This window comes from Chromobacterium haemolyticum (genome assembly GCF_002081825.1).
Taxonomy (GTDB): Bacteria; Pseudomonadota; Gammaproteobacteria; order Burkholderiales; family Chromobacteriaceae; genus Chromobacterium; species Chromobacterium fluminis.
In genome coordinates, this window is sequence record NZ_MUKU01000027.1 from 1 (window position 1) to 55,945 (window position 55,945).

Here is a 55,945-nt window from a genome sequence, read left to right on the forward strand (position 1 = left end):
ACCAATTTGCGGTGATGCCTCAACGTTGGGTGGTGGAGCGCTCATTTGCTTGGCTTGAGAAATGCCGACGGTTATGGAAGAACTGCGAGCGGAAACTCAATACCAGCTTGCAGTTCATCCATTTAGCCTTCCTCGTGCTGTTGCTCAAAAGATCGTGAACAGGCTCTCAGAACCGGTTCAGGAGTTCAGGAGCTCACGAGCAAGAGCGAGACAAGGCGAAAACGGCTGCGAAAGCGGAATGGTCGAGTGGTACATGAGCATTCCGAAGCGGGCACTCATCGCACAATGTCTCTATCGACACGCAACAGATCGTAAACAGGCTCTCAAGCCCGCATCGCTTCCAGCACCTTGGCGCTGTCCACAATCTGCACGAACTTGACGATCTTGCCGTCGCGAAGCGTGTAAATATGGGCGAAAGAGGCGACAAAGCCTTTGCCGGTGGCGCGGTAGACGCCATGGTAGAAACCTTGGGCGATCACGTGTTCGCCGGCGTCGTAGAAGCTGTCCACCGCCGCGCGGTAGCCTTCCCACTCGCGGCCCAGCCGCTCGTGCACGTTCTTGACGATGGACTCCGCGCCCACATAGGTGCCGGCGTAGAGAAAGCCGGCGGCTTCCGTCCACTCCGCGTCCGGCGCCAGCGCGGCCAAGAGATTGCGGCCGTTGGCCTCGGAATCGCCTTCGTAAGTGGCGCGGACGATGTCCACATTGCTCAGGTGGCCCTGGCCCAGGGTTTGATTAGCGTTCATGTTGTTCCATCCAAAAATCGGTTTGCTCATGCCCTTCCTTCATTGCGGCAACACACAGCTGTCCGGGCCGCAGGCCAAGGCCTCCGTCGCAGCCGGGGCCGCGCTGGACGCGGCCTGGCTCAGGCGGGCGCGCCAGGCATCCGGCCGGCCCAGGTAGGCGCCCAGGTCCAGCACCGTCAAGCCGCCGTTTTCCTCCAACGCCAACGTGGGAAAACCCTGGCCGCCCGCTTGGGCCAACAGCCGGCGGCTTTCCTGGAAGTGGGTGTCGGTAACCGCGCCTTCCAAACGATGGTAAGCCGCGGCGAAAGCGTCCGCGTCCAGGCCGATGTCGGCGGCCAGTTCGGCCAGCACCGGAAACTCCGCGATGCGGCGGCCTTCCACGAAGTGGGCGCGCTGGATGCGGTGCAACAGTTCCAAGCCGCTGCCGGCCGTTTCCTCCGCCGCCAGAACAGCGGTGGTGGGCGGCGCGGAATCCATCACCGCGCCGTGATCCTTGAGCAGGCCGTCGAAATAAGCTTCGCCGAAAGGCTGGCCGGAGACTTCCGCGATGCGGCGGTCGTGCAGCAATACGAATTGGCGCCACTCCGGGCTGACCTGGCGGCGATTGGCGCCCACCATCATGCCGCCGCCGTGCAGCGCCACCGTCAAGCCCGGCACGCCGCGCGCGGCTTCCAGCAAGGGCGCGGCGCCGTAGCACCAGCCGCAGAGCGGATCGAAAATAGTGTGCAAAATAATGCCGGACATGGCGGTTTCCTTTCTTGCGCCACCCGCAACGCGGGCGGCCATACATTCAAATCATCAGGCGTAGAAAATATAAAGGGCGGCAAACAAATCCTGAGGCAAGGCGCGCCGACGCCGACACGGCAAGTCGGCGCCGCGCAGCATCAGGACTTTCGCTGGCTGCCCTCAGAGCCTTATTGCGGCCACTTCATCTCGCCCTTAAGCACCTTGGCGCTCAGCTCCAGATCCGCCACGCCTTCCAGCTTCGGATAGCGCTGCTTCATCGCCGTCACCAGTTCGGCCGAGTTCTTGGACTTGGGCAGTTCCGCTTCCAGCGTTTTCAGGTAGTCGCTGGTGAACTTCACCGAAGCCAGGGTGTGCGGCGCATTGTTCAGGAAATGGCCCGGCACCACGACCTTGGGCTTCAACGCCTGCAGGTTTTTCAGCGACTTCTGCCAGTCGGCGCGGTCTTTCGGAGTTTGGGTGTCCGCGGTCCAGACATGCATATTGCCGTAGGTCAGCACGCCGCCCATCGCGGTTTTGATCGACGGCGCCCAGATATAGGTGCGGTCCGGAGTCGGGCCTTTCAGACCCATCACTTGCAACTTCTGGCCGTCCACTTTCAGGGTGTCGCCCTGGATAGGCTCCGGCACGATCACGGTCTTGGGCGCGTTGTCCTTCAAGATCGGGCCCCAGTAGGCCATCTTGCCGTCCTTGCTGGCCTTGATCGCCTCAATAGTGGAGGCGGTGGCCAGCACCTTGGCGTCCGGGAAGGCGGCCTTGATCACGTCCAGGCCAAAGTAGAAGTCCGGGTCCGGATGGGAAATGAACACCGTGGTCAGTTTCTTCCCGCTGGCCTTGACCTTGGCTACCAGGGCCTCGGCGTCGTTGCGCTGGAACTGAGCGTCGATCAGCACAGCCTCGCTCTTGCCGGTGACCAGTTCCGAGGACACCGGGAACAGGCTCTTGGCGCCGGGGTTGTAGACATCGACTTTCAAAGCGTCGGCTTGGGCGAAGGCGGCGGACATCCACAGGGCGCCTGCTACAAAGCTGCCGGAAATGCGGTGTTGGATCATGATGGTTTCCATTTGGTGAATTTGAGATTGGTCGGCTTGGTAGCAAGCCTGATGTGAATCATAGATTGCTATTTTCGAATCAAAAACCGGATAATAAGCAATGGTTAGTTGCATGAATCGAGCGAATCATGGATAGGATCACCGCGGCGCAAGTGTTTGTGACCATTACCGAACGCGGCAGCCTGGTGGCCGCGGCGGAGACTCTGGACATGTCGCGGGCGATGATCACCCGTTATCTGGCGGAGATGGAGGAATGGGCCGGCACCCGGCTCCTGCACCGCACCACGCGGCGGCTAAGCCTGACCCCGGCCGGCGAGGAGACGCTGGCGCGTTGCCGGCAGATGCTGGAAATCGCCGGTCAGATGCCGGCGGCCAACAGCGCGGACCCAGGCCAGCCGCAGGGGCTGTTGCGCATCAGTTGCGCGCAGTCGCTGGCGCAGGACGCGCTGGCGGGGGCGGTGACCGAGTTTCTGCGCCGCTTTCCGCAAACCGCCATTGATCTGCAGATCAGCAACCGCGCGGTCAATCTGGTGGAAGAAAGAATTGATCTGGCCATCCGTATCACCAATGCCTTGGACCCCAGTCTGATTGCCCGGCCGCTGGCCAGTTGCGCGTCGGTGATCTGCGCCTCCCCGGCCTACCTGGCCGCCCACGGCGCGCCCAAGCGGCTGGAGGATTTGTCTCTGCACAACTGTCTGACTTACTCGTACTTTGGCAAGAGTCTGTGGCGCTTTCAGCGTCACGGCGAGCAGTTGGCGGTGCCGGTCAGCGGCAATCTAAGCGCCAATGAGTCCATGGTGTTGTTATCCGCCACCGCGGCCGGCGCGGGCATCACTTTGCAGCCCTTGTATTCCGCGGCGCCGCTGATCGCCAGCGGTCAGTTGGTGGCTTTGTTGCCGGAGTATCAGCCGCAGGAGTTGGGCATTTACGGTATTTACACCTCGCGCCGGCAGATGCCGGCGACTTTGCGCGCGATGCTGGATTTTCTGGTGGAGCGTTTCGCCAGCGATCCTGCTTGGCAGGCCCGTACCGCCGGGGGCTGAGCTTGCTCGCGGGACAGCGGGTCAGCCGTTAAACTGGTTGCGGCATTCCCTTGGCATGCAGACGGGAGAATGCCTCCATTCAACCGTTCAGCGCGGCGGGCAGATCCTGGCGAAGCGACAGACCCGGGATTGCTCGCCCGAAGGTGCGCCAGTACTGGCTTGCAGGGCAATTGGATAAAGCTTGTCCTTTTTCTCACGAATGAGAGTGGCAATGCCAGTGGCGTTGATCGTCCAGTTTGCTATGTAGCACTCTGATGCGTATGATTTTATTACTTGTTAAGTGCCTTGTAACACATAGGAGAACGCCATGAGCGAAGCGACTTTTACTTTCCGTGTCGATGAGTCTCTGAAGCAGGAGTTTGCCAAGGTGGCCAAATTGCAGGATCGCACGGGCGCCCAGCTACTCCGTGACTTTATGCGCGAAGTGGTGCGAAAGAATGAGGAGGCCGCTGAGTATGATCAGTGGTTCCGTAGCCAGATCCAACAAGGGCTGGACCAAGCGAATGCGGGTGAACTGCTTCCTGGCGATCAGGTAGAGGCGCATTTTGCTGCCAAGAGGGCGGAGTTACGCCGGAGAATGGCCGAACGATGAAGCTGGCTTGGACGCCTGATGCGGTGGCGGATCGCGAAGCCATTTTTGAATACATTGCAGCAGATAACCCAATAGCGGCCCTTGATCTTGATGAGCTTTTTGAGCAACAGGCCTCCCGGCTGCTTCTACATCCTGAGTTGGGCCGGGCAGGGCGTGTTGCCGGCACTAGAGAGTGGGTTCTTCATCGCAACTATGTCTGCGTTTACGATTTAGTAACTGATCAACTCCGGGTGCTTCGGGTTTTACATGTTGCCCGACAACGGCCTTAATCAAACCCGGCGATTCCGTTTAGCATTGCGCCAAATCGAGCTTATCGATGGCAATTCTCGCGTAGGCGTTTAGCACTGCGGTAGTCGCGCATCATTGCCACTTCTTCGTCGTTGATGCGTTCGTTAAAAGTGGAGAGGATATTTGGCCAAACAACTCTCCTTTCCCTGCCTTATTCCCTCGCGACGCTGCGCTTGCCTCGCTCGGTCTGCGTGGAAACCGGCACCAAAAACATCATCCGCGCAGCGGATATAAAACCCACCCACCTAGCCACACCAACCACCCCACCTTGACCCCAACCGCCCCCTCGGCAACAATCCCCCCGTTGCCGCCCACATGCGGCACCGGGATTGGCGTCCCGTCGTGAGCTTTAACAAACCTGCGCAGCGTGCTGCGTAGGTTGCTTTTCCATTGCAGCGCCATTCGGCAGGTGCGTGGGAGGAGAGTGCTATGCACTCACCGGCTTGAAAGCTCACCCGGTACGCCAATCCGCTCACGCGCCTGCCTAATACCTCAGCTTCCCCGGTAGGTGGTTTATCTTGTGTCACAGCAGGAGAAACACCATGCAACATTCTCAAAACTTCCCCCGTCGTCGCCGCTACAAACTGCACTCGCTGGAACAGCAGGAAGCCTTGCTTCCCTTTGTTCGCCTCTGCCCCGGCCGCACCTATCGGCATTACTGGCAAATGCCCACGCCCAGCAAGGACTATCCCGCCAATGTCAGCTACGGCCGCGAATGTGCCGCTCATCTGCTGCAATGGATGAAGGACAACCGCGAATACGTCGGCAAAGGCCTGCTCAGCCGCGTGGCCCGCGACATCGATTTTGACGACCGCGACGGACGTGGCCAGTGGATGGGTTTCTTCAACTATCTGGAAATCATGATGCTGCTGGGCGCCGACCGGGTCCGGGTCTATCGCCATGTGGATAGCCAACATCAGATCTACCTGGCGCAGGGGCAAAGGCTCAAGCTGGAAGCGCGCTTCCGCCGCATCCGCCTGCGCAAGCGCTGACCTCAGCTGGTGGGTATCGCTGCGCTCCCCCCACCCTACGGCGAATGGTTTGTCGGGGTATTTGTAGGGTGGGTGGAGCCGGTAGGCGATACCCACCAAACCTCGCCATCAAAACCCAAGGATGGATTCCGTCGCATGTCCGCGTGGGTATCGCTGCGCTCCCCCCACCCTACGCAAGGGCGGTTTGTAGGGTGGGTGGAGCCGACAGGCGATACCCACCACCCCCCACCGAAAACCAACGCTCAAGACGCAGCCAGGTAATCCTCCAGGCAAGCCTGCAAATGCTCGCGCAGCGCCGCCACCGCCGGCGACAGCATCAGACGATGCGGGATCACCAGACACAGCGGCGCGGCTTCGGTCTGCCAATCTTCCAGCAAAGGCAGCAGACGGCCGGCGCGCAAGTCGTCCAGCGCGTCCAGCCGCGATTTATAGGCGATGCCCAGCCCGTCCAACGCCCAACGCCGCACCACTTCACCGTCGTCGCTCTGGCGGCGGCCGTCCACCGTCACCTGCTCCCGCAGCGGACCCTGGCTGAAACTCCAACGCTCGTGCAAAGCCGCGCCCAACACCAGCCGCAGGCATTGATGGCGGCGTAGTTCCTGCGGCGACTGCGGCCGGCCGTGGCGCGCCAGATAGTCCGGCGATGCGCACAACACCCGGCGGTTGTCCGGCGCCAGCGGCAGGGCCACCAGGCTGGAGTCTTCCGGCACGCCGTAGCGCAGGGCCACGTCCACCGGCTGCCGGTACAAATCCGCCACCCTGTCGCTGATCCGCAATTGCAGGCTCAGGCCGGCGTGCCGCTCAAGGAAGGCGTCCAGCCAGCCGCGCAGCCGGCTGCGCCCCAGGTCCGACGGCATGGACAGCGACAGCTCCCCGCTCAGCGCCTGCTGCTGCAAGGCCAGCGCCTGGCCGCCGGCCTCCACCGCTTCCAGCGCGGCGCGCGCATGGGCCAGATAGCGCTCTCCGGCCAGGGTCAACCGCAGGCTGCGGGTGGAACGCGCCAGCAATTGCGCGCCCACGGTTTTTTCCAGCCGCTTCAACGCCGCGCTGGCCACCGCCGGGCTCAGGTCCAGTTGGCGCGCGGCGGCGGACAGGCTGCCGTTGTCCGCGGCGCGGACGAATACCTGCAAATCTTCGAAACGGACCATGATTGTCAAAAATTCTTTGAAACTGAATCGAATTTTAGCCGGCTTTTCGCCAGGAAAAACAGGAATAACATCCGCTCCATCAACCCTAATGGAGAACGCCAAGATGAAAGCCGTCGCCTATTACCAGAACCTGCCGATCGAGCATCCGGAATCGCTGCAGGACGTGCAACTACCTGAACCCGTCATCGGCGAGCATGATCTGCTGGTGGAGGTTAAAGCCGTCTCGGTCAATCCGGTGGACACCAAGGTCCGCGCCGGCGCGGCGCCGGAGGCCGGCCAAGCCAAGGTACTGGGCTGGGACGCCGCCGGCGTGGTGCGCGCGGTGGGCGGCAAGGTCAGCCTGTTCCAACCCGGCGACAAGGTGTGGTACGCCGGCGCGCTGCACCGCCCCGGCGCCAATAGCGAGCTGCACGCGGTGGACGAGCGCATCGTCGGCCACATGCCGCACAGCCTGGACTTCGAACAGGCCGCCGCCTTGCCGCTGACCGCCATCACCGCCTGGGAGCTGTTGTTCGACCGGCTGCAAGTGCTGGACAACCGCGCGCCCAGCGGCCGGAGCTTGCTGGTGGTGGGCGCGGCCGGCGGCGTCGGCTCCATCCTGGTGCAGCTGGCGCGCCGGCTGACCGGGCTGACCGTGATCGGCACCGCCTCGCGGCCGGAAACCCAGGCCTGGGTCAAGGAGCTGGGCGCTCACCATGTGATCGACCACCGCCTCCCGCTGAGCGAGGAGCTCAAGCGCATCGGTTATGCCCAAGTGGATTACGTGGCCAGCCTGAATCAGACCGACGCCCACTTCAAGGAGATCGCCGCCGCCATCGCGCCGCAGGGCAAGCTGGCGCTGATCGACGATCCGGCGGCCCTGGACGTGCGCGAGCTGAAGCGCAAGAGCGTGTCGCTGCATTGGGAGTTCATGTATACCCGCTCGCTATTCGGCACCGACGACCAGATTCAACAACATCTGCTCTTGAACCGGCTGGCCGAGCTGGTGGACGCCGGCCTGATCCGCAGCACGGTGGCCGAACGCTTCGGCCGCATCGACGCCGCCAACCTGAAGCGCGCCCACGCTTTGCTGGAAAGCAACCGGGCCAAGGGCAAGATCGTGCTCTCGGGTTTCTAAGAACCTGTTTACGATCTGCTTCGCGTCGTGAGACGTGGCACGGTGAGTACCGCTTCGAAATGCTCATGTACCACTCGACCATTCCGCTTTCTCAGCCGTTTTCGCCTTGTCTCGCCTTAGCTCGCGAGATCGTAAACACTTTCTGATCAGCGCGTCCCCCTCCTCCGGCGGCGGTCCTCGCCGCCGACTCCATGCCAGCGCGCTAAACGCCGCCGACAGGCATCGAAATCGCTTCACAAGGCGCAGCCGGCGCGGAATAATGGCCTGCTGGCTGTCTTTAACAATCCGGGGAACGAGATCACGAATGCGCACGCTTTCGCCTCCGGCCCCGCCGCAGGCAACGCCGGCCGCGCCGCAGCGACCTGGCCCGTCCCGCCATTCCACTCTCCGTTTCCTCAACCGGCCAGACCGGCGGCGCAAGCATTCCCTGCCGCCAAACCTTTGCGTAATGGCCTATACCAAGCCTGATGCCGGAGCGAAACCGGAGCCGCCGCCCGCGCAACAGAGTACACAGGTTCAGAGACATAACCATGGCGCAAGGCGCAGCCTCGCCGCCATCTGTTGGGATACTCATATGCCTGATGCCAAATCATTGCGGAGCCAGCCGATACAGATCACCTTGCTGGATGATCACCTGATGGTGCTGAACAGCCTGGCCGGCCGCCTGGCCGATGAAACGGACCTGAACGTGGCCGGACAATTCACCAGCAGCGCGCCGCTGATCCAGCATCTGAAGCAGCACGACGGCGTCGACGTCGTGGTCACCGATTACGCGCTCAGCCCCGGCGACATCGACGGCTTCAGCCTGATCCGCGGCCTGCGCCGGCGCTTCGCCCGAGTGCGCATCCTGGTGATGTCGGCCTATTACACCCCGGCCACGGTGGCGCTGGCGCTGCGCTGCGGCGCGCACGGTTTCATCGGCAAGGAACAAAGCCTGGACGAGCTAGTGGCGGCTATCCGCCTGCTGGCCGACGGCCACAGCTATCTAAGCCCGGCCATGAGCGCCGCGCTGAATGAAAGCTGCGTCAACCTGCCCGCGCCGCAGAAAGCCATGCGGCGCAGCCTGCTGGATCACCCGGAGCTATCCCCCCGCGAACGCGAAGTGCTGCGCTGCTGTCTGGACGGCATGACGGTCAGCGACATCGCCGTCAAGTTCTCCCGCAGCATCAAAACCATCAGCAACCAGAAGCAATCGGCGCTGAAAAAGCTGGGCCTGCGCAGCGACAACGAGCTGTTCAAGCTGCAAAGCCGGCTGGCCAGCCACTAAAGCCATGCGCGCGCGCCTCTTGCTGTTCTCCTGTCTGCTGCTGGCGTTCTGCTTCCCGGCCAGCTTCAGCCGCGCCGGCCTCAATCCGACGGAACGCGCCTGGCTGGCCAAGCACCCGGTGGTGCGTTACGCGATAGACCCGCACGGCTGGCCTATCGAATACATGGAGGACGGCGAGCACCGCGGCCTGACCCAGGCGTATCTGAGCCGCATTTCCGATATCAGCGGCCTGCGCTTCGAGCTGGTGCCGGTGGCCAACCGCCAGCAAGCGGTGGACATGATGCTGAGCGGCCGCATCGACCTGCTCACCGCGCTGTCCTCCGGCCTGATTCCGCCGGAGGTGGGCCGGCGCATCCGCTTCAGCGATCCCTACTTTTCCGGCAGCACCGTGCTGGTCACCCAGCCGGACAAGCCCATCGTGTTCAGCACCTCCAAGCTGTCCGACAAAACCATCGCGGTGGAAAGCGGCGACCCTTACGAATACTTCCTGCGCGAGAATTATCCCGCCGTGGACATTGTGGCCACGCCCACGCCGCTGGCGGCGCTGGACGCGGTGGCGGACGGCAAGGCCTACGCCGCGGTGGGGCTGGACGCGGTGATGCAGTCCGTGATCCGCCGCCGCTATTACGGCTCGCTGCGCATTGCCGGCAGCGTCAGCGAAATGCCCAGACTGGTATCAATGGCGGTCAACAAGGACCAGCCGCAGTTGCTGTCCATCATCAATGATTCGCTGGCGCAGCTCACCGCGGACGATACCCAGCACATGCTGGAAGACTGGCTGCAAACCACCGATTACGGCGCGCCCTCCTGGCGCTCCATCGCCCGCTACTACGCGCTGGAGCTGACTGGCGTCGGCCTGGTCTTGCTCTTGCTGCTGGTGTTCGCTCAGCGCGCCCACACCGCGCGCCGCGCCGCCCAGCGCAGCGAGGCGGATAAATCCACCTTCCTGGCGGTGATGAGCCATGAAATCCGCACGCCGATGAACGCGGTGCTGGCCTCGGTGGAGCTGCTGCGCCAGGCCGAGCTGCCGCCGCGCGAACGCGAGCTGGCGGCGTTGGCCAACGCCTCGGCGGTGAATTTGCTGGAGCTGTTGGACAATGTGCTGGACGTGTCCAAGCTCAACGCCCAGCGGCTGCGCCTGGAGCCGCTGGCCACCGACGCGGCGGCGCTGGCCAGCGGCGTGGCGGCGATCTATCGCGCTTGCGCGGAAAAGAAAGGGCTGGAACTACAGCTGGAAATGTTGGGTTTGTGCAGCCGCCTGCTGGTGGTGGACCCGGTGCGATTGCGCCAGATTCTGAGCAATCTGCTCAGCAACGCGGTCAAGTTCACACGTCAGGGCGAAGTGAGCCTGCGGCTGGAACTGCAGGAAATAGAAAAGGAACGGGCGCTGCTATGCATCCAGGTCAGCGACACCGGCATCGGCATCGCGCCGGAACAACAAGCCCGCTTGTTTCATGAATACGCGCAGGCGGACCATACCCAGCAACGCTACGGAGGCACCGGGCTGGGCTTACTGATTTGCCGGCAACTGGTTGAGTTGATGTCCGGCCGCATCGCGCTGGACAGCCAGCCGGAGCGCGGCACCACGGTCACGCTGTGGCTGCCGGTGCGCCATTCGCCGGCCGAAGCCGCCGCGGACGCGGAACTGGACGCCGTCAGCGCGCCGGCGGCGCTCAAGGAGGCCTGCGACCCCATCCTGGTGGTGGAGGACCAGCCGGCCAACCGCTTCATCATCGCCCAACAGTTGTTGCAACTGGGCTACCGCGCGGTGACGGCGGACAACGGCGCCGCCGCGCTGGCCTTGCTGGATCAGGGCCAGCGCTTTGCGATGGCGCTGCTGGACTGCAACCTCCCCTGCATCAGCGGCTATCAGCTGGCGCTGCGGCTGCGCCGCCACCCGGCGCTGCAGTGGCAGCCCTATCTGCCCATCATCGCCATCTCGGCCACTACGGGCATAGAACACCAGCAGCGCTGCCTGGACAGCGGCATAGACAGCTGCCTGACCAAGCCATTGAGGCTGGCCCAGCTGGAACAGATCATGACGCTGTGGCTGGACCACCGCCCCGGCCCGGCGCCCGCCGCGCCGGCCCCGCCCGACGGCGAGCTGACGCAGTTGCTAAGCCACAGCTGCGACGCCGACGCCGCCGCGCTGCGCCAGGCCTTGCTGGCGCGGGACTGGCCGCAGGCGGAACACTACGCGCACCGCCTGCACGGCGTGGCCCTCAGCGCCGGCCTGCCGCGCTTGCCGGCGCTGGCGGCGGAAATGCAAACCGCGCTGCGCCTGCCGCAGCCGGACGCCGCCCGGCTGCGGGTTCTGCTTCAGGCGCTGGAGGCGGCGCTGCCGCAAGCGGAGCCGAGCGGCGACTGAGCGACGCGGCGCGCCAGCTGCCGCTCCACCACCTGGCAGACATGGGCCACGGTCTTGATGTCGACGATGTCGTCGACGCCAATCTCAATGCCGAACTCGTCGTTCAGCAAGAGCACCATGTCCAGCAGCTCCATCGAGTCCGCGTACAACTCATCCACCAGCCGCGCCTGCGGCTGCAACTTGGACTCCTCCACCGATAAACAGCAGGCCATTACCGCCACCACTTGTTGCTCAAGACTGATTGCCACGGTTACGCTCCCGGATGCGGTTGGTATCGAGATGCAGGCCGTCGGTGGTCAGGGTGACCCCGGAAGACACGCTCAAGGCTTCGCCGCGCCGTGATTCGGCGGCGGCGTCTAGGCCCAGCCCGCTCAACAGCTCCGCCACCAGCGGGTTGGCCGGCTTGCCGCGCGGCAGCAGATTGGCTTCGCGGATCAAGGTGCGCGCAAAACTGCCCAGCGCCTGGCGCTGCCGCTCCAAGCCCGGATGCTCGGCCAGCACTTTCCGCAGTTGCGCGGCGTCGTCGCCCAGCGCGCCCGCCTTGCCGTCGGCAAAGTCCTTCAACACGCCGCTTTGCTGGGTGCTGTTGCCCGGCAACACGCGGTTGCGCAACGCTTCAAACTCGCGTCGTTGCGCGAAGGGCTGCGTCGCGTCGGGCTCCAGGGCGCCGCGCACCGCGCGGATCAGCTCGCTGCCGGCGTCCAGCGCGAAGGCGCGGCTGCGCAGATAAGCCTGGGTTGGCAGCGTGTACAGATTGCCGTCGCGGAACTTGAGCCCGCCAAAACCGCCGCCGTCTCGTTCGGCCGTCGGAGCCGTGGCGTCCGCCATCGGCGCGCGGCCAAGCTGAGACGCTAGTCCATTGGCCTCCGGTTCGCCGGCCGCGCTCTGGCCGGCTGCGGCGTTCAAGACTTGGGACAAGCCATCCGCCACCTGTCGCGCGGCCTGATGCAGACTCGAGCCGGCATCGGCGGCCGGCGCGTCTCCGGCCGACAAGCGAACCGCCTGGTCCAGCGGCGTGCTGGCCGCTTGCTGGATATCAACGCGTTCGGCCCGCAACTCGCCTTCCACGCGCCGGCCGGCCGCGGTGTCCAACACCTGGGACAAGCCATCGGCTACCTCGCGCGCGGCCTGATGCAGGCGAGCGCCGGCATCCGCCGCCGGCGCGTTGCGCGCTTGAAGGCCCAAACCGTTCAGGAATTCGCCCAGCAAGGGATTAACCCGCCCGCCCGGCGGCAACAAATTGGTTTCCCGAATCAGGGTTTGCGCAAAACCGCCCAGCGCCTGACGCTGCCTCTCCAGGCCGGGATGTTCGGCCAACACGCCGCCCAGCCGGCGCGCGTCGGCGGCCAGCGCTTCCGGCGCGCCATCGGCGAATTGCCGCAGCAAATCGTCTTGCTGCATGCGGCCGCTGGGCAACATCCGGTTGCGCAAGGCTTCGAACTCGCGCCGTTGCGCGAAGGGCTGCGCCGCGTCGGGTTCCAGCGCGTCGCGCAGCGCCTTGATCAGTTCCCGGCCGGCGGCGTGGCCGTCCAGCGTCGAATGAAAAATCTGGCTGCGCAGATAGGCCTGGCTGGGCAAATTGCGCAGCGGGCCGCCGCGGAAGGACAGCCCGGCGAACTCCCCGCCTAGGCTGGCGGTTTGCGGCTGGGCTGCCGCGTCGAGCCGCGCCTGGCGCGCCGTCGCGTCCAGCTTGCCCGCTTGCGCCACGCCGGGAATGGGCGTCGCCAGCGTTTCCTCGCCCAAGGCCGTGTTCATCAGCTCGGACATGGCCGTCGACACCTGGCTGGCCGCGTGCCGCAAGGTCTGGCCGGCATCAGTCTGCGTGCCTTGCGCCGTGTTCATCAATTCGGACAAGGCCCCCGTCACCTGGCTGGCCGCATCGCGCAAGGCCTGGCCGGCATCGGTCTGCGTGCCCTGCGCCGTGTTCATCAGCTCGGACATCGCCTCCGTCACTTGGCTGGCCGCGTCCAGCAAAGGATGGCGCGCCTCAGACACGGTAGCCTGCTGCGGCTTGGGCAAGTCCTGGCTGCGGGCGACTTGCGGCGCCGGCATGCGCAAGGACGTCACCAGGCGCGAGGGCGCTCCGCCGTGATGACGGTTGCCCTTGTTCACATCGCCCAGATAGGTGTCGCCGCGCTTGTCCCAACGCCGGTTGTCCTGACGGTTGTCCTGACGGTTGTCCTGACGGTTGTCCTGGCTGTTGTCGTTAAAGTTGAAGTGGTAATGCACTTCCTGCGGCCGCGGCGTTTCGCCCGGCTCCGCCGGGCCGGGGCCTGGGTTCGGCTGAGGGCCCGGACCGGGATCGGGCTGATCGGCGCGGACCGGCTCCGGCTGTACCGGGTCTTTCGGGCCCTGGCCCAATCCCTCCAGCAGGCTGCGCAGCAATTGCGGCAGAATGGCGACGGTGTCGAGGTCGCGCGCCAGCGTGCCCACGCTGACGCCGCGCTGCTCTATCAACTCCCCTCGCCGCAGCCGCAGTTCTTCAAAAGCCTTCATCGCCGCGCTGTCCACCAGTTCGGTTAGACGCTGACAGGTGCTCTCGTCCAGCTGACGCCCCAAGTGGGACTCGACGCGGGACAGGATGAAAGGCACCACCTCGCGGCGCATGAAGTCATTGCCCAGCTGCAACACGCCGCCCGGACATTGCCGCTCCATCATGGCGGCCAGCTTGTGCTCCAGCTTGCTGCGCTGCTGATAGTGCTTGTCGGTTCTCGGCGTCCACGGGCCAAAGGCGGATTTTTCGCCCAGGCCGTCCTTCAAGATCTTGTCGGTGTACTGCTGCGCCAGCCCGTCCAGCGCCTGGCGCGCCTGTTCGCTCAGGCCCTCCTGCTGGCTCAACTGGCTATAGACCTTGGCGAATTCGGCGATTTCCAGCTTGGCGTAGCGGTTGGGCGATCCCTGATACAACTCGCCCAGACGCTGAGACTGCGACGAGCCGGCGAACAAGGCTCCCACGCTGTCGCGGCTGTAGTCCGCCTTGTAGCTGGCCAGATCGGCCAGCGAGTGGCGGCGCGGCGGCGCGGCGTCGCTGCTGCGCGCCTCGCTCAGCCGCCGCGCCAAGGCGCTGGCCGGCCGCGCCGGTCCATTCAACAGCGCGGACAGGTCCGGGCAGGAATGGGCGCGTGATAATCCGGAAAGTCCCGGCATGTTGCTCTCCTAAGAGCCTGTTCACGATTTTGCGAGCAAGAGCGAGACAAGGCGAAAACGAGCGAAAAAGCGGAATGTACGAGGGGTACATAAGCATTTTGAGCTTGTTTTTAACGCCGTATCGCCGCAGCCCAGCGGTTCGTGAACAGGTTCTAAAATGTTGATGACGGTTGACGAGAGCCTGAGGCCGGCGACGGCGCGCCCGGCCTCAGAGCCTGTTCAAAGTCTCGCGAGCAAGGGCGAGACAAGGCGAAAACGAGCGAAAAAGCGGAATGTACACGTGGTACATGAGCATTTTGAGCTTGCACTCACCGTGCGACGTTTCACGAAGCGCAGCAGACATTGAACAGGTTCTCAGGCGTCAAACCACCTGCTTAACCTTGCAGGAAGGACTTGGCGGTTTCCGTGCAGCTGCTGATGGTGCTGCTGAGCACCTTGACCAGGTTGTCGTACAGCGAGTTGGCGTTGCTGTATTTCTGGGTCAGCGTCTGCAGGGTGTTTTTCAGGTTTTCTTCCTGCGCCTTGAAACCGGACTGCCAGGCCTGGAATTTGGCGTTATCCATTTCCACCGCCGAGCCGCTGCCCAAGGCGCCGACATCGCGGATCATGGTGTCGACCGGCGTCATGTCGATCAGCACCACCCATTTGCCGTCCGCCGACTTCTGGACGCAGGAATCCGGCAAGCCCATCTCTTTGGCCCACTTCCTGGCGTCCTCTTCGCTGCCGCCCTTGATCGGATCCGTCGATTTATCCTGCGAGGGGAAGAGCACCGCCGCCTTGTTGGGCAGGGAGAAATCCGATTTCAGCTTTTGCAGCGCGGCCTTGAGCGCATCGACATCCAGCTTGACCTTATTGCCGTCGCCGCCGGGTTTGATCCAGTTCGCCATCTGCGACAGGATGTCGCTGAACGCCTTGTAGAACTCGGTGTACTGAGCCACCACGTTTTCGTACACGCCCAGGTAGCCGTCTTTGATGTCGCCGATGGCCTTGCTGATCATTTCCCACAGTTCGCGGTCGGAGATCATGTCCTTGGCCGCGCCCGGCGCCGGGGCCGTGTACAACATCGGCGCGGCAAATTCCCGCGCTGTGGGCGGAGCGTCGGCGAACACGTCGGCGATATCCGACTGCAGCTTAGACTGTTGCTCGGCGGACATCACGTAGCCGCTTTGCGCCAAAGCGCCCAGACCGCTTTTGAGTTGCTGAGTATTCAGCGTCTGCATGTCGCGGGCCTGGTCCTGCGCCCGCGTCAGCGCGCCGCGCTGGAAATTAAGCCGCTCGGCCGCCGGCTGCTCGCCGCCGGCAATCGCCGCCTGCCAGCGCTGGTCCGCCAGCTTGCTTTCATAGGTGGTCTGCCCTTCGACGGTGCGGCGGGCGGCCTCGTTGGCCTGGCGCAACGCGTCGGCCTTGTTCTGAGCGGTATTGAGCGCGGACAGCTCCGGCCCTTGCGGCGCGGCGGCGCGGGTTTCAACGGCGACGCCGGCGACATCGGCTCGCGGCGCGGCGGCCGGTGTTTCCATCGTTTGCGGCCGCGTCAGCGGCAAGGAGGATGTGGTTTGAATGCCGTTCATGGAAATTCCCCTGCATGGCCAGCGCCGAGGCAGGCGCCCAGGCGCTGGCGGGATGAATGGTGTGGAAGGCCGGCCCGACCGGGATGGCCGGGCCGGCGGATGGCGCCTGGGATGGCCCCATCCGGTTCCGGGCTAGCGGATCAGGCGCGGATGTTGCCGGCCACCGCGCCCATGGCCGCGCTCTTGGATTGGCTGATGCTGTCCAAGGTGCGCAGCAGCTCCTGAATGAAGCTGTCGGATTTGCGGCTGCTTTCGCGGGTTTCCTCGGAGGCGGTATTGGCCACGCGGCTGGAAGCCTGGCTGATCTGCTGCTCGGACTGCTCCAGCGTGGAGGCGTAGCGACCGGAGCCGCCGGCGATATTGCTGGCCGCGGACGAGCTGTCCATGATCGCCTTACCGGTGGTTTGCTTGGCCTGAGCCTTGAGCTTGGTGTCGTCCATCGTTTGCTGCTCGATCTGGCTCTTCACCGGCAAGTCCTCGCTGGCGCTGCCCAAGGCGGTTTCATGCGGCTTGCCCAGGTTCTGGTTGCTGGACTTCAAACCGATCTTGTCGCCGGCCATGCCGTCCGCCACGCTGCCTGCGGCGTTGGACTGCGTGCCCGGCTCGCCCGCGCCCAGTTTGGCCGCGCCCGGCTGCGACTTCAGACCCACATGCTTCAGGCTGTCCGGCTCCGCGCCCAGCTTGACCGAGTTCTGACGGTTCAGCGTGGTCTGGATGTTGCGGCTCTCGTCGCCGGCCTTGGCCAGCTTGGGCGCGTTGTTCTTCAATGCGCCTCGCTCGGCGTTGATGCCGTTCAAGCTCTTCTTGGCGCCGACGCCGGTAATGGCCATCTGGCCCACGCCCTGAGCGATGCTGCTGGACAGGTTGGCGATGCCTTCGCGCACCATGGAGGCGGCGGTGGCCTTGGTGGCGTCGAAGCTGACCAGCGACAACTTGGTGCTCAAGGCGTTGTCGGCGGTGCGCAGCGCCGACATCAAGACAATGGCGGCCACCAGCAGCGCCACGCCGCTAGGCGCCATGCCGCTGATGTCGAAGGATTTACCCTGTTCGGCCTGTTCCTTGACCTTGTCGTTCATCAGCTTGTTCACGCCGGATTCGACCTTCTGGTACAAGGCGCCCAGGTCCTGGACAAATTCCGGATCCTTGGCTTTTTCGCTCAGATAGGCTTTCAGGCCGTCGGTCACCTGCTTGCTCACTTCGGCGGACGGCGGGCGCAGTTCCGGGCCGCTCATCACCTCAACCAGCGCCTTGCCGTCGCGGCCGGCGCTGTTCAGGATGGGCAGGATGTCCTTGATGTCCACCAGCGACTTGGCCGCCAGCGATTTATCGGCCGCGCCAGATTCCGCCGTAGCGGGGAAAAGAGTATGGACGGACGTGGTGTTGATAGTGTTCAGCATGCTATTTTCTCCTGACTCAAGCGTGGCTCTGACGCAGCACGAAGCGGCCGGCCTCAGCATTCTGCTGCAGCGCGGAAGACATCATCGTGGTCAGTTCCTGAGTGATTTTCTGGGTGTTGGCGAAGGCTTCCACCGCCTGCTTCAGCCATTGCTCGATCTGATCCATCGCGGCGCGCGCCAGGGTGAAGTCGGCCAGCGCGTCGCTGGCGTTCTTCATGAACACGCCCTGCGCCACATTGCCGCCGGCCTGGGTGGTGGCTTGCGCCACTTCCCCGCCCACCACCACGCGGTTGAGGGTGTTGGCCATCAGCTGCTTGGAGGCGGCGTCGGTGCGCAGGCCCAGGCTGTTGGCCAGGCGCTGGAAGCCCTGGGTCAACATCTTGCTGCCGTTCTTGGCCAGTTCCTTCAGCACATTGGGCACCATCTTCTTGATGGCGTCGCCCATCAGCTTGCTGAGCGCGCCGCCCAGCTTGCTGGCGGCGCCCTTGCCCACCACGGCCACCACCACCATCACCGCGACCATGGCCACCGCTGCCAGCACCGCGCCGATGATGGAGCCGGCCAGCTCGGCGGTCTTCTTGTCCACCCCCATGCTTTCCAGCGCCTTGGTAATGGCCTTGCCTATCAGGTCCATCAAGGGTTTGAGCACCTTGTCCATCAAGGGCTTCAACGCCTCTTCCATGAAGGACACCCCGGTGGTGGCCTTGACCACCTCGTCCGCCACCATCAGCGCGACGCCCACCGCGGCCAGCGCCAGGCTGGCGCCGCCGGTGAATGCTGCGGCCACGACGCTGACCACGGTCAGCAACGCGCCTAGAATCTTGCCAATGCACCCCATGGTGCGATTGAGTTCTTCCGCCTTGCGCACTTCTTCCTGGTACTCGGCGGATTTTTTGTCCATTTCCTTCTGGCGGCCTTCCTGCAAGGCCTGGAACAATGCCAGATCGTTTTTCAGGCTTTCTTCGCTGTTCTTGCCCACCAGCTCGACGAACATCGCCATCAACATGGTTAGCTTGGCCACATTGGACAGGTTGTCCTCGCCGGTTTTGCGCGCGACATCGCCGCCCACATTGGCGCCTTGCACCTTGCCGGCCAAGTCATCGGCGATCTTGCCCTTTTCCACCGCCACCACGCGGGCCTTTTCCGCCACGTCGAACGCCTTGTCGGCTTTCTGCTTGGCTTGCACGGCTTCGCTGGAGGCTTGCTGGCTGGCGGCCTGGGCGTCGGCGTAGCCCGGATCGTCCTGCGACATGCCGTTCAGCTTGGCCAGCGCCGCGTCGGCTTTCTTCTGGGCGGCGTCCGCGGCCTGTTTGGCGCTGTCGTAATTGCCCACCGCGTCTTTCAACGCCTCGGTGGCTTCGCTCGCCGCCTTGAACGCGTCCTGGAACTCTTTGGACAGTTTCTCGCCCATCGCCACTTGCGCTTCCATCATCGCGCGCCAGGTGGCGATGCGGCTTTCCAGCTGCGACAGCGAAACATTGCCCAGCAAGGACATCAACTGTCCCAGCAGCAGCGTCAGCTTGCCCGCGCCGTCCAGCTCTTCCTTGGCCTTGGCCGTGGGCTGGGTCAGCGGCGGCGTGTTCAAGTCGCTGCGCGGCTTGGCGGCGCCGGCGTCGTCGCTGACGCGCATCGTGAACAGCGCTTGCGCCGACTTCTGCGCGGCGTCGACGAATTTCTCGCTCGCCTGGGTGTTACCCGATAGCGCTTTCGCCAGCTTGGCACTGTCAAGATTGAAGCTTTGACCGATAGTGTTACCGCTCATGCTTGCTCCTTTTCCTGCTGACGGGATTGCTCGGCCTCCGTCTCCTGCAAACTGTCCAGATACACTTGGGCCTTGGCGCGCAGCGACTCGTCGTCGCTTTGTTCGCACACCAGCTCGAAACACTGCCTGGCCTTGGCCGCCTTGCGCATGAACAGCTGGCACTGCCCAGTGAAGAACACCGGCCGGTAGTCGTTCTTGCTCAGGGCGAAGGCCACCGCGTACAGATCGGCGGCCTTCTGGAACTGTTTCTTGAGCTGGCACACAGCGGCCAGCCCCATGATGTAGTCGGGGTTGTAGAAGTCGTAGATGCACAGAAAGCGGAAGAAGGTTTCCGCCTCGTCGAGCCTTCCCTTGTTGTAAAAATCGTAAGCGTGGGCGTACAAGCCTTCCATCATGTCCGGCGGAATGCCGTGCACGTCTTTCAGGGTGGCGCCCTCGCTTACCGCTTCCCAGACCATCTCTGCCAGGCGGTCGTCGCTGACACTGTCTTCAGGGTTCATCAAACATCTCCTAGTCGCTGTCACCAACCCGGCAGAGCTGGCTAGAGACGACGGTTGTCTTGGGTGTGAAATGACCGTCGTCGCTGTCATTTAACAGCGACCGACGGGGGGAAACATTCAGGAATCGCTCATGACGGGGGCGCATCGGATATCCGGGCTTGTTCAATACGGTCCTGCCGGCTTTGGGACCGCAGCGGCCAGGGAAGAGGCTGGCTTAGCCAGGCGAGGGCCTGCTCACGGTCCCGCGTGTTTTGAGGACGTGAATGCGCTCAGCCCTCCTGACCATCCCGCTTATCCACAGAAGCGGGCGTGCCGGCGGATTTATCCACAACAGAGCCGGCGGCGCTCGCGCCCTTCCCCTGCTCCGCCTGCGGCGGCGGCTCCGGTGCTGGCTCAGACGCCTCCGCTCCGGCGTTTTCCACCTGCTCCAGCCACATCAGCAAGCGCAGCACTTCCTCCACCTCGTCCAGGCTGACCAGGGAATAGCGGCGATGGCTGGCGAAAATGCGCCGCGCCAGCGGAATGTCGCGCACCACCGGCACGCCCACCTTCTCCGCGTAGGCCCGCACCGCCAGCGCGCGCTGATTGGTCTCCATCACCGAGATGAAGGGAATGGGCAGCAGCTCCGGCTTGAAATAGATGCCGACGGCGATATGGGTGGGGTTGGCCACGATCAAGCGCGAGTTTTCGATGTCGGACTTCACCTGCTCGGACAGGATTTCCATATGCGCCTCGCGGCGGCGAGACTTGATCTCCGGATTGCCCTCCTGCTCCTTCATCTCGCGCTTGACCTCCTGCTTGTCCATCTTCATGTCTTTCATGAACAGGAAGTACTCGGCGATCGCATCCAGCACCAGCACCGCGACGATGCAGCCCAGGCAGGTCAGCACCAGCGCCAGCAGCAGTTCGCGCCAGATCGCCGCCATGCCCATCGGGTCGCCGTTGAGCTGGGCGAACAGCAGCGCCTTGTGCTTGTGCCACAGCACCAGCACCGCCACCACGAAACTGGTCAAGTACAGCAGCGCCTTCACCGCCTCCTTCACCGTGCGCAGGCTGAACAGCTTCTTGAAGCCGTTGACCGGATTCAAGGCTTCCAGATTGAGCTTCAAGGCCTCGCTGGCCAGCACGAAGCCGCTTTGCAGCAGGGACGGCAAGGCGGAGGCGACGATGCACAGCAGGAAGATGGGCAGCAGCAGCTTGATGCCCAGCCAGACCACCGCCTGGGCGTAGCCCTGCATATCCTGCTGGAAGCCGCCGGCGATCACCTGGCGGAAAGCGCCCATCAATTCCACCAGCGAGCCGAAGGACACCAGATAGGCGACGCCGCACAGGGTCAGGCAGGCCACCACCAGGTCGCGGCTCTTGAAGGACTGGCCTTTCTTGGCCGCGTCCTGCAGGCGTTTGCGCGTCGGTTGTTCAGTCTTGTTCGACATCTCAAGGCACCGGCGCGCTCAGCCAGCCGGGCAATGCCTGCGGCGGGAAGGCCAGCCGCATCACCGTGTCGGGCAATACCGGGCCGAAATACATCAACATGATCAGCAGCGCCGCCGCGCTCTTCACCGTCAGCGACACCGCGAAGGCGTTCATCTGCGGCGCGAAGCGCGACAGCAGGCCCAGCACCACCTCGGACAGCAGCAAGGCCGCCACCACCGGGCTGGCCAGCACCACCGCCTTGCTGATCACCTGATTGAGCAGGCTCAGCGTCGGCTGCAGCGCCGGCGTGCAAACGCCAAGCGGGTCGCACAGCTGATAGCTCTGACGGAACAAGTCCAGCATCAGGCTCATGCCGCCGCCTTGCAGATAAACCGCGGCGGCGAACAGATTGAACATATTGGCCAATTCCGAAGTGTCCACCCCGTTGGCCGGGTCTATGCTGCTGCTCAAGGTGGCGCCGCGCTGGTTGTCTATGATGCTGCCCAGTGCGTGGAACACCCAGAACGGCCAGGCCAGCAGGCAGCCCAGCAGCAGGCCCACCGCGGCCTCGCGCGCGATCATCGCGAGGAAGGGCAGCGCCTGAAAGACCGGCAGCGCCTCCACCGGATGCGGCCACAGCCCCAGCGCCACCAGCATGGTGGCCGAGGTGCGCACCACGCCGCTGAGCACATTGCTGTTCAGGAAAGGCAGGATGAAAAACACCGGCGCCACGCGGGCGAAACCGAGCGCGGCCGAGGCCACCCAGCCGTGGATTTCGAAGAACAGGCCAAACTGCATCCGCCTCAGCCCCTGGCCAGCGCCATGCGCATCACCTCCCGGCCAAAGCCGAGCAGGGTTTCGCCGTACCAGCCGGACAGCAGGAACAGACACAGGCTGACGCCGAACAATTTGATGCCGAAGGGCAGCGTCTGTTCCTGCAACTGGGTCACGGTCTGGAACAGGCCCACCAGCAGGCCGATGGCGGTAGCGACGATGATGGGCCAGGCCGACATCAGCAGCACCAGGTACAGCGCCTTGTTGCCGGCGAACACCAGATCATTCATAGCAAAACTCCAAAATTGAGGCGGGCGGCATGGACAGCGCGGCACTCCGCCCGCGCCATTAAAGCCATTCAGCTCTCCAAGACTCGGGAAGCAAAACCGAGCGCAGCGGCCGAGACAAGGCGCGTCAACGCAGGCAGTACCCGTCGTACGACAAGGAGGCGCAACGCAGCATCGGCGGTTTTTCATTCATACAATCACCAGGTCTAGGTAATGGGCGGCAAAACCGCGCGCAGCGGCCAAGGCAAGGCGCGCCGACGCAGACAGTGCATCTAGCACGGCAAGGAGGCGCAACGCAGCATTGGCGGTTTTGCCGCCCATTACGTCGCCAGGTCCAGGTACTGCAACACCAAGCCCTTCGACAACAAAGTCCAGCCATCCAGCGCCACGAACAGCACCAACTTGATCGGCACCGAAATCGTCACCGGGCTCATCATCATCATCCCCAGCGCCAGCAAGATGCTGGAGATCACCAAATCCACCACCACGAAGGGCAGGTAGAGATAAAAGCCGATCTTGAACGCGCTCTTGATCTCGCTGAGCGCGTAGGCCGGCAGCAAGGCGAAAATGGACGGCTGTTCGTCCTCGGCCGCATTGCCGGTTTCGCGTTCGGTGCGCTGTGCCTGGGCTTTTTCAAAGAAGCTCACCAGTTCCGGATCGGAATACTTCTGCAAATAGCCGCGATAGCCGTCCAGGCCGTTCTCGACGAAGTTGCTCACCGACTCCACGCTGTTGAAGCTGACCTGCTCTTCCTGGTAATGGCTGTAGGCCTGCTGCGCGATCGGCAGCATCACGAACATCGACAGCATCAGCGCGATGCCGTTGAGCGTCATATTGGACGGCACCTGCTGCAAACCCAATGCGTTGCGCACCATCACAAACACGATGGAGAACTTGATGAAGCAAGTGCCGGAAGCGATCAGAAAAGGCAGCAGCGTGGCGAAAGCCAGCAGCGCGATCAGCGAAATATCATTCGACATCGGCGGCTCCGCCCAGCCACTCCGTCACTTCCACCCCCAGATGACCGGCCAGCTGCACCAGCTCCCCGCGTCCCAGCAGCGCGCCGTTGGCGCGCACTTCCACCCGCCGCTCAACATCGGCCGGCAGGTTCAACAGCCGGCCACGACACAAGTCCTGCAACTCCGTCAGCGTCACCCGTCCGCGATGCAGCACGAACTCCAGTTCCACCGGCAGCTGCCCCATGTCTTGCGCCGGCGCTTCCTGCTCCGTCGCCTGTTGCGATTCATCCCACTCCATGACGATTCCTTCCTCGTACGATTGATAAGTGCCCAGCGCGCGGTCGTGGCAGCGCACCGCCGCCGTCGGCTCGCGGATCAGCAGCACGTCTCCGCGCGCCACTCCTCGCAGCAGACCCAGGCTGAGGCGGCTGTCGCCGATGACGAAGCGCAGCGGCCAACTCAGCAACGGCGCCGGGTCCAGCGCGTCTCCCGCCTCGAATTCCGGCGCGCGCTCCAGCCACAGCGGCCCCTCCGCGCACATCACCCGCAGCAGCGCTTGACGCGGCAAAGCGTCGCCCGGCCCCGCTTCGCCCAGGCTCAAGCGCTGATAGGCCAGCTCCGGCATCGGCGGCGTCAACGGCCGTTCCGCCGCCGCCAGCCATTGCGCCGCCTGCGCCTCCACGCCGGCGGACAGCGCCAACCGCGCCAGTTCCGGCGCGGCGCTCTCCAACCAGGCGCGCGGTTGCAGCCAGCCCCGCCAGCGCTGTTCCGCGTCGGCCACCGACAACCACAGGCCGTCGCGCGGCGGCGTTTCCAGCGTCGCGTCCCAACCCTGGCGCCGCCAAGCCGCGGCGGCGCGCTGCAAAGCGCGCTCTCGCGCGTCGATTTGTCTGAGCGCCAGCATCAGGCGTCCTCCTCCTCATCCCGCTGCGGCTGCTGCCGGCCCTGCTCGCGGCCGTCGTCGCGGGCCATCTGCCATTGCTGCGGGTTGCCGGACTGCCATTGCTCGCCCAAACGCTGTTGCACCAGGCTGTCCGACGGCTGCAGGCTGAGCACGCCGCCGGGCTGGCTTTGCACGTTCACCGTGTGCTCGCCGCCCCAGCGCTGGAAGCGGTAGGTCAGGCCCGGCTGGGCCGGTTCCGGCGCGCTGGTCGCGGACAAAGTCGTTTGGGCCTGAGCCTGGGCCGGGTCTTGGCGCGGCCGCGCCGGCGGCGCGGTGTCGCGCGGCGGCGTCGCCGGCGCGGACGCTTGGGCCTGCTGCGGCGCAACCGCCGCTGCGGCGGCCGGCGCGGTCTCGTTCTTGCGCGCCTCGCCGCCTTCGCGCGCGACGGCCGGCGTCGACGCGGAAGCCGGCGCGGCGGTGTCCACTTTCGCCCTTCCATGCGGTGTCGATGTGGCAAGCGGCATCGCGATAGACGCTTCGGCGCTCGCGGCGGCCCCTGGAAGCGCAGTCTCGCCCTTGCCCGGCGTGTGCTCGGCTTTGTGCTGCGCGGCAGACATCGACGATACCGGCTTGAGCTTGGCCTCGGCCGCCGGCGCCAGGCTGGCCGCGTGCTTAGCCGCCAGCGCGGCTGCGGCGGCATGCAGACCCTGCGGTCCGACGACGGTCTTGCCGCGTGCGGCGGCTGCCGAACGTTCTCCGTCGCCCAAAGGCGTCTGCCCCCGCTTGCCCGGCGCCGACAAAGCGGCTTCCGCCGCATGGCGGCCGCCGGCGTTCAACCGCGCCGCGTTCCAGTGCGGCGGCAGCGGCGGCTGCCACAGCGCTCCTGCCGGCAGACGGGAGCGGTCTTGCTCGCGTTCGCCGGCCACGTCCTCGCCGTCGCGGTCCGGATCGGCGGCGTCTCTCCGCTGTCTTTGGGCTTCGCGGGCAAAGGCCTCGGCGGCGCCGTCCGCGTCGGCCGCGGTTGCCGGCCGGGTATCCGCGCTCGGCGCGGGAATGGGCGTCATCGCGTCCATATCGTCCTCTCTTCCTGCTCGGCCTCGTCCAGCCGCAAACGCCGCATGCGTTCCTGACGGCGCTGCAACTTGGCCCAGCGTTGATACTTGTCTTCCTTGCGCAGCCATTGCCGGCGCAAGACCTGTTGTTCCTCGCGCCGGCCGGCCAGGCCTTGGCGCTGTTCTTCCAGCTGTCCGCTTTGCAGGTCCAGGTTTTGCAACTGGCGTCGCAGCACCGCCTGCTTGCGCTGCAGCGCGAACAGCTGGCCGCGGCTCATCGCCCCGGCCGGCCGTTGCGCCAGCAGCAATTGGCGCAGGCCCTGGCCCTGCGAGGCCAAGGCCTCTTGCTCCGCCGCCAGCGCGCCGTCCTGGCGCGCCAACTGAGCCAGCTCGGCCTCGCAACGCGATTGCGCCGCCTGACAACGGCGCAGCAGCGCGCCCAGCTTAGGCAACAAGCTCATGCAAGCTGCGCAGGGTGTCGGCGAACCCCGCGCCCTCGTCCACCGGCTGGCGCAGCCAGCGGCGCAGCGCGTCGCGCGCGTTCATCGCGCGGTCGTTGTCCGCGTTCTCGCCCGGGCGGTATTCGCCCAGGTCGATAAAGACTTGCAGCTCCTCCAGCCGCGCCATCAAGGCGCGCAGCGCCGAGGCCGCCTGTAGATGGCCGCCGTCGCACACCTGGCCGGCCACGCGGCTGGCGCTCTTGAGCACATCGATGGCCGGGTAATGGCCCTGGCCGGCCAGCTTGCGGCTCAAATAGATGTGGCCGTCCAGAATGGAGCGGATCTCGTCCGCCATCGGGTCCGGCTCGTCGTCGCTTTCCAGCAGCACGGTGTAGAAGGCGGTAATGCTGCCGCCGCGGGTGGCGCCGGGGCGCTCCAGCAGCCGCGGCAGGCTGTCGAACACCGAGGCAGGGTAGCCGCGACGCGCCGGTGGTTCTCCGGCGGCCAGCGCCACGTCGCGCAGCGCGCGGGCGTAGCGGGTCATGGAGTCGACGAAGAGCACCACTTTCTTGCCCTGATCGCGGAAGTATTCGGCCACCGTGGTGGCCAGCAGCGCCGCGTTGCAGCGGTCCACCGAGGAGAAGTCCGAGGTGGCGAACACCAGCGCGCAGCGCTCGCGCTTGGGCGAGGCGCGCAGCGATTCGGCGAACTCGGTCACTTCGCGGCCGCGCTCGCCGATCAGGCCGATGACGAAGACGTCGGCGTCGCTCTGCTCGATCAGCATGTGCATCAACATGGTCTTGCCGCAGCCGGCGGAGGCGAAGATGCCGACGCGCTGGCCCACGCCGCAGGTCAGCAGGCCGTCGATGGCGCGCACGCCGGTGGCCAGCGGCTCGCGTATGCCCACGCGCCGAGAGTACGGCGGCGGGTCGGCGTCGATGCCGCGCTCCTCGCCGCCCACTCCGGCCTCGGGCGCGAAGCGCTCGACGATGCGGCCGGTGGGGTCCAGCACCGCGCCCAGCGCGGACTCGCCAATCCAGGCGGCCAAGGCGCGGCCGGTGGGCTGCAACACTGCCTCGCGCGACAGGCCGCGCGCGTTGCCGATCAGGCTGAGCACCGCGCGCGGGCCTTGAAAGCCCACCACCTGGGCGCGGGCCACCACGTCGCGGTCCTGCCAGCTGCGGCGGATGTCGCACAGTTCGCCTATCGCCACCTCGGGCAGCGCGGCTTCCAGAATGGGGCCGGACAGGCGTTGCGGATACGCCAGCCGGCGCAGCAGGCGCGGCGCTTTCATCGCAGCAGCGACTCGCTGAAGCGCTCCAGCGCGTCGAAGAAGCCGTTCAGCGCCTCGGAGAAGCGCTTGCCGTCGGCCAGATAATCCGGGTGCGCCATCGCCTTCAGTTCCAGATAGCCCTCATTGGTGGCCAGTTGCAGTTGGCCGCCGCGGGCGAAATGGCAGCCCTGCATCAGGTCCTGCAAGAGCTGGGCGGCGCGCTGGGCCAGCACCGCCTCGTTGTGCTCGCCCAACCGCGACCACAACCACACCTCGCCATCCTGAGCGCTGACGTGAATGCTGGGCAGATCGTGCAAGTCCAGCGCGATGGTGGAATGGCTGTCCAGTTCGCCCAGCAGGGCGGGATCGCAGCCGCTTTCTTCCAAGGCGGAGCGGACCAATTGGGCGATATCCATGGCGAACATAGGCGGAATCCTTTTTTAAATGGTTTTGATCACGTTCACCGACACGCTGTCGGCGATTTCGCCGAAGGACACCACTTCCAAGTCGCGGAAGCGGGTTTCGACCAGTTTCTTGATAAAGCGCCGCACGTCCACCGAGGCCAGCAGCACCAGATCCTTGTGCGCGATGCCCATGCCGTCCAGGCCGAGCGCGAACAAGTCCATCAGTTCGTCCGAAGCCGCCGGCTCCAGGTTGAGGAAGGCGCCGGCCGAGGTCTGGCGTATGCCCTTGCGCACCATGTCCTCCACCTCGGCGGACATCATCACCGCGCGCAGTTCGCCGCCGCTGGCGAACTTGTGGCAGATGTAGCGCGCCAGCGCGCCGCGCACGTGCTCCACCAGATTGATCACGTCCTTCTCGCGCGGCGCCCACAGCGCCAGCGCCTCCATGATCAGCTTCATATTGCGCACCGAGATGCGTTCGGCCAGCAGCCGCTGCAGCACTTCGGCGATGCGCTGCACCGTGGCGTGGCGCAGCACTTCCTTGAGCAGGTCCGGGTATTTGGCTTCCAGCTGGTCCAGCATGTGCTTGGTTTCCTGGACGCCGAAGTATTCGTTGACGTGACGCGCCAGCAGCGCGGCCAGGCAGTGGTAGAGCTCGTCCAGCGCCGGGCGCAGCTGGTAGCCCAGCTTGGCCAGCTTGTCGCCGTCGGCCGGGCGCACCCAGGCGCACTGGCTGGCGCCCTGGGCGCTGAACACCGGCTGCACCCCAAGCGCGGCGGCCTCGTCCGAGTAATTGACCACGCGCACCAGATCGAAATGCAGTTCGAACTCGTCGGCGCGGATTTCATTGATCAGCACCGCCGCCCGGTTGTCCGGCAGGCCTTCGCCGTCGCGCAACAACATATCCGGCAGCCGCACGCCGTAGTCGATGAAAAACTGGCTGCGCAGCCGCTCGGCCAGCTGAGCCTGTTCCAGCGCGGCGCGGCGCGCCTTGGGCACCAGCAGGATCAGCGGCACGGTCTCCGCCGCCACCTTGTCCAGGTTGCCGATCAGACCCAGGGTGCTGTCCTTGCCGCCCGCCGGCGTTGCGCCGGCGGCCGCGCTCGCGGGAGTCTGGGCCGCACCCGGCGCGCCTTTGCGTGCCATGCGGCGCTTGTAATAGAACAGGCCGCCCAAAGCCGCGGCCAGGATCAGGAACACGATCAGCGGAAAGCCGGGCAGCATGCCCACCGCCAATGCCAGCACCGCGGTCACCACCAGCACGAACGGGTTGCCCAGCAACTGGCTCATGATGTTGCGGCCCATATTGTCGCTGTCGCCGTTGACGCGGGTGACGATGAAGCCGGCGCTGATGGCGATCAGCAGCGCGGGAATCTGCGCCACCAGGCCGTCGCCGATGGTGAGCATGGTGTAGGTGGACAGCGCGGTGGACAGGTCCATGCCGTGCTGGGTCATGCCCACGGAGATGCCGCCGATGAAGTTGACGAAGATGATGATGATGCCGGCGATGGCGTCGCCCTTGATGAACTTCATCGCGCCGTCGAAGGAGCCGTAAAGCTGGCTCTCGCGCTCCAGCACGCTGCGGCGCTCGCGCGCGCCGTCGGCATCCACGATGCCGGCCTTGAGGTCGGCGTCGATGCTCATCTGCTTGCCGGGCATGCCGTCCAGAGAGAAGCGCGCCGCCACCTCGGCCACTCGTTCCGAACCCTTGGTGATGACGATGAACTGCACCACGGTGACGATGGAAAACACCACGAAGCCCACCGCCAGGCTGTCGCCGATGACGAACTGGCCAAAGGTGTTGATGATCTCGCCCGCGTCGGCCTCGATCAGGATCAGGCGGCTGGTGCTGATGGACAGCGCCAGCCGGAACAGCGTGGTGATCAGCAGCACCGAGGGAAAGGTGGAAAAACTGAGGATGCGGTCGATGTAGAACGAGCCCATGAACACCAGCACGGCGATCACGATGTTGAGGCCGATCAGGAAGTCCACCAAATAGGTGGGCAAGGGGATGATCAGCATCGCGATGATCATCACCATCAACAGCAGGATCAGCAATTCCGGCCGCGAGCGCGCGCCGTTGAGCAGGGAGTTAAACACCGTTAGTCATCCAAGCGATTCGATATTGGCGACGGGCCGCGGCCCGCCGGAAAAAACAGCCAGGCAAAACGGGACGCGTCCCCCCGCCTTGCCTGGCGGCTCTCGTTTACTCCGCGCCTCCGCCCTCGGCCTCGCGCCGGCGCTCGGCCAGTTCGTGGCGGTAAGCGATGGCCGCCAGATGGCGGAACTCCTCCTGCAAGGCGTCCAGCCAGCGTTCGTCGACGAACAGCTGCGGCGGCAGCGCCTTGCAAGCCTGGTACAGCGCCTGCAACAAGGTGGAATGCTCGCTGTGGCGGCTGAGCAAGGCGGTGTCGCCCACCGTCTCCGCCAGCAAGCCGTCCAGTTGCTGCGGCTGTTGCAGCAGCGACAGCAGAAACAACAACCAATCCGCCTCGCTGGGGTTGAAGGCGCACACCTGCGGATTGCTCAACATGCGGCCGACGAAGAGCGCGTCGGCCGAACGCAGCAGCTTGAGCTGGCTCAGCCGGCCCAGGAGATTGCCGAACTCCAGCCGCGAACAGCTGGCGTCCAGCGAATCGATGTCGGCCAGCAACGCGCCTTCGATGAAGTCCAACACCACCGCTCTGCGTTGGTAGCCGTAGCTGCCCACCCAGTCGGCGTAAATCTCCACTTCCGCCGCCTCGCTCTCCAGAAACTGGCGGTAGCTGGCGCGCAGCAGGCCGGGGCTCAGCGACAGCGCCTTGCCAAACAGCCTCGCCTTCAGCGCGCAATTGATGCCGGCCTTCAACGGCTTGGCCTCGGCCTGGCCCTCCACCTGCTTGAGCAGGGCCTGCAGGCGCTTGCGCACCACCTCGTCCAGCTGACGGCGGCGCAACAGTTCGCGCAGCACCAGCACCAGATCGCTGTCGTCCGGGAACAAGGACCGCGCTTGGCGCAGCAACTCCTCGGCGCTGACCCCGTGGGACTTGGCCACGTTCACGATCTGCTGCGCCTTGGGCTGGGCCTCCTCGTCCAGCACCCGTTCGAAGCTGTCGGCCAGATGGCCCAGCTTCTTGTCGTAATCGCGGCGGTTGCGGAACTGGGTCAGCGCCGCCGACATTTCATCGGTGGATTGGACGAAGCGCTGCACCTCGGCCGCCGGGCTGGCGTCCTCCACCTGCTGCGCGTCCGCCTGCCGCGCCTCGCCCTGGCGCTGGGCGTCGCGCTGGGCGTCCAGCTTGCCCTGGTGCTTGGGCGAGCGGACGCCGAAGACCGGCGGCGGACGGCCGCTAATGTCCACGCGTCGCGCCCTTGGCCGCGCCGTCGGCGCGCTGTTCGCGGTCCAGGTAGTCGCGCACCCATTGCTGCAGCGGATCGCTGGAGATGCCGCCCTCCTTGGCCACCGCCGCCGATAGATCGCTGGCGTCCGGCGTCAGCGGGTCGTCGATCTCGCGTGGCTGAATCAGGAACACGCGCACGGTATTGCTCTGGTTCTGGCTGCGGTAGCGGAACAGGCCGCCCACCAAGGGCAAGCTGCCCAAGAACGGCACCTTGTTGTTCTGTTCGATATTGGCGTCGCGGGTGTAACCGCCTATCAACAAGCTCTTGCCCTGCGGCACCCGCGCCACGGTGCTGATGCGGGTGCGGCCCACCTCGGGCAAGGCGTCCTGCGGGTCCTTGTCGTAATCCGGCGTCTTGGCCTCGCGGCCGTCCTCGATGTTCAGCGACATCTCGATCTGGCCATCGGCGGAGAAGCGCGGCAGCACGCTGACCAGGGTGCCGTAGGTCACGTGTTGCAGGCTGGAATTGCGTTCGCCCACCAGCTTGGCGTAGAAGGTGCGGCTGTTGTCGAAGATGGCCGGCACGTTTTCCTGGGTCAGCACCACCGGGCGCGACACCACATTCGCCTTGTTCTTCTGCGACAAGGCCATCACCGAAGCGATGAAGCGGGTGCCGTCCAGGGTGCTGAGCGAGGAGGGTTGGTTCAGCGTCACGCCCAGCTTGTTGCCCACGGTGGCGCTGCCGCTCCAGTTGACGCCCAGTTGATCCAGGTCGCCCTTGTCCAGGTCTATGATCCACAGCGACAGCTCCACGTGGCGCTTGGCCACGTCCAGCGCCAGCGCCAGGTTCTCGATGAAACGCACCTGCTCGGCGGTGCCCTTGATCAGCAGGCTGTTGGTGTCCGGGTAGGCGATCACCTTGATGTCGCCGGCCGCCGCGTCCTGCTTCAGCGCGTCGGGCAGGCTTAAACCGGCCTGGTAGGCCGGCGCCTTGAGCTCCCCGCCGGCGGGAAAGTCCGGCATCGCCGGAATGTCGCTGCCCCGCACAGGCGGCCGCGTCGGGTTGACCCCGGCGGTCTGCAAAGGCTTGTCTTCGCCCTGCAGCAGCTTCTCTATCACCGTGGCCATGCCGGGGATGACGATTTTCTGGTCACGCAGCTCATAGCTGCGGTCGCTGACGAAGGTGTTGTTGAGCCGCACCACGCCTATCTTCTGCCGGCCCAGTTCAATGCCGTCGCTCTGCTTGTCCATGAAGCCGGCGGCGTTGACCACCAGATCCACGAAGACCGGCGGCCCGGACACGTAGAAGGTTCCGCTGCGGTTGTCGCCGCGCAGCGGATAGCGTTTGTCGTAGAGGCCGGACTTGCGCAGGAAGTCGTTGAAGGCGGAGAGCGACACATTGCGCAGCGACACCACCGCGTTGCGGGTTTCGCTGGCGTCGTAGACATAGATGGCCTGGCCGTCGTGATACCAGATCAGGCCCAGCTGCTGAGTCATCTTGTCCAGCAGCGCCTGCGGGTTGGCCAGGTCGAAATCGCCGCTGATCTGCTTGCGCGCCGCCTGCTTGCTGACGATCACCGGCTTTTTCAGCCGCGAGGAAATCGCGTCGAAGAACGAACGCAGGCCCTCCTTCTTGGCGACGTAGCCGGCGGAGTCGGCGGCGCGCGCCGGTTCCGGCGCGGCGGCGGCCGGCACGGCCGCGAGCAGCGCCGCGGCCAGCAGCGCGGCGGATAAAAAGCTTCGATTCATTTGGTGGCCAGTTGAATAATGTTGGACAGACCGCGCGGCGAAACGCCGATCAGTCCCTTGATTTCGTTGGAAAAATGCGACGACGAGGCGTAGCCGTGCTTGAGCGCCACCTGGGTCAGGTTTTCCCGCCCCTCCGCCACGTCCAGCAGCGAACGGGCCATGCGCCAGTCGCGCAGCTCGGTCTTGGCCGCGTTGCCCAGCGCGTGGCGGCACAAGCGGCGGAAGTGGGAGTAGGACACGCCGTAGCGCTCTCCCAGCGCCTGCAACTTGTCGCCGCAGGCGGACTGGGCCAGCAGGAAGCGCACCAGCCAATAACTCTCGCTGCGACGCAGCAGCGTCAGCAATGCGGCGAAGGCCGGCGACGGCGCCAACACCTGCAGCAAGAACCAGTACTCGCAACGCTTGCGGTCCTGCCAGGCCGTCAGATCGGCCAGCGGCAATTGCGCGCAGCGCGCCTCGCTTGTCGGCGCGTCCGCGTCTCGGGCCTCGTCGGTCTTGGCTTCGTCGACGAAGGCCAGCAGCTTGCTGAACGCCTCCAGCCGGACCGGCTGAAACGGCAATGCGCCGGCAACCACGCTCACTTCCACGCGGTCCAGCAACAGCAGACCCTGCCAATCCGCCGCCAGGGTCAGCGTTTCCGCGCCCTCTTCCCAGCTCAGTTCCAGCCGCGCCTCTTCCCGGCGCGGCGGCAGCAACCAGACGTCCTGGGCCGGCGCGCAGCGCTTGGCGGCGGCCTCCAAAGTCTCCAGCGGGTGCAACACATCGTTATCGGTCATCGGTCAAACGCCCTGCCGGGCTCGTGCTTGGACTGGGAAAGTGTCCCCCAGCGCCGCGGGCGAATCCTGATGCAAATCTGATGGGAACCCGAGTTTTCGCTCCAACGCCCGCCAGACACAAAGAACAGGCCCCCCGCTGCGGCGCCCGCGCGACAAAAGCCGCTACGGTCTCGCTCACGCGTTCCGCGCGGGCTCAATCAGCGTCGCGATTATCTCTTTCCCCGCCGCGGGCAACTTTCAACTATCGACCATGCCCGCCGCTTTTCGCCATCAGTAATAACGCTCAGCAAAGCTACGCAGACGCCGTCGCGGCCGCCGCCGTGCTATAGGCAGAGATAGGCCCTTAAATGCCAAATGAATTCTCAAAATCAAAAACGCCGCGATGCCCACTGGAGAAAATGCGATGGCTAGGATGAACCTCACCTTGCGCCGGGGAGCGGCGCTGCTATTGCTGTTGAGCCTGGCCGGCTGCCGGGACGATCAGCCCAAGCCCGGCACCGTGCAGGACGAGGCCAAACTGGCTCAGCGCACGGTGGAATCCTTCCCCGCCGCCAGCGAGGACTATTTCAAGGACATGGACAGCGCGGTGGCGCTGAACGCCGACGAGGTCAAGGGGCGCAACACCTGGCTGGTGTGGACCGGCGGCAACGACAGGCTGTGGGATAAGCTCGCCACTGTCAGCGTCGGCAACCTGGACTTGCTCAAAACCCTGTCCTCCCATCCCGGCCTCAAGTTCAGCCGCGACAACCGCTGGAACTACCTGGGCCTGGTCAACGAACCCTGTTTCGACAAGGCCGCCGGCCCGGACGACAAGCGCTTCGGCCTGTGGCTGGACCAGCGCCGCGCCGATTGCCCGAAAGACCCGTTCGAGAATGAGAAGAGATACCCCGGCGTGATCATCGGCGCGCGCGGCAAGAACCTGCCCGTCGGCTCCTTCTACGGCTACGCCACCGGCGTGGTGGGCCTGCGCCTGTTCCCCAACCCGGCCTTCGACGAAGCCGCCGCCAAGAAATGGGACGCCAAGCGCTATTACGAAGACCCGGCGTATTACAACGACAAAGACCTGATCCGCCCCTACCGCGTGGGCATGTCCTGTGCGTTCTGCCACGTCGGCCCCAACCCGGTGAAACCGCCGGCGGACCCGGAACATCCGAAGTGGGAAAACCTGAGCTCCAACGTCGGCGCCCAGTATTTCTGGGTGGACCGCATCTTCTCCTGGCAGGCGGACCCCAGCAGCTTCCCCTTCCAGCTGTTCCACACCTCGCGCCCCGGCGCGTTGGACACCTCGCTGATCTCCACCGACTCCATCAACAACCCGCGCACCATGAACGCGGTGTACGGCCTGGGGCCTCGGCTGGACATCGCCAAGCGCTGGGGCAAGGAAACCCTGGCCGGCGGCGGACTCAACAACAAGCAGTTCAACGACTTCGTCAAAGACGGCCCGTTGACCCAGTTCTTCCAGCCGCCCAAAACCGTATGGACGCCGCGGGTGTTGAAGGACGGCTCGGACTCGGTGGGCGCGCTGGGCGCGTTGAACCGCGTCTATCTGAACATCGGCCTGTTCAGCGAGGAATGGCTGCTGCACTTCAACCCGCTGGTGGGCGGCAAGACCATCACCCCGATCCAGATCGCGGACGCGCGCAAGAACTCGGTGTACTGGCAATCCACCGAGCAGCAGACCGTGAACATGGCGCTGTTCTTCCTGAAGAGCACGGACCCGCACAAGCTGAAGGACGCCCCCGGCGGCCAGCAATACCTGAGCCGCGACGCCGCCCAGCTCAGCCGCGGCAAGGTGGTGTTCGCGGAAAACTGCGCACGCTGCCACTCCAGCAAGCTGCCGCCCAAAGTCCCGCCGCTGGACCCCACCGCCGGCTGCGCCGGTCCGGGCTACCTGGCCTGCTTCAACAAATACTGGGACTGGACCAAGACCGAGGACTTCAAATCGCAGATGCGCCAGATCGTCCAGGCAGACGACTTCCTGAAAGACAACTACCTGTCCACCGAGCTGCGGGTGCCGGTGACCTTGCTGCAAACCAATGCCTGCAGCCCGCTGGCCACCAACGCGCTCAAGGGCAATATCTGGGACAACTTCTCGTCCAAAACCTATAAAGACCTGCCCTCGGTCGGCGAGATCACCGTGCACAACCCCTTCACCGGCGCGCCTTCTCAGTACAAGATGCCGGCCGGCGGCCGCGGCTACACCCGCCCCGCCTCTTTGATCAGCGTCTGGTCCACCGCGCCCTTCCTGCTCAACAACAGCCTGGGCAAATTCAACCCCAGCCCGTCGGTGGCGGCGCGCATGGAGTCCTTCAACGACTCCATCCAGAAACTGCTGTGGCCGGAAAAACGCGAGAAGGACAAGATGCTGGGCGACAAAGTGCCCGGCGTGATCGACCGCACCACCGCCCGCAGCTATCTGCGCGTGCCCGTCGGCTACTTGCCGGACGCGCTGCAAGAACTGCAAGGCCCGCTGCAACGCTATCTGCCCTGGTTGTTCGGCAAGGACGGCGTGGAGCTGGGGCCTATCCCGGCCGGCACCCCGGTCAACCTGATCGCCAACCTGCAGGTGACGCTGGACAACCCCTCGCTGGGCGAACGGCTCAAGCACGATAAAAAATTGCTGGAGCTGCTGCTCAAGATCAAGCACGACCTCAAGGCCTTGCCGCCTGGGGCCAGCGACGAAGAAGCGCGCAAGGTGTTCGCCAACCTGGCGCAGCCGATGCTGGAACTGAGCACCTGCCCGGACTTCGTGGTCAACCGCGGCCATTACTTCGGCACCGGCTACCAGACCCAGGAGCCCGGCCTCAGCGACAGCGACAAATACGCGCTGATCGAATTCCTGAAAACCTTCTAAAGCGCGCGCCATGGACGAATACGAATACATCGTGGTGGGTTCCGGCGCCGGCGGCGGCACGCTGGCGGCGCGGCTGGCCGAAGCCGGACACCGGGTCTTGCTGCTGGAGGCCGGCGGCGACCCGCGCGCGCTCAAGGGCGGCGACGCCTGGCAGCCCCAGGCGGAACGGCTGCCCGACGATTACGACGTGCCGGTGTTCCACGCGCTGGCCTCGGAAAACGAGGCGATGAAGCTGGACTACTTCGTCCGCCACTACGCCGACGACGCCCAGCAAAAGCGCGACCCCAAATACCGCGCGGAATGGAACGGCCAAAAAGTGGACGGCGTGCTCTACCCGCGCGCCGGCGCGCTGGGCGGCTGCACCGCCCACAACGCCATGATCACCGTCTACCCGCACAACGCAGACTGGGACGGCATCGCCCAACTCACCGGCGACGACAGCTGGCGCGCGGACCACATGCGCGGCTATTTCGAACGGCTGGAAAACTGCCACCACCGCCCGCTGTACCGCTGGCTGGGCCTGCTCGGCGTCAATCCCACCCGCCACGGCTGGCGCGGCTGGCTGCAAACCGAGAAGGCGATTCCGGAATCCGCGCTGGGCGACGCCGGCCTGGTGGACACCTTGTTGGTGTCGGTGGACAAGGTCTTTGACGAAGTGGACGTGCCGCACCGCAGCTGGCGCTGGCTGCTGCAAGGCCAGGCCGATCCCAACGACTGGCGGCTGGTGCGCGACAACGCCGTCGGCGTCTGCTACCCGCCGCTGGCCACCCGCAATCATCAACGCAACGGCAGCCGAGAACGGGTGCTGGACGCGGCGGCCCGCCACCCAGACCGGCTGCGCGTCGAGCTGGACGCGCTGGCCACCCGGGTGCTGTTCGACGAAGGACAGCGCGCGGTGGGCGTGGAATACCTGAAGGGCGCCGGCCTTTACCGCGCCAGCGGCCGGGTCAGCGACGCCCCCGGCGAACGCCGCGAAATCCGCTGCAGCCGCGAAGTGATCCTGGCCGGCGGCGCCTTCAACAGCCCGCAGCTGCTGATGCTGTCCGGCATCGGCCCGGCCGCCCACCTACAAGAGCACGGCATCGCGCCGCGGGTGGACCTGCCCGGCGTCGGCCAGAACCTGCAGGACCGCTACGAAGTGGGCGTGGTCAACCGGATGAACTTCAAGCACTGGGAAGTGCTGAAAGACGCGGAATTCGCGCCCGGCGACCCGCAATACAAGCAATGGGCGGAAGGCCGCAAGGGCGTTTACACCACCAATGGCGCGGTGCTGGCGGTGATCCGCCGCTCGGCGCAAGAGCGGCCGCTGCCGGACCTGTTCTGCTTCGCGCTGCTGGGCCTGTTCAAAGGCTATTTCCCCGGCTACTCGCGCTTGTTTCCCGAACACCTGAACTACCTGACCTGGGCCATTCTCAAGGCGCACACCAATAACCGCGCCGGCACGGTGACGCTACGCTCCGCCGACCCGCGCGATCCGCCGGACATCAACTTCCACTACTTCGAGGAAGGCAGCGCCGGCGGCGATCAGGACCTGGACTCGGTGGTGGAAGGCATCAAATTCGTGCGCAGCCTCACCGCCGATTTGAAAAAACAGAATCTGATCGCGGAAGAAGAACTGCCCGGAGAGGCTGTGCAAAGCGACGATGAACTGCGTCAGTTCGTCCGCGACAACGCCTGGGGCCACCATGCCTCCTGCAGTTGCGCCATCGGCGCGCGCGAAGCCGGCGGCGTGCTGGACAGCCGCTTCCGCGTCCACGGCGTCAGCGGCCTGCGCGTGGTGGACGCCTCGGTGTTTCCGCGCATTCCCGGCTTCTTCATCGTCTCCGCGGTCTACATGATCGCGGAGAAGGCGGCGGAGGCGATTTTGGAAGACGCCAGGCGCTCATAAGCGCTGCGGGATGGCGTCCAGGCGCGAACCGGCCTTGCCGAGTGGCCTTTAGGCGTGAAGAGGATAGGGAAGCAAACCCATATCATCTCCCCGCCCCACCCGCGCCGCCACCTCGACCCATTCCGTCGGAAAGGACCCGATGAGCACCCCGACCCAGCCCTTCTCCCAAGTCAACGCCGACGAACGCGCCGGCCTCGCCGCCGCGCGGGCGGAAGAAGGCGTGGAACGTCCAGGCGGCGGCGAAGCGCCGCAAGCCGGCCTCGCCTTCTCCGGCGGCGGCATCCGCAGCGCCACCTTCAATCTGGGCGTGCTGCAAGCGCTGGCCAGCAGCCGCTGGCTGCGCGAGTTCGACTACCTGTCCACCGTCTCCGGCGGCGGCTACCTGGGCGGCTGGCTGTCCGCGCTCAAGCGCCGCGCCGGCAACGCCGGCATGGAACAGACGCTGCGCGACCATCAAGGCCGCCAGCCGGCCATCCAGTTCCTGCGCGACTACAGCAACTACCTGACCCCCAAGACCGGCCTGTTCAGCCTGGACACCCTGTCCGCCGTCATCACCTACTGGCGCAACTTCATCCTCAACCAGGTCGTGCTGCAAAGCCTGCTGCTGGCGCTGCTGCTAGGGCCCCATTTCCTGGTGGGCCTGGCGCGCAGCCTCGCCGCCTGGCCCTACGCGGGCGCCGCCGCGCTGGCCGTGGCCGCCACCTCCGCCGTGCTGTCCGCCCTGCTGGCGCGCGCCACCACCCGCGACGGCAAAACCGCCGCCTCGCCCAATGCCCCGGCCTGCAGCATAGGGCTATTGCTGCTCTTCTGTTACGCGATGGCGGTATTCACCCTCCAGCAACAGGAAAACCGCGCCGACTTCTGGCACCAGCTGCCGCTATGGCGGGTGGCGCTGGTCTCCAGCCTGGCCTACGCCGGCTACTGGGCCTTGCTAGCGCGCGGCTTCAGCCAGCTGCGCGGCAACGGCTATCTGCGCAGCGTGCTGTGGGCGCTGCTGGCCGGCCTGGCCGGCGGCGGCAAGTTGTGGCTCTTGCTGCAGGCGCTGGATTACGGCCTGGGCATCCGCGCGCCGCTGGCCCAGGCCTGGTATGTGGTGGCCGGCGCCTTCGCCGTGCTGCCGCCGGTATTCGCCCTCAGCGCCGCGCTGCACATCGGCCTGGTCAAACGCAGCTTCTCCGACCTGCAGCGCGAATGGTGGTCGCGCCTGGGCGGCCTGCTCTTGGCGCTGGACCTGGCGCTGGTGCTGCTGTTCCTCGTGGTGGCGCTGTCGCTGCCGCTGCTGGCGGTGAGCGCCGACTGGCTGCGCGCGCTGACCCTGCCGGCCTGGCTGCTGACCACCTTGGCCGCGGTCTGGCAAGGCCAGTCCGCCAAAACCGGCTGCGGCCAGCCCGCCGGCTGGCGCGATCTGGTCGCCCGCATCGGGCCCTACGTCTTCGTCGCCGGCTTGCTGATCCTGCTCAGCGCCGGCCTCAGCTGGCTACTGGCGGCGCTGGAGATCCGCGCCGACGGCTGGCAGTTGCGCCAGCAGTTGTGCGGCTTTCAGCGCTGCGGGCTCAGCGATTGGACCGCGCTGCATTTCGCCGCTTCGGAACAGCAGGGTATGGGCGGCGGGCTGTACGCGGCGCTGATCCTGGCCTTCGTCGGGCTGGCCGTGTTCGCCTCCTCCCGTTTCGACATCAATCTGTTCTCGCTGCACAACTTCTACCGCAACCGGCTGACGCGCGGCTATCTGGGCGCCAGCGCGCCGCGGCGGGCGGACACGGTCAACCGCTTCACCGGCTTCAACGCCGACGACGACCTGCCGCTGGCCGAACTGTCCGGCTCGCCTTCCGGCCCTCCGCAACGGCCCTACCACCTGATCAACACCACTCTCAATCTGGTGGCCGGCGACGACCTGGCCTGGCAGCAGCGCAAGGCCGCTTCCTTCACCTTCACCCCGCTGTACTGCGGCTACAAATTTCCCGACAGCGCGCCGGAAGCCATTGACGCCTTCGTGCCCACCCGCGCCTATATGCACGACGACGCCACCGGGGCCGAGCAGGGACCGATGCTGGGTTCGCTGATGGCGGTGTCCGGCGCCGCGGTCAGCCCCAACCAGGGTTATCACAGCTCGCCGGCGGTGACCTTTCTGCTGACGGTGTTCAATGTGCGGCTGGGTCGCTGGTGCCCCAATCCGGGCAAGCCCGGCGCCGCGCTGCAGGCGATGTCCCCGCCGCAGGGCTGGGTCTATCTATTGAATGAATTGCTGGGCCGGACCAACGCCCGTTCGGACTTCGTCTATCTCAGCGACGGCGGCCACTTCGAAAACCTGGGCCTGTATGAATTGCTGCGGCGGGAATGCCGGCTGATCGTGATCAGCGACGCCGGTCAAGACGAACAAATGACTTTCGAGGACCTGGGCAACGCCATCCGCAAATGCCGGATAGACCTGGGCGCGGAAATCCATATCGACGTGGACGCCATCCGCCGCGACCCGGCCACCGGTCTTAGCCGGGCCGCCTTCGCCGTCGGCTATATTCGCTACGCCTCCGGCGCCAACGGCCACCTGCTCTATCTGAAACCCTGCCTGCAGGGCCATGGCATGGAGCCGGTGGACGTGCTGCAATACCGCGCCGAACATCCGGCCTTCCCTCACCAATCTACGCTCAACCAGTGGTTCGACGAATCCCAGTTCGAGAGTTACCGCAAGCTGGGGTTGTGCATAGGCGAGCAGGCGGTGCGCGAACTGGACCGCAACGGCGCGGGCTGGCTGGCGGCGGACGGCGGCGGCGCGTAAACGGAAGCAAGCCGGGCCTTCCCGAGCCGCCGGACAGCAGCGAGTTGGCGGGTATTGCCTGACGGTTCCCCCCACCCTACCCAAACGCGGCTCCAACCGTAGGGTGGGAGGAGCGAAGCGATACCCACGCGGAAACAGTTTCGACGCCATAGGCCCGCCGGACCGCCGCTTACGGTGCTTTCCACACGGTGCGTTGGCGTTTGACGGCGACAGAGGCCGGCATCGGCGCGCCCACCAGCGCCTGACGGGCGATGGCCATATTGCTGAAGCCCGCCTGCCGGTAACACAGCCGCGCGCAGGTATCGCGGTTGGTCCACTCCCCGGACGCCCACATCGCCAGCAAGGCGGCGCGGGCTTGCGCGTGCTCGCCCCGCCATTTCTCCCAAAGGTAAAAATTCAGCAGCGCCCGCTTGATCTCCTGATTGATGGCGTGGGTGTTGGCCTGATAGTCCGGGTGGTCCGGGTGGTCGTTCGCCAGCGCAACCGTCCCGATATGCGCTTCATAGACAATGATCAAGCGCGCTGCGAGCTTCAGCACGTGGTTGTGCTGGGTCAGCAGCTTCATGAGAGCCAGGTTCTCCTGCCGACTATCAGAGTAAGCCATTGACGTGCTCCAGGCCGCGTTGCAAACGCTGCTGTATCGGCTCCAGCAAGGCCAAGGCTTCTTCGCTGCTGAACAGCAGCGGCTCGTCGCGGCGTTCCAGCAAGGTCACCAAGGCCAGCAGCCCGGTGTGGGCGGCGCGCATGTCCATCACCCCGCTCAGCAGGGCGGTGTCCAGTTCGATGTAGCAATGACTCAGTTGCTGGCCCAACTCGCCCAGCAGCGCCACATCGCCGACGGCGGCGGGCAAACGCTGGGAACAAAGGTGCAACTGCTCCATCACCGGCACAGTGGCGGGCGTGGGGTGTTGGCCTGCGCAATGAGGACAGGCGGGCGGCGGCATGGCGGGGGGAAAGGTAGAGAAGGTCATCACGGTCTCCATGTCATCTTTGGAAACCTGCCCAGGCGAGGCTGGGACAGGCACATGACAAGGTTGCAAAACCGGCTCGTTTAACCAATAGACCGGCAGTCCATAGGACTCCCTGCCACGGCCCATCCCGAATGGGTACTGCGTGGCAGCAGACGTAGCAGTGCCAAAGGCGGACGGCTCGTCTGCGGTTAAACGATTTTGGGTTTGCAAGCCCTGCGCTGTGTGATTGAGCACGGCGCGGAACCAAGCCTAAACAGGCTGGCGGAGGGCGTCAAGGCGCAGGGGAATCCCGCCTTGGGACGGGAAGACCGCATGGATAATGTCCACGCCGGATTCTAGAGAAGACGCGCGTAGACCTCCGCCACCCTGGCCTGCCGGCTTTCTCTAGCCGTAAGGAAACAGGCTTAACGCAATTACTCCGCGGAATAGCCTCGCGTTGGCGGGTATCGCCTACGGCTTCACCCACCCAACGGAAGACATTCCCGCCGTGTTGCGCCTCACGACGCACAACGGATCGTAAGCAGGTTCTTAGGGCCTGTTCACGATCTCGCGAGCAAGAGCGAGACAAGGCAAAAACGAGCGAAAAAGCGGAATGTACACGTGGTACATGAGCATTTTGAGCTCGGTTTCAACGCCGTATCGCCGACGCGCAGCAGATCGTGAACAGGTTCTTAGGCCATGTCCTTGGTCGCGCTCTGTTGCTGCTCCTCGGTTTCAAAATTGACGTAGCCGTCCGGGAATTTGAAATGGGACTCCATCGCCGCCCAGAAATCCTCGTTCTTAGGCTGATTAACATCCCAAATCCGCTCCGCCAGCGATTGCGGATCGTTGCGCATCCGCTCCGGCTCGCCCTCGGCCTGACGCAGCACCGCGTCCACCTGTCCGCGCAATGCGTTGGGGCCGGTACCTTCGATCGTGCTCTTGTTCGGCCTGCTGAAATAACGGTCGCCGGCAAACTGGTTGCCGCGCATGCTCTGGTAATCGTTGCCGATCTTATCGATGAAGTCCGCCAACATCTGGCTATTGGGATGGCTGGCCAGCAAGGCGTTGGCGAAATACGGCGTCGCGCTGCCACTGGCCTCGCGTTTGCCCTCGGCCAGGCCCACCAGCATCAGGTCCGGGTGCGCGTGCAAGGCGCCGCTCAATTCCTGAGTGCACTCCAGATCGATGTCGGCGTACACCCCGCCGTAGTTGTTCAGAATCTCGTAACGCGCAATATCGGAGGCCGCCGGGTAAGCGCCGTTGCGGCCCAGGATTTCGTGCTGGTAAGCGTCGTGGTTCTTCAACTGGATATCGCTGGGGTTGCTCAAGTCCCGAATGCGAACATTGCCGTAATCGGCGAATTGCTGCTGCAGCGCCTGCAGGGCGTCGACATCGCGCGGGCTGTCGCCGGCGCAGCGGTCCCAGGCTTTGACGGTCTGATCCAGCACCAGGCGGTCGGCTTGCAAGAATTTCTCATCGTTGCCGCGGGTCAATTGCTGGAACGATTGCAACGCCGCCGCCGCGTTTTCCGCCGTGACTTTGCCGCCGTTCGGCAGCAAGGCTTGCGCCCAGGCTTCGTTGCCCTTGGCGCCCAATTCTTTGTTCAATTCGCCCAAGGCCTGTTTCTGCGCGGCGCGGCCCAATTGATCGTCCGCGGGCTGCAAAGTGGTTTTCAATTGGCTGAACAGGCCGCGCAATTGTTTTTCTTGCTGGTATTGCTTGGCGTCGGGGAATAAGGCGTTTACTTGTTCGCGGACTTCCTTATTGGCCGCGTAAGCGCCGAATTGTTTTGAATCCACCCACAAATTCACCGTGCTATTCGGGTTTTTCGCCGACCACTCGCGCAGATATTTCTGCTGGCTGTCGCCAGGTTTGGAGCCGACCCAAACCATATGAATTTCCGACGGCACCGCCTTGAAATCGCCCTTATCATAAATTTGAGCAAAGCTTTTGCTCGCCTGAACCGATTCCACGCCGGTACTGGAGGAAGTAGTTTGAAGCGGACGGACTCCGACTGAATTCACCATCATGTCTGCATGCTCCTGAAGATTAAAAAACAAAACTATCGGAAGCATTTAAATCCAAGCCAAGATCAAGCACTTCCAAAAAGCGCTCACTTAAAACCGCTTTGCCGAGCAGACGTAAAAAAACGGCGCGCCGATTGGGCGCGCCGATTGCGTGTGAAAACGCTTCGGCTTCAACGCCGGGCCTGGCGATAAGGCGCCATCACCTCCGCCAGTTCCGCCCGGTCTTCATGCGGAGCCAGCACCGCCAGTTTCGACAGATCCATCTTGCCGTCCAGAAAATCCAGCAACCGCTCCAGGTCGTCCAGATCGCTCATATAGTGGCCGGAGGACAGCACCAGCGACCGGGCCTTGCCGTCGCGCAGCTCTATCATCGCCGCCGCCCGCACCGGCTTGCCGGCGCTGGTGCTGGTATGGTGCAAACGCCCCAGCACCGCGTCGTGGACGAACAGCCTGTCGTCGCGGTCCAGCACCAGGATGGCGTAGCCGGGCATGCCCAGCTTGCCCTTGGATCCGGCGGTGTCGATGAGCGCGCCGTCCGGCCGCCGCCATACGCCGTCGGCCACTTCCGCCAAATAAGGCTTGAGCGCGGCGGCGTCGCTCAGATAACTGACTTGCGGTGCGTCGCCCAGCCGCGCCATGCGCGGCGGCTGGCCGGGTCTCGCCAGATTGATTTCCAGCTGCGGGCGGGCATCCATCCAGGCGAAGAAGTTTTCCCTGGCGCAGTCGCCGCTGGCCACCCATTGCCGTTGCGCCGGCTGCGCGTATTCCCGGTAGCGATGGCGCGGGTCGCGCGCTTCACGCAGCTCTTCGTCCACCAGTCCGGTTTCGCCTTCTCGGGGCATCAGCGCGGCGACAAAGCGGGCGGCGTCGCGGAAACGCTCCAAGGGCCGCGGCGCGGGTTCGCAAACGCTGTCGACGCCCTTGACCGCTTGCGCCAACCGGCTGGACGCCGCCGGCGGCGGCGCATCCGGGCGCGGCGGCGGCATGGCCGCGCCGCTTGCCGTGATTCTCATCAGGATTTGTCCTCTTGTTCCTTGTCCATGCCCGCTAGCGCGCCAGCGGCAGTTCTTCCCAACCGGCGAAACTCTGCTTGTCCGCCTGCCATAGAGGGAGCTGGCGTTCCATCATCGCGTCCAGCGCGTCCAACGCGGCGTCCCCGGCGCGCCTGGAGCCGCTGGCGGCGTAGTCTGCCATCGCGGCGAAGAAATCCGCGCCGTCCACGCCCTGGCGCTTCAAGTAGTAGCCGGCCTCTTGCCGCGCTGCCGAGCCCGGTTCGGCCAGTTTGCGGCACAGGGCTTCCAGCGCCGGGCGCTGCGCCTCTCTCATGGCCGACCAACGCTCGCTCTCGTCCACCGCCTTCAGGTGCAGATAGTGCATCAGCGGCGCGCTCAGGCTGTTGTCGCCCCAACGCTCGCCCAGCACCGCGGTGGCGGAGGAGCCGGCGTTAAGGCCCAGTTCCAGCGACACCCCCGGCTGCAGCGGCACGCCGCCGGAGGCGGACACACCGAGGTTGCCGCTGGCGCTGATCCGGCTCAGTTGCAGCCGGAAGCCGGCGGCCTCGGCCGGGAAATCGGCCTGGGTCTGGTATTGCGGCCGGTAAAAGCGCAGCAGCAGGGTCAGCGCGCCGCCGCCTTGCAACCCCACGGAACTTTGCAGGCCGGCCAGCGCCGCCGGCACTTCGGCGGCCAGGCCGTGCGGCGCCAGCTGCGCGCTCAGCGCGTCGCGCAAGGCGTCCAGCGGCCAAGAGCCGCTCAGATTGCCGGACAGGCTCAAGCGCACGTCCTTGTAGTCGCCGGCGCGCACCGGGTTGTGGTGCACGCGGGTGCGCTCGGTCAGCGAGGCTTCCGCTTTCAGACCCAGCGGGCCCAGCGCGCCGCCCAGGTCCAAGGCGACGCTGCGGTCGCGGATCTGCAGGCGCAGCACGTCGTGAAAGCTGGTGCGCTTGGCCAGCGCCGCCGCGTCGTGGCGGATGGGCGGCGCGTACAAACGCGGCGCCAACTGGTCCAGGCTTTGCAACAGGGTCTCGTCGCCCTTGCCCGCCGCGGTCAGGGTCAGCGCGGCGTGGGCCAGCGCCATATTGGCCAGCGTTTCCTCTCGGCTCCCCGCGCGCCAGGCGGCTTGGATCGAGCGCTCCACCGCCGCGCCGCCCTGGCGCTTGCCGATGCCGGCGTCCAGTTGCTGGGCTACGGCGCAAAAATGTTCGAATTCGGCGCGTAAACCGTCCGCCGCGTCGCGCAGCTTTTCCGGCGCCAGTTCGCGCAGCGCCGCCATGTTCTGCGCGCCGCTGAGCCAGCTTAACGGATGGTTGCGCGCGTCCGCGCCCATCAGCGCGGCGGCTTTTTGTTCGATGCCGGCCAGCCGCTGCTGCGCGATCGTCGCGTTGCGCGCCGCGCCCTGCTCCTGGCGCAGGCCTTGCCAGATCGGCGTCAGCGCGTCGGCCTGGATGTCGATGCGCTCCACCGCCGCGCCAACGCCGGCCCCGACGCCGACGGCTTCGGCGCGGGCGGAAGCGCTGCCCTTGACGCTGTCCACCTTGCTGGGCGGCAGATAGGGCGCTTGCGCGCCGGGCAGGGAGGCGGCGCTGTCGCGCTGCCCCAGCCAGCCCAGCAATACGCCCAGCCGTTGTTGTTGATCCGCCGCCTGCTGTTGCAGTTGCTGGTACTGGCGCAATTCATTGCCGTGGCTGGGGCGGAACAGGCGGATCAAGGCGCCCACCGCGGTGCGGGCGCTGAGGCCCAAAGTGTCTCGGCGCGAGCCGTGAGCCAGTTGGTCCGCCTTCAGTTTGACGAAGGCGGTGGCGCTGGCGTATTCGGTCGCCACGGTGCGTTGGCGGCGGCCTTCCACCGCGCCGGATAAGGAGGCGACGCCGACGCCGCCCTGGACCCCGGCGCGCGCGGACACCGCCTTGCCTTGGTTCTGGAATACGAAGCCTTCGTCGTCGTTGTCCATGCCGCGGCTCCAGGCCAGGCCCACGCTGAGAGTGGCCTTGGCCCCGGCTCCGGCTTCTCCCAGCCCCAGGCCGACGCCGACCGCACCGCCGACGCTGCGTTCCTGGCTGGCGCCCGGCTGATCAAAGCGCTGGAATTGCGGCAGCAGCTGCGCTTCCGCCTCCGTCCGCGCCAATTGCGCCCAAGCCGCCTGACCCAACAGGGCCAGCCGCTGGCTCAGCTCCGCCAGCGGACTGCCCGGCGTCGCCGTGCGCGCCAACGCCTCCATGTCCAGCGACAGCCGCGCGCATTCCTTGATGTCCAGCGGCGTCCGCGCATCGCCGGCCGCCAGCGTCCGCCGCAAGCTTTCCACGATGGCCACCGTCTTGGGCGTCACTGCGTGGCTGCGCGGAAGGATGTTCAGCGCCTGCACCCAGCGCGGCCAGCGCGAGCGCTCCGGCTCCGCCTGGCGATACGCTTCGCGTTTCATCGCCAGCAAGGTCTGGCCCAGATCCTCGCGCCGTAAACGCAGCTTGTCGTCGCTGAGCACCACCTGGCTGCCCCGCGCCGGCGGCGCGTCTTCCACGCTGCGTTCCGCCGCGCCCCGCGCGCCGTTGAACGCCGCGGCCAGGCCTTGTGCCGGCCGTGAGGCCGAAGATTCCGATAAACGGCGGAAGCCCTGCAACCGCACCGTACCCGCCCCGCTTGCAACTGTGTCCAACATGGATGCCTCCTCGCGCCGCATCGCGGCTCAAACGCCGGGCCGAGCCCGCGCGCCTGTCTAGTTTTCGCCGTTGCCGGCCTTCAAGTTCGCGGCCATCGCCAGCGGCGACAGCCTTTCCGACTGCAGCCGCTGCTTCAGCTCCGTCAAGCTCGGCAGCAGCTCTTGCAATTGCCCGCGCGTCTCAGCGCTGATTGTCTTGTCTGCCGCGCCTTGGGCCGCCAAATCGCAATATTTGGCACAGTCCCGAGCCAGCCCGGCTTGCACTGCCTGCCAGGCGTCGGCGTCGCAGGTTCCCGGCTTCTGTTCGACAGCCGGCGCCTGCGCCGTCATGCCGCCGCCGCTCAGCGCGGCCGCGAGCAGGCTTTGCGGCCGCGCGGACGCCACGCTTGGCTGCGGCTCGGACAGCCCCCCCAAACCGGGGGGATTGGCGATCGGCTTCGACGAAACATTAAAAGGCATTTCAAACGCTCCTGATTTGGCGGCGAGGCCAGAACGACGGTGATGAGAGGCCGCCGGCGCATGCCCGGCGACAGCGTCAAACTACCCCAACACGCCTGTCCGAACTTGCATAAATCGGCCGCGGCCCAGCCCCCGCCGCCCCCCTCGTTTTTGAGAGTTTTCCCATTTGTAGCAAGCACTCCCTCACGTAGTATTCCTACACACCCCAAATTTATGCGAAGGAAATCAAAACCCTATTTATCAACCCCATGGCATAAGAACAGGATGAACAAGACCATGTCATTCGCTGAACATTTTTTGCAAGCTGGCCCTCGTCGGCAAAAGTACCATCCACTCTCTCTGTTTTTATGACCGGATAAAGGCTTTGAGCGTCAGTTGACGACACTGGCAATTCCAGGCGATAGCGGGCGGGAAGCGGCGGATACACGTCGCGCGATGCGAATCCGCAGCCGGCCCCAAGAACCAGCGCAAATCACCCAACAGATCCACCGAACAAAAAACACGCCGACATGCAGCGATGCTACGGGGAATAGCACACAAGTCGCGGCATTGGTCGACTCGATCCGCATGGTCCGCCGTGCGCTATTGCGCCGTGCGCGCAAGAGGAACTAGAAGATGGCGTTACATAAAGATGGCTTCATGAACAGGCAATTTGTTTTTGGCGACTTCGTCTTGCACTTCGACGGCATGCTGCTGCATCGCGAGCAGCAAATCAGCATTCCGCCCAAGGAACTGGCGGTGCTGACCGCTCTGCTGGAAGCGGCGGGAGAGCTGGTCAGCAAGGACGCGCTTTTGGACCGCGTCTGGCCGGACGGCGAAGTCAACGAGGAATCGCTGACCCGCTGCATCTACGCGCTGCGGCGCATCCTGCTGGAAACCAAGGACTGCCGCTACATCGACACCGTTTACGGCAAGGGCTATCGCTTCAGCCGTCCGGTGGCCATGGTGTCCAAACCCACGCCGCTCGCGGCTCAATGCTCGGTGGCGGTGCTGCCTTTCCGCACCCACCCTCAACTGGACGCGGTCAGCCTGCACAACGCTCTGGTGCAATGTCTGTCGCGCTACTCGCCGTTCGGCCTGATCGTGCTGCCGGCCACCATCACCCAGAACTGCCGCGACGTCACCGACATCGTGGCGATGATCGACCAGCTTCGCCCGGACTACTACCTGGCCGGCCAGACTCTGCAACAAGGCGGCGTCTGGAAACTGCGGGTGGAATTGGTGCGCGCCGCCGGCCATCAACTGATTCACCATGAAAGCATAGAGCTAAGCCCGGAACAGCCCATCACCGCGCTGCAGACCCGGCTGGCCAGCCTGCTGCCGCAACGCATTCCCGGCCTGCGCTGGAATCAGGGGCAAAACAATGAACTGGGCTCTCTGGACATGGCCATCACCTATCTGAACGGCCGCCACGAACTACAACAACACACCCCCTCCAGCCTGCGCCGCGCGCTGATGCTGCTGCGTCAGTGCGTCAACGCCGGCCCCAGCCACGCGCTGCCTTATTGCAGCTTGGCCGAGTGCTATCTGACCTTGGCCCAGCTGGGACTGTTCGACCAGGCCCAGGCGCTGAGCCAGGCCCAGCAGGCGGTGAACAAGGCGGTGGAGCTGGACGCGGCCAACCCGCAGGCGCTGGGCTTGCTGGCCCTGCTCAGCAGCATGCGCTCTCAGCAGGCGGTGGCCGAGGCCCTGTTCGAACAGGCGCGGCTGCTGGCGCCGGATGCCGTCGACATCCATTACTACCACGCCTGGCATTTATTCCTGTCCGGCAAGCTGGCCCAGGCGCAACAAGCGCTGGATGCCTGCCTGGAGCGCGATCCTTCGCGCATTTCCGCCAGCATTCTCAAACTGTGGCTGACCTATTACGAGCGCCGCATCGAAGACGCGGTGTCGCTGGGCAAGCGCCAGCTCTGCCAATACGGCCAGAACCATCCGGTGCTGCAAAGCGTGCTGGCGCTGTTGCTGGGGCTGCAAGGCCAGTACGCGCAAGCCGACGAGCTGGTGCAGGCGGTGCGGGACTCCGGCGAGGAAGCGGGCCTGCTCGCCCTCAATCACTGCTATGTCGATTACTGCCGACACGGCGACGCCGCGGTGCCCGCGCTGCGGGCCTTCCTCGCCAAGGTGGACAGCCGCCAGGTGCGGTCCAGCCTGCTGCCGCTGATTCTGGCCGCGCAAGGCCCGGAGGCCGCAGTCCAGCATTGGCGCCAATTGCAGGCCGAAGGCTATCTGTGGATCAAGGCCTGGCGCCACGATCCGCGTCTGAGCGAACTGGCGGAACAGGCCCAGCCTTGCCAGCCGGAGGCCGCGTGATCCGCGTCGGCCTGTTGTCCGCTCTCTTGTTGTGCGCAGGCGGGGCGCGGGCGGACTGTTGGGATCGCGCCGGCCGCATGTTCAATATCGCGCCGGACTTGCTCTACGCCATCGCCCAGCAGGAGTCCGGGCTCAAGCCGGACGCGGTGGGACGCAACCGCGACGGCAGCCGGGACCTGGGCCTGATGCAGATCAACAGCGCTCATCTGCCGCGGCTGCGCCAGTTGGGCGTCACCGAACCGCAGTTGATGGGCGACGCTTGCCTGTCCGTGATCGTCGGCGCCTCCATCCTGGCCGAGATGATGAAACGCTACGGTTACTCCTGGGAGGCGGTGGGCGCTTACAACGCCGGCACCGCGCCCAGCCGCCGCGCCTTGCGCATGCGTTACGCCGAGCAAGTGTGGCGGCGCTATCAGAAACTGCGTCAAGCCGCCCCACCCCCAAGCAAGGAGCTCTCATGATTCGCTCGCTTCCCCCGCCGCGCCCGCAGCCCGTGGCGGCCCCGGTCGCCGCCCCAAGAACCTGTCCGCAGCCGGCCTGGACCGCCCAGCTGCGCGGCGTCAGCCAGGCGGCCTCGCCTCAGCCAGCGCCGCGCACGGCTCAGCCCAGCCGCTCGGTCAGCCAACTGCGGCAAGCTTTCCAACAAGCGGCGTCCCAGCCGCCCGCGAAAACATTGGCTCGACCCGCCGGCAAACTGCGACTGCCCATGCCCCTGGCGGACAGTGCCTCAACCCGCGCCAATGCCGCTCCGACGCCCAGGCGCGACCCGATGGCGCTGCTGCGCCAACGCATGACGCCCGAGGCGCTCAAGGATTTTGAGCAAAAACTGGCTGACACCGCCGGCAAGCGCGCCCCGGTCAAGACGCCGCAGCAATCGGTCGCCGTCGTTCAAGCCGCGCCTGCCGTAATGGCCGCTCCCGCGTCTCCAGTCCTGGCCGCCACGCCGCGGCCAACGCAGCCCGGGCAGATTCCGCCGCCGCCGCCCCCACCGCCGCCCGTCAACGCGGCGGCCCCGGCTGCCGGCCCGGCGCGCGTCTGGAACAAGATCGCGGCGGCCAGCGCAGCGGATATACAGCAATTACGCGACGAGCAAAGCCAAAAACTGCGCAAGGAGCCGGGTTCTAAACCCTCGGCCGCCTCGCCGGCGGGAAATGAGCTCATCAAGGAATTGAAAGAACGGCAGGCCCTTAGAGAACAAAGAATGGCGGCGCGGGCCGCTGACGCCCAAGAGCGCTAAACCCGCGCCGTCCCCGATCCCCCTTTACATGGCGGCCGCCGCTACCACGGCACGCCGCCATGCTTTTTCCCTCCTCCCCGAATCTGATTCCCCACCCGAGATTTCATCGGTTTTCCATCAGGAATCCGTTCCGTCTTGTCCGTAAAGTGAATGCCAATATCGCAGAACCTTGCGCACTCACCGACAGACACCATGGCAGCTGAAGACATTACTCTCTCCGCGCCGGCGCCCATCGTGGTCCGCCTGCTCAACAGTCCGCTGCGCGGCTGCGAATTCCTTTTGCAACCGGGCAAGACCTTGTTTCTGGTGGGCCCGGCCGCCGCCCTGACCGAAGCCGGCCAGTTGCCGGAATTGCCGGCCGACGCGCTGTTCATTCCCCTGGAACAGGGGGGCGTCAATTTCGAAGTGCTGATTGATCGCGCCGAGCCAGACCGAGTGACTTTGCGCGAACTGGGCGACGCCGGCGTGGACGAGCGCCCGGCCGAATTCAACCGCCCGCTGCGCATCGGCGCGCTGGAACTGGCGCTGCGGCCGGAGCACCTGTCCTGGTCGCCGGAGGTGCTGGGTCACGGCCAGGACGCGCCCCAGCCGGAGCAAAAACCGGCGCGTCGCCACGCCGCCGCCGCGGTGGCGCTGGCGGTGCTCGCCGTCCTGTTGCTGGCAGGCGGCGGCTATTGGCTGTGGAACACCCCTCAACGCCAGGCCTCGGAATTGAACGCGCTGCTGGGACGCGACAGCCAACGCTTCCAGGTGTTGCCCGGCCGCGACGGCGTGTTCTACGTCGCCGCCGCCAATGAGCGGGATAGCGCCTGGGCGCGGCAGGTACTGGCGCGCGGCGATTACAACCGCCCGGCGCGGGTGCTCAGCCCGCGGCAGGAAAACGAACGCGTCGGCCGCTGGCTGGCGGATCACTACCCGCACCTGCCCTATTACCGCTTGCAGCTGGACAACCCGCGCCGGCCTCAGCTTTGGGTCAGCCAACAGCGCGCCGCGCTGGGCGGGCCGGCCAGTCAGGCGCTGTCGCAGCGGCTGGCCGAGCAGATGCCCTACGCCGACGCGGTGGACATTGTGCCGGTGGACGACGCCGCCGCCGCGAGCCAGGCCGAAACCGGCCTGTCGCGCCAGGCGCTGCCCTTCACGCGCAGCGAGCAGCCCAACGGCGTCACCTTCGTGATCCAGGGCTCGCTGGACGACGGCGAACTATTGCGCGCACGCCGCTTCGTCGACGACTACTACCGCCAATGGGGCGGCCGCTACGTGCAATTCGCCATTGAATTGAAGGACGACTGGCTCAAGGGCAAGTCCTTCAAGTACGGCAACCAGGGTTACGTCAAGATGACGACCGGCCACTGGTATTTCCCCAAACCCCTGTAAATCAAAGGAAAACCACCATGCCAATTATCTCTAATCCGGATTGGACCCTCAGCGACATGTCCAAGGAGTTCGACACCGGCACCAGCAAGCTCCAAACCGAACTGACCGACGCGCTGAAAAAGTTGAACGGCAACCCGTCCAACCCCCAGTTGCTGGCCGATTACCAGAGCAAGCTGTCCGAGTACAACCTGTACCGCAACGCGCAGTCCAACACCGTCAAAGTGTTCAAGGACATCGACGCGGCCATTATTCAGAACTTCCGCTAAACCCCGACGCCGGCCACGCGCCGGCGCTCCTGGAACCTGCCCATGACCCCCATCGTCGCCCGCTCGCTGGATGCGCTGACCGCTCAGGTCAGCGACATCACCCGCTCCGAGCACAATCTCGTGTCGCTGGACGACCGCCTGATCCAGGCCTTCTCGCAAAACGCCGTCGATATAGGTATGGAGAAGGACGCCATCCTGCAACGGCTGGAACAGCCGGGCCTGTTGAGCAACCCCGCCATGCTGATGGAGATGCAGCAGCGCACCTCCAATTACAACCTGGAGGTGTCCATGATCAGCACCCTCACCCGCAAGACCGTGGGCGCGGTAGAAAGCCTGCTGCGCTCATGATCCGCCATGGTTTCAAAGCCGTATTGCTGGCCTTGCTGCTGACCGGCTGCCAGCAGAAGGACTTGCTCAAGGGCCTGGATCAGCAGCAGGCCAATGAAGTGATTGCCGTCTTGCAACGCCACAATATCGAGGCCGACAAAACCGACCGCGGCAAGACCGGCTTCAGCATCGCCGTGGCGCAGCCGGACTTCGCCGCCGCCGTGGACTGGCTAAAGGCCTACAACCTGCCGTCGCGCCCGCGGGTGGAAGTGGCGCAGATGTTCCCGGCGGACTCCCTGGTGTCCTCGCCGCGCGCGGAAAAGGCGCGGCTGTACTCCGCCATCGAGCAGCGGCTGGAGCAGTCGCTGCAAACCATGGACGGCGTGCTGTCCGCGCGCGTGCATGTCAGCTACGACCTGGATTCCGGCGAAGGCGGCCGCGCCGCCAAACCCATCCATTTGTCCGCGCTGGCGGTGTACGACCGCGACGTGGACCCGGAGCAGATGGTCAACGATATCAAGCGTTTCCTGAAGAACAGCTTTGCCGACATCGATTACGACAATATCTCGGTGGTGTTGTCGCGACGCAGCGAAGCGCAGCAGCAGGCGCCCACCGCGCCGACGGAAGAACGCGGCTCCGGCCTGAGCTGGCTGATGGCAGGCGTGGCGCTGATCGCCCTCCTGGGCGCGGCGGCGGCCTGGCTGTGGCAGCGCCGCGCGCCCAAACCCGCGGCAACGCCGCCCGTCGCCGAGCCGCAGGCCGGCCATGAGTAGCCGGCCCGCGGCCCGCTCGCCGGCACTGCAAGCGCTGCTGTACGACCCGCTGGCCTATCTGCACCCGCGGCGCTTGGTTCTGCCGCCGGCGCTGACCGCCTCCGCCGCCGCGCGCGCGGCGGCCAATGAGCTGCTGATCTCCGCCTATCGGCTGGACAGCGACTGCGCCGACGCCCAGTTGGACCCGCTGGCGCGGCAATGGCTACGCCACTGGCGGCGCTTGCCGCAAATCGCCTATCTGCTGGGCTGCCACGCATTGCGCGCCGGCCTGGGCTGGCAAGCCGGCCTGCTACGGCTACCGGACTGGGCGCAGGACTTCGCCGCCGTGGCGCTGCCACCGGACGCCGCCGCCGCGCAACGGCCGGCGCTCAGCCACGGCGCCCTGCTGCTCACCGGCTACGGCCGCCTGCAAGCTTGGCGCGAGCGTCTGCCGCGCCCCTTGGCGCAACGCTTGCCGCTGCAGTTCCCGCCGGAGGCCGACGCCGCGCCGCCGCAGCCGCCCGCCGACGCCCTGATTCTGACCTTGGCCCTACAACATGCCCAGAGACATCCCCACATCCCGCCCTCCGACCGCCGCTGAAGGCGTGCTGGTACGCCGCGGCCAGCTGCGCCGAGCCGAACGCGCCGACCAACTGGAACGCGAGGCGCGGCAACAGGCGCAGCGCGTGCTGCGCGAAGCCGAGCGCCAGGCCGAATCCTTGCGCCGGCAAGCCAGCCAGGAAGGCTACCAGCAAGGCATGCTCGCCGCGCTGCAACACGCGGCCGCCCATCTGGCCGCCAGCCAGGCCATGGCTTGGAACTGGCGCGAGCGGCTGGAGCAAGAGGCGCGCGCCATGCTGGCCGCGGCGGTGGACCACCCGGACACGCTGCTGCTGCTGCTGGACGAATGGCTGCGCGGCCTGGATCAGCCGGACGCCACTCTTTACCTGCAACTGCCCAAGCGCGCCCGCGCGCTGCAGCCGCAGCTGATGACGCTGCTGGCGGAAAACTGGCCCGGCGCCATCCAGATCGACTACCACGCCGACGCGCGCTTCATGATGCGCTGCGCGGACCAGGCGGCGGAGTTCTCGCCGGAACAATACGTGGAACCGGCCAGCCGCCAGCTGCTGCAATGCCTGGAGCCCTTGCCTCAAGACTGCCGCCGTTTGTCGGAACAGGCGCTGCGCGGCTTGATCGCGCAACTGGAACAAGATCTGGCGGCCTTGGCCGCCTCAGACAGGAGCCCGGAATGATCCCCTCGCTAACCCCTTCCGCCATGGGCCGCGCCGCCGCGCCCGGCGACGACGTCATCCCGCTGCAACAGCGGCTGCTGGCCGCGGCGCAAGACGCCGACGGCGCCGCGCCGCCAACGGAAACGCCGGAGGCCGACGACGCCAAGCCGGTGGAGCCGCCGCCGCACAAATGGCCGGACTTCCAGTCCGATCCGGTAGCGGTGGCCTTCCTCGCGGCGCTGCGCCAGCTCTCGCCGCCGGCGTCCGACTCGCAAGAGGACAAACAGCGCTACGCCGACGCCGTCGGCAAGCTGCTGGGCGAGTTCAAGGACCCGGCCACCGGTGAACTGGCCTTCACCACCTTGAAGCAGAAAAACGACATGATCCAGCGCACGCTGGAACAGATTGACGCCGCCTCCCCGCTGCACACCGCGCTGATGACCTCGCTGGTGGGCAATATCGGCGTTGCCGGCATGATGCAGCAATGGATGCAGGACGCGATCATGTCGGGCGGCGTGCCCAAGGAGATGGAAGACTGGTGATTCACACCGCATCCCACAAGGCCCGCGCCGCCGCCGCGTGATAGAAGACGTCGCCGCTGCGCTGGAACTCCCGCCGGCAGGCGTACACCAGTTTGATCACATGCTCGTTGCGCACATTCAGCGCGCGCTGCAGCAATAAGGGCCAGGCCGGTTGCTCGTCCGGCAATTCCTCCGCCTCCAGCGCCGGCGCGCCGATGGACACATAGGCGACGCAGAAGGTCTGCCACAAGGCGGGA

51 protein-coding genes (1 of these 51 cut by a window edge) are annotated in these 55,945 nt (G+C 65.5%); 21 read left to right on the forward strand and 30 right to left on the reverse strand.

Going from position 1 to position 55,945, the window contains the following annotated elements:
- A partial coding sequence (locus tag B0T39_RS17475; RefSeq protein ID WP_141111204.1) for a transposase occupies positions 1-158 on the forward strand: 158 nt, incomplete at its 5' end.
- Between the two features lie 165 nt (positions 159-323).
- Here B0T39_RS17475 and B0T39_RS17480 read toward each other — a convergent pair.
- The 3 genes from B0T39_RS17480 to B0T39_RS17490 form a co-directional block, all read right to left on the reverse strand.
- A complete protein-coding gene (locus B0T39_RS17480; protein WP_081548909.1) occupies positions 324-746 on the reverse strand; it encodes a nuclear transport factor 2 family protein in 423 nt (140 codons plus the stop codon).
- 39 nt (positions 747-785) lie between these two features.
- The gene (locus B0T39_RS17485) at positions 786-1,490 is read right to left on the reverse strand and encodes a DsbA family protein (RefSeq protein WP_081548814.1); all 705 of its coding nucleotides are present in this window, start codon (positions 1,488-1,490) and stop codon (positions 786-788) included.
- A 170-nt stretch (positions 1,491-1,660) separates the two neighbouring features.
- A complete protein-coding gene (locus tag B0T39_RS17490; RefSeq protein ID WP_081548911.1) occupies positions 1,661-2,542 on the reverse strand; it encodes an MBL fold metallo-hydrolase in 882 nt (293 codons plus the stop codon).
- 128 nt (positions 2,543-2,670) lie between these two features.
- Between B0T39_RS17490 and B0T39_RS17495 the strand changes: the two genes are divergently transcribed.
- The 4 genes from B0T39_RS17495 (at position 2,671) to B0T39_RS17510 (ending at position 5,457) form a co-directional block, all read left to right on the forward strand.
- The gene (locus B0T39_RS17495; protein WP_081548815.1) at positions 2,671-3,585 is read left to right on the forward strand and encodes a LysR family transcriptional regulator; all 915 of its coding nucleotides are present in this window, start codon (positions 2,671-2,673) and stop codon (positions 3,583-3,585) included.
- Positions 3,586-3,892: 307 nt separating this feature from the next.
- Complete coding sequence (locus tag B0T39_RS17500) at positions 3,893-4,177, forward strand: CopG family ribbon-helix-helix protein (RefSeq protein ID WP_081548817.1); 285 nt, start codon at positions 3,893-3,895, stop codon at positions 4,175-4,177.
- Complete coding sequence (locus tag B0T39_RS17505; protein WP_081548819.1) at positions 4,174-4,446, forward strand: type II toxin-antitoxin system RelE/ParE family toxin; 273 nt, start codon at positions 4,174-4,176, stop codon at positions 4,444-4,446. Before B0T39_RS17500 ends, B0T39_RS17505 begins: the two co-directional genes overlap by 4 nt.
- Before the next feature lie 561 nt (positions 4,447-5,007).
- Complete coding sequence (locus B0T39_RS17510; protein ID WP_081548821.1) at positions 5,008-5,457, forward strand: hypothetical protein; 450 nt, start codon at positions 5,008-5,010, stop codon at positions 5,455-5,457.
- 242 nt (positions 5,458-5,699) lie between these two features.
- Here B0T39_RS17510 and B0T39_RS17515 read toward each other — a convergent pair whose 3' ends face one another.
- Positions 5,700-6,605, reverse strand: a complete 906-nt coding sequence (locus B0T39_RS17515) for a LysR family transcriptional regulator (protein ID WP_081548823.1) — start codon at positions 6,603-6,605, stop codon at positions 5,700-5,702.
- A 103-nt stretch (positions 6,606-6,708) separates the two neighbouring features.
- On the opposite strand from B0T39_RS17515, the gene B0T39_RS17520 reads away from it, so the two are divergent.
- The 3 genes from B0T39_RS17520 (at position 6,709) to B0T39_RS17530 (ending at position 11,357) form a co-directional block, all read left to right on the forward strand.
- Positions 6,709-7,722, forward strand: a complete 1,014-nt coding sequence (locus B0T39_RS17520) for a zinc-binding alcohol dehydrogenase family protein (RefSeq protein WP_081548913.1) — start codon at positions 6,709-6,711, stop codon at positions 7,720-7,722.
- 574 nt (positions 7,723-8,296) lie between these two features.
- Positions 8,297-8,989 carry a response regulator transcription factor gene (locus tag B0T39_RS17525; protein ID WP_081548825.1) on the forward strand — a complete coding sequence of 231 codons (693 nt, stop codon included), beginning with the start codon at positions 8,297-8,299 and terminating at the stop codon, positions 8,987-8,989.
- A gap of 4 nt (positions 8,990-8,993) precedes the next feature.
- Positions 8,994-11,357: an ATP-binding protein gene (locus B0T39_RS17530; protein WP_081548827.1), complete on the forward strand. Its 2,364-nt coding sequence runs from the start codon at positions 8,994-8,996 to the stop codon at positions 11,355-11,357.
- On the opposite strand, the gene B0T39_RS17535 is transcribed toward B0T39_RS17530, so the two are convergent.
- The 19 genes from B0T39_RS17535 to invF form a co-directional block, all read right to left on the reverse strand.
- Positions 11,309-11,605 carry an acyl carrier protein gene (locus tag B0T39_RS17535; protein WP_141111282.1) on the reverse strand — a complete coding sequence of 99 codons (297 nt, stop codon included), beginning with the start codon at positions 11,603-11,605 and terminating at the stop codon, positions 11,309-11,311. The two genes, B0T39_RS17530 and B0T39_RS17535, sit on opposite strands and share 49 nt — an antisense overlap.
- A complete protein-coding gene (locus tag B0T39_RS17540) occupies positions 11,589-14,504 on the reverse strand; it encodes a hypothetical protein (RefSeq protein ID WP_081548831.1) in 2,916 nt (971 codons plus the stop codon). Before B0T39_RS17540 ends, B0T39_RS17535 begins: the two co-directional genes overlap by 17 nt.
- Before the next feature lie 374 nt (positions 14,505-14,878).
- A complete protein-coding gene (gene sctA / locus B0T39_RS17545; RefSeq protein WP_141111283.1) occupies positions 14,879-16,072 on the reverse strand; it encodes a type III secretion system needle tip protein SctA in 1,194 nt (397 codons plus the stop codon).
- 140 nt (positions 16,073-16,212) lie between these two features.
- On the reverse strand, positions 16,213-17,469 hold the full coding sequence (locus B0T39_RS17550; RefSeq protein ID WP_176219593.1) for an IpaC/SipC family type III secretion system effector: 1,257 nt from the start codon (positions 17,467-17,469) through the stop codon (positions 16,213-16,215).
- Positions 17,470-17,485: 16 nt separating this feature from the next.
- On the reverse strand, positions 17,486-19,231 hold the full coding sequence (locus B0T39_RS17555) for a type III secretion system needle tip complex protein (protein WP_081548833.1): 1,746 nt from the start codon (positions 19,229-19,231) through the stop codon (positions 17,486-17,488).
- Entirely contained in the window at positions 19,228-19,731 is a 504-nt protein-coding gene (sicA, locus tag B0T39_RS17560; protein WP_081548835.1) for a type III secretion system translocator chaperone SicA, read from the reverse strand. Before sicA ends, B0T39_RS17555 begins: the two co-directional genes overlap by 4 nt.
- 269 nt (positions 19,732-20,000) lie before the next feature.
- Positions 20,001-21,164 (reverse strand): EscU/YscU/HrcU family type III secretion system export apparatus switch protein, encoded by a 1,164-nt coding sequence (locus B0T39_RS17565; RefSeq protein ID WP_081548837.1) that lies wholly within the window; start codon positions 21,162-21,164, stop codon positions 20,001-20,003.
- A 1-nt stretch (position 21,165) separates the two neighbouring features.
- On the reverse strand, positions 21,166-21,942 hold the full coding sequence (gene sctT, locus B0T39_RS17570) for a type III secretion system export apparatus subunit SctT (RefSeq protein ID WP_081548839.1): 777 nt from the start codon (positions 21,940-21,942) through the stop codon (positions 21,166-21,168).
- Positions 21,943-21,947: 5 nt separating this feature from the next.
- On the reverse strand, positions 21,948-22,208 hold the full coding sequence (locus tag B0T39_RS17575) for an EscS/YscS/HrcS family type III secretion system export apparatus protein (RefSeq protein ID WP_019104573.1): 261 nt from the start codon (positions 22,206-22,208) through the stop codon (positions 21,948-21,950).
- 317 nt (positions 22,209-22,525) lie between these two features.
- A complete protein-coding gene (locus tag B0T39_RS17580; RefSeq protein WP_043589695.1) occupies positions 22,526-23,185 on the reverse strand; it encodes an EscR/YscR/HrcR family type III secretion system export apparatus protein in 660 nt (219 codons plus the stop codon).
- On the reverse strand, positions 23,175-24,068 hold the full coding sequence (locus tag B0T39_RS17585; protein ID WP_081548841.1) for a YscQ/HrcQ family type III secretion apparatus protein: 894 nt from the start codon (positions 24,066-24,068) through the stop codon (positions 23,175-23,177). Before B0T39_RS17585 ends, B0T39_RS17580 begins: the two co-directional genes overlap by 11 nt.
- Positions 24,068-25,120, reverse strand: coding sequence for a SpaN/EivJ family type III secretion system needle length determinant (locus B0T39_RS17590; RefSeq protein ID WP_141111284.1), 1,053 nt, complete (start codon positions 25,118-25,120; stop codon positions 24,068-24,070). The genes B0T39_RS17585 and B0T39_RS17590 overlap by 1 nt, the downstream gene beginning before the upstream one ends.
- Complete coding sequence (locus B0T39_RS17595; RefSeq protein WP_043589689.1) at positions 25,108-25,560, reverse strand: hypothetical protein; 453 nt, start codon at positions 25,558-25,560, stop codon at positions 25,108-25,110. The genes B0T39_RS17590 and B0T39_RS17595 overlap by 13 nt, the downstream gene beginning before the upstream one ends.
- Positions 25,544-26,833 carry a type III secretion system ATPase SctN gene (gene sctN, locus B0T39_RS17600; protein ID WP_043589687.1) on the reverse strand — a complete coding sequence of 430 codons (1,290 nt, stop codon included), beginning with the start codon at positions 26,831-26,833 and terminating at the stop codon, positions 25,544-25,546. The genes B0T39_RS17595 and sctN overlap by 17 nt, the downstream gene beginning before the upstream one ends.
- Positions 26,830-27,237: an SPI-1 type III secretion system chaperone SpaK gene (gene spaK, locus B0T39_RS17605; protein ID WP_081548845.1), complete on the reverse strand. Its 408-nt coding sequence runs from the start codon at positions 27,235-27,237 to the stop codon at positions 26,830-26,832. The genes sctN and spaK overlap by 4 nt, the downstream gene beginning before the upstream one ends.
- Positions 27,238-27,252: 15 nt before the next feature.
- A complete protein-coding gene (locus tag B0T39_RS17610) occupies positions 27,253-29,316 on the reverse strand; it encodes an EscV/YscV/HrcV family type III secretion system export apparatus protein (protein ID WP_081548847.1) in 2,064 nt (687 codons plus the stop codon).
- Between the two features lie 106 nt (positions 29,317-29,422).
- Positions 29,423-30,556: a YopN/LcrE/InvE/MxiC type III secretion system gatekeeper gene (locus B0T39_RS17615; protein WP_303245584.1), complete on the reverse strand. Its 1,134-nt coding sequence runs from the start codon at positions 30,554-30,556 to the stop codon at positions 29,423-29,425.
- Positions 30,546-32,285, reverse strand: coding sequence for a type III secretion system outer membrane ring subunit SctC (gene sctC, locus B0T39_RS17620; protein ID WP_081548849.1), 1,740 nt, complete (start codon positions 32,283-32,285; stop codon positions 30,546-30,548). Before sctC ends, B0T39_RS17615 begins: the two co-directional genes overlap by 11 nt.
- Positions 32,282-33,061: an AraC family transcriptional regulator InvF gene (gene invF / locus B0T39_RS17625; RefSeq protein WP_081548852.1), complete on the reverse strand. Its 780-nt coding sequence runs from the start codon at positions 33,059-33,061 to the stop codon at positions 32,282-32,284. Before invF ends, sctC begins: the two co-directional genes overlap by 4 nt.
- 403 nt (positions 33,062-33,464) lie before the next feature.
- On the opposite strand from invF, the gene B0T39_RS17630 reads away from it, so the two are divergent.
- The 3 genes from B0T39_RS17630 to B0T39_RS17640 all read left to right on the forward strand — a co-directional run bounded on the left by B0T39_RS17630 (position 33,465) and on the right by B0T39_RS17640 (position 40,579).
- Entirely contained in the window at positions 33,465-35,915 is a 2,451-nt protein-coding gene (locus B0T39_RS17630) for a hypothetical protein (RefSeq protein WP_081548854.1), read from the forward strand.
- Between the two features lie 10 nt (positions 35,916-35,925).
- Positions 35,926-37,803, forward strand: coding sequence for a GMC family oxidoreductase (locus tag B0T39_RS17635; RefSeq protein WP_081548856.1), 1,878 nt, complete (start codon positions 35,926-35,928; stop codon positions 37,801-37,803).
- 139 nt (positions 37,804-37,942) lie between these two features.
- On the forward strand, positions 37,943-40,579 hold the full coding sequence (locus B0T39_RS17640) for a hypothetical protein (protein WP_081548858.1): 2,637 nt from the start codon (positions 37,943-37,945) through the stop codon (positions 40,577-40,579).
- A 169-nt stretch (positions 40,580-40,748) separates the two neighbouring features.
- Here B0T39_RS17640 and B0T39_RS17645 read toward each other — a convergent pair whose 3' ends face one another.
- The 6 genes from B0T39_RS17645 to B0T39_RS17670 all read right to left on the reverse strand — a co-directional run bounded on the left by B0T39_RS17645 (position 40,749) and on the right by B0T39_RS17670 (position 47,669).
- Positions 40,749-41,144 (reverse strand): hypothetical protein, encoded by a 396-nt coding sequence (locus tag B0T39_RS17645; RefSeq protein WP_081548860.1) that lies wholly within the window; start codon positions 41,142-41,144, stop codon positions 40,749-40,751.
- Between the two features lie 25 nt (positions 41,145-41,169).
- Positions 41,170-41,550, reverse strand: a complete 381-nt coding sequence (locus tag B0T39_RS17650; protein ID WP_081548862.1) for a DUF1484 family protein — start codon at positions 41,548-41,550, stop codon at positions 41,170-41,172.
- 671 nt (positions 41,551-42,221) lie between these two features.
- Positions 42,222-43,424 carry a TcdA/TcdB catalytic glycosyltransferase domain-containing protein gene (locus B0T39_RS17655; protein WP_176219594.1) on the reverse strand — a complete coding sequence of 401 codons (1,203 nt, stop codon included), beginning with the start codon at positions 43,422-43,424 and terminating at the stop codon, positions 42,222-42,224.
- 305 nt (positions 43,425-43,729) lie between these two features.
- On the reverse strand, positions 43,730-44,572 hold the full coding sequence (locus B0T39_RS17660) for a hypothetical protein (protein ID WP_141111285.1): 843 nt from the start codon (positions 44,570-44,572) through the stop codon (positions 43,730-43,732).
- A gap of 34 nt (positions 44,573-44,606) precedes the next feature.
- Complete coding sequence (locus B0T39_RS17665; RefSeq protein WP_141111286.1) at positions 44,607-47,210, reverse strand: hypothetical protein; 2,604 nt, start codon at positions 47,208-47,210, stop codon at positions 44,607-44,609.
- A gap of 57 nt (positions 47,211-47,267) precedes the next feature.
- On the reverse strand, positions 47,268-47,669 hold the full coding sequence (locus B0T39_RS17670; RefSeq protein WP_081548871.1) for a hypothetical protein: 402 nt from the start codon (positions 47,667-47,669) through the stop codon (positions 47,268-47,270).
- Positions 47,670-48,284: 615 nt separating this feature from the next.
- Here B0T39_RS17670 and B0T39_RS17675 point away from each other — a divergent pair.
- The 10 genes from B0T39_RS17675 (at position 48,285) to B0T39_RS17720 (ending at position 55,709) form a co-directional block, all read left to right on the forward strand.
- Entirely contained in the window at positions 48,285-49,979 is a 1,695-nt protein-coding gene (locus tag B0T39_RS17675; protein ID WP_052370418.1) for a HilA/EilA family virulence transcriptional regulator, read from the forward strand.
- The gene (gene iagB, locus B0T39_RS17680) at positions 49,976-50,440 is read left to right on the forward strand and encodes a type III secretion system invasion protein IagB (protein ID WP_205208309.1); all 465 of its coding nucleotides are present in this window, start codon (positions 49,976-49,978) and stop codon (positions 50,438-50,440) included. The genes B0T39_RS17675 and iagB overlap by 4 nt, the downstream gene beginning before the upstream one ends.
- 308 nt (positions 50,441-50,748) lie before the next feature.
- Complete coding sequence (locus tag B0T39_RS25210) at positions 50,749-51,216, forward strand: hypothetical protein (protein ID WP_141111287.1); 468 nt, start codon at positions 50,749-50,751, stop codon at positions 51,214-51,216.
- A 192-nt stretch (positions 51,217-51,408) separates the two neighbouring features.
- Positions 51,409-52,590 (forward strand): PrgH/EprH family type III secretion inner membrane ring protein, encoded by a 1,182-nt coding sequence (locus B0T39_RS17690; RefSeq protein ID WP_081548875.1) that lies wholly within the window; start codon positions 51,409-51,411, stop codon positions 52,588-52,590.
- 17 nt (positions 52,591-52,607) lie between these two features.
- Positions 52,608-52,856: a type III secretion system needle complex protein gene (locus B0T39_RS17695; RefSeq protein ID WP_107732058.1), complete on the forward strand. Its 249-nt coding sequence runs from the start codon at positions 52,608-52,610 to the stop codon at positions 52,854-52,856.
- Between the two features lie 42 nt (positions 52,857-52,898).
- Positions 52,899-53,204: a type III secretion system inner rod subunit SctI gene (gene sctI / locus B0T39_RS17700; protein ID WP_176219595.1), complete on the forward strand. Its 306-nt coding sequence runs from the start codon at positions 52,899-52,901 to the stop codon at positions 53,202-53,204.
- On the forward strand, positions 53,201-53,956 hold the full coding sequence (locus B0T39_RS17705) for an EscJ/YscJ/HrcJ family type III secretion inner membrane ring protein (protein WP_081548877.1): 756 nt from the start codon (positions 53,201-53,203) through the stop codon (positions 53,954-53,956). The genes sctI and B0T39_RS17705 overlap by 4 nt, the downstream gene beginning before the upstream one ends.
- A complete protein-coding gene (locus B0T39_RS17710) occupies positions 53,949-54,536 on the forward strand; it encodes a type III secretion apparatus protein OrgA/MxiK (protein WP_081548879.1) in 588 nt (195 codons plus the stop codon). Before B0T39_RS17705 ends, B0T39_RS17710 begins: the two co-directional genes overlap by 8 nt.
- Positions 54,493-55,188 carry an oxygen-regulated invasion protein OrgB gene (locus B0T39_RS17715; protein WP_141111288.1) on the forward strand — a complete coding sequence of 232 codons (696 nt, stop codon included), beginning with the start codon at positions 54,493-54,495 and terminating at the stop codon, positions 55,186-55,188. Before B0T39_RS17710 ends, B0T39_RS17715 begins: the two co-directional genes overlap by 44 nt.
- Positions 55,185-55,709 (forward strand): hypothetical protein, encoded by a 525-nt coding sequence (locus B0T39_RS17720; protein WP_141111289.1) that lies wholly within the window; start codon positions 55,185-55,187, stop codon positions 55,707-55,709. Before B0T39_RS17715 ends, B0T39_RS17720 begins: the two co-directional genes overlap by 4 nt.
- Position 55,710: 1 nt before the next feature.
- Here the strand turns inward: B0T39_RS17720 and B0T39_RS17725 are convergent, their stop codons facing one another.
- Positions 55,711-55,945, reverse strand: the 3' end of a protein-coding gene (locus B0T39_RS17725) for a questin oxidase family protein (protein ID WP_081548883.1). 776 nt of this gene lie beyond the right edge of the window; only the last 235 of its 1,011 coding nucleotides appear in the window; its start codon lies beyond the right edge, outside the window — the gene reads right to left on this strand; its stop codon occupies positions 55,711-55,713.

What these genes read in the sequence shown, in the direction of transcription:
- B0T39_RS17665 (WP_141111286.1), bottom strand. Translation starts at nt 47,210, where the DNA reads ATGTTGGACACAGTTGCAAGCGGGGCGGGTACGGTGCGGTTGCAGGGC.
- B0T39_RS17530 (WP_081548827.1), top strand. Translation starts at nt 8,994, where the DNA reads ATGCGCGCGCGCCTCTTGCTGTTCTCCTGTCTGCTGCTGGCGTTCTGC.
- B0T39_RS17490 (WP_081548911.1), bottom strand. Translation starts at nt 2,542, where the DNA reads ATGATCCAACACCGCATTTCCGGCAGCTTTGTAGCAGGCGCCCTGTGG.
- B0T39_RS17485 (WP_081548814.1), bottom strand. Translation starts at nt 1,490, where the DNA reads ATGTCCGGCATTATTTTGCACACTATTTTCGATCCGCTCTGCGGCTGG.
- B0T39_RS17720 (WP_141111289.1), top strand. Translation starts at nt 55,185, where the DNA reads ATGATCCCCTCGCTAACCCCTTCCGCCATGGGCCGCGCCGCCGCGCCC.
- B0T39_RS17495 (WP_081548815.1), top strand. Translation starts at nt 2,671, where the DNA reads ATGGATAGGATCACCGCGGCGCAAGTGTTTGTGACCATTACCGAACGC.
- B0T39_RS17645 (WP_081548860.1), bottom strand. Translation starts at nt 41,144, where the DNA reads ATGAAGCTGCTGACCCAGCACAACCACGTGCTGAAGCTCGCAGCGCGC.
- B0T39_RS17550 (WP_176219593.1), bottom strand. Translation starts at nt 17,469, where the DNA reads ATGCTGAACACTATCAACACCACGTCCGTCCATACTCTTTTCCCCGCT.
- invF (WP_081548852.1), bottom strand. Translation starts at nt 33,061, where the DNA reads ATGACCGATAACGATGTGTTGCACCCGCTGGAGACTTTGGAGGCCGCC.
- B0T39_RS17585 (WP_081548841.1), bottom strand. Translation starts at nt 24,068, where the DNA reads ATGCTGGCGCTCAGACAAATCGACGCGCGAGAGCGCGCTTTGCAGCGC.
- B0T39_RS17655 (WP_176219594.1), bottom strand. Translation starts at nt 43,424, where the DNA reads ATGGTTTGGGTCGGCTCCAAACCTGGCGACAGCCAGCAGAAATATCTG.
- sctA (WP_141111283.1), bottom strand. Translation starts at nt 16,072, where the DNA reads ATGAACGGCATTCAAACCACATCCTCCTTGCCGCTGACGCGGCCGCAA.
- sctT (WP_081548839.1), bottom strand. Translation starts at nt 21,942, where the DNA reads ATGCAGTTTGGCCTGTTCTTCGAAATCCACGGCTGGGTGGCCTCGGCC.
- B0T39_RS17595 (WP_043589689.1), bottom strand. Translation starts at nt 25,560, where the DNA reads ATGAGCTTGTTGCCTAAGCTGGGCGCGCTGCTGCGCCGTTGTCAGGCG.
- B0T39_RS17500 (WP_081548817.1), top strand. Translation starts at nt 3,893, where the DNA reads ATGAGCGAAGCGACTTTTACTTTCCGTGTCGATGAGTCTCTGAAGCAG.
- B0T39_RS17640 (WP_081548858.1), top strand. Translation starts at nt 37,943, where the DNA reads ATGAGCACCCCGACCCAGCCCTTCTCCCAAGTCAACGCCGACGAACGC.
- B0T39_RS25210 (WP_141111287.1), top strand. Translation starts at nt 50,749, where the DNA reads ATGGCGCTGCTGCGCCAACGCATGACGCCCGAGGCGCTCAAGGATTTT.
- B0T39_RS17650 (WP_081548862.1), bottom strand. Translation starts at nt 41,550, where the DNA reads ATGACCTTCTCTACCTTTCCCCCCGCCATGCCGCCGCCCGCCTGTCCT.
- sctC (WP_081548849.1), bottom strand. Translation starts at nt 32,285, where the DNA reads ATGAATCGAAGCTTTTTATCCGCCGCGCTGCTGGCCGCGGCGCTGCTC.
- B0T39_RS17710 (WP_081548879.1), top strand. Translation starts at nt 53,949, where the DNA reads ATGAGTAGCCGGCCCGCGGCCCGCTCGCCGGCACTGCAAGCGCTGCTG.
- B0T39_RS17670 (WP_081548871.1), bottom strand. Translation starts at nt 47,669, where the DNA reads ATGCCTTTTAATGTTTCGTCGAAGCCGATCGCCAATCCCCCCGGTTTG.
- spaK (WP_081548845.1), bottom strand. Translation starts at nt 27,237, where the DNA reads ATGTTCGCCATGGATATCGCCCAATTGGTCCGCTCCGCCTTGGAAGAA.
- B0T39_RS17515 (WP_081548823.1), bottom strand. Translation starts at nt 6,605, where the DNA reads ATGGTCCGTTTCGAAGATTTGCAGGTATTCGTCCGCGCCGCGGACAAC.
- B0T39_RS17660 (WP_141111285.1), bottom strand. Translation starts at nt 44,572, where the DNA reads ATGAGAATCACGGCAAGCGGCGCGGCCATGCCGCCGCCGCGCCCGGAT.
- B0T39_RS17590 (WP_141111284.1), bottom strand. Translation starts at nt 25,120, where the DNA reads ATGGACGCGATGACGCCCATTCCCGCGCCGAGCGCGGATACCCGGCCG.
- sctI (WP_176219595.1), top strand. Translation starts at nt 52,899, where the DNA reads ATGACCCCCATCGTCGCCCGCTCGCTGGATGCGCTGACCGCTCAGGTC.
- B0T39_RS17695 (WP_107732058.1), top strand. Translation starts at nt 52,608, where the DNA reads ATGCCAATTATCTCTAATCCGGATTGGACCCTCAGCGACATGTCCAAG.
- B0T39_RS17565 (WP_081548837.1), bottom strand. Translation starts at nt 21,164, where the DNA reads ATGTCGAACAAGACTGAACAACCGACGCGCAAACGCCTGCAGGACGCG.
- B0T39_RS17510 (WP_081548821.1), top strand. Translation starts at nt 5,008, where the DNA reads ATGCAACATTCTCAAAACTTCCCCCGTCGTCGCCGCTACAAACTGCAC.
- B0T39_RS17540 (WP_081548831.1), bottom strand. Translation starts at nt 14,504, where the DNA reads ATGCCGGGACTTTCCGGATTATCACGCGCCCATTCCTGCCCGGACCTG.
- B0T39_RS17520 (WP_081548913.1), top strand. Translation starts at nt 6,709, where the DNA reads ATGAAAGCCGTCGCCTATTACCAGAACCTGCCGATCGAGCATCCGGAA.
- B0T39_RS17630 (WP_081548854.1), top strand. Translation starts at nt 33,465, where the DNA reads ATGGCTAGGATGAACCTCACCTTGCGCCGGGGAGCGGCGCTGCTATTG.
- B0T39_RS17575 (WP_019104573.1), bottom strand. Translation starts at nt 22,208, where the DNA reads ATGAATGATCTGGTGTTCGCCGGCAACAAGGCGCTGTACCTGGTGCTG.
- B0T39_RS17675 (WP_052370418.1), top strand. Translation starts at nt 48,285, where the DNA reads ATGGCGTTACATAAAGATGGCTTCATGAACAGGCAATTTGTTTTTGGC.
- B0T39_RS17715 (WP_141111288.1), top strand. Translation starts at nt 54,493, where the DNA reads ATGCCCAGAGACATCCCCACATCCCGCCCTCCGACCGCCGCTGAAGGC.
- sctN (WP_043589687.1), bottom strand. Translation starts at nt 26,833, where the DNA reads ATGAAAGCGCCGCGCCTGCTGCGCCGGCTGGCGTATCCGCAACGCCTG.
- B0T39_RS17690 (WP_081548875.1), top strand. Translation starts at nt 51,409, where the DNA reads ATGGCAGCTGAAGACATTACTCTCTCCGCGCCGGCGCCCATCGTGGTC.
- B0T39_RS17580 (WP_043589695.1), bottom strand. Translation starts at nt 23,185, where the DNA reads ATGTCGAATGATATTTCGCTGATCGCGCTGCTGGCTTTCGCCACGCTG.
- B0T39_RS17505 (WP_081548819.1), top strand. Translation starts at nt 4,174, where the DNA reads ATGAAGCTGGCTTGGACGCCTGATGCGGTGGCGGATCGCGAAGCCATT.
- B0T39_RS17525 (WP_081548825.1), top strand. Translation starts at nt 8,297, where the DNA reads ATGCCTGATGCCAAATCATTGCGGAGCCAGCCGATACAGATCACCTTG.
- B0T39_RS17480 (WP_081548909.1), bottom strand. Translation starts at nt 746, where the DNA reads ATGAACGCTAATCAAACCCTGGGCCAGGGCCACCTGAGCAATGTGGAC.
- sicA (WP_081548835.1), bottom strand. Translation starts at nt 19,731, where the DNA reads ATGAACCCTGAAGACAGTGTCAGCGACGACCGCCTGGCAGAGATGGTC.
- B0T39_RS17555 (WP_081548833.1), bottom strand. Translation starts at nt 19,231, where the DNA reads ATGAGCGGTAACACTATCGGTCAAAGCTTCAATCTTGACAGTGCCAAG.
- B0T39_RS17705 (WP_081548877.1), top strand. Translation starts at nt 53,201, where the DNA reads ATGATCCGCCATGGTTTCAAAGCCGTATTGCTGGCCTTGCTGCTGACC.
- B0T39_RS17635 (WP_081548856.1), top strand. Translation starts at nt 35,926, where the DNA reads ATGGACGAATACGAATACATCGTGGTGGGTTCCGGCGCCGGCGGCGGC.